The sequence below is a fragment of the Mesorhizobium yinganensis genome, from assembly GCF_040081985.1.
Taxonomy (GTDB): Bacteria; Pseudomonadota; Alphaproteobacteria; order Rhizobiales; family Rhizobiaceae; genus Kumtagia; species Kumtagia yinganensis.
This window is the reverse complement of sequence record NZ_JBEBMH010000006.1, coordinates 165,868-223,538: the sequence shown is the minus strand read 5'-3', so window position 1 is coordinate 223,538 and position 57,671 is coordinate 165,868. Positions and strand designations below refer to the sequence as shown.

At 62.1% G+C, this 57,671-nt stretch carries 46 protein-coding genes and 1 tRNA gene (2 of these 47 only partly in view); 25 read left to right on the top strand and 22 right to left on the bottom strand.

From position 1 onward, the window contains the following. From ABMA59_RS14515 to ABMA59_RS14505, 3 genes are all read left to right on the top strand, one after another. Positions 1–196, top strand: the 3' portion of a protein-coding gene (locus ABMA59_RS14515; RefSeq protein WP_349006074.1) for a hypothetical protein. 32 nt of this gene lie to the left of the window's left edge; the window shows 196 of its 228 coding nt (coding positions 33–228); its start codon lies beyond the left edge, outside the window; it ends in the stop codon at positions 194–196. Between the two features lie 4 nt (positions 197–200). Beyond that, the gene (locus tag ABMA59_RS14510) at positions 201–689 is read left to right on the top strand and encodes a DUF1801 domain-containing protein (RefSeq protein WP_349006073.1); all 489 of its coding nucleotides are present in this window, start codon (positions 201–203) and stop codon (positions 687–689) included. A 587-nt stretch (positions 690–1,276) separates the two neighbouring features. Beyond that, positions 1,277–1,729: a DUF1801 domain-containing protein gene (locus tag ABMA59_RS14505; RefSeq protein WP_349006155.1), complete on the top strand. Its 453-nt coding sequence runs from the start codon at positions 1,277–1,279 to the stop codon at positions 1,727–1,729. A 29-nt stretch (positions 1,730–1,758) separates the two neighbouring features. Here ABMA59_RS14505 and ABMA59_RS14500 read toward each other — a convergent pair whose 3' ends face one another. Further along, on the bottom strand, positions 1,759–3,585 hold the full coding sequence (locus tag ABMA59_RS14500) for a DEAD/DEAH box helicase (protein ID WP_349006154.1): 1,827 nt from the start codon (positions 3,583–3,585) through the stop codon (positions 1,759–1,761). 271 nt (positions 3,586–3,856) lie between these two features. Here ABMA59_RS14500 and ABMA59_RS14495 point away from each other — a divergent pair, with 271 nt between their 5' ends. After that, a complete protein-coding gene (locus ABMA59_RS14495; protein ID WP_349006072.1) occupies positions 3,857–4,933 on the top strand; it encodes a D-alanine--D-alanine ligase family protein in 1,077 nt (358 codons plus the stop codon). 498 nt (positions 4,934–5,431) lie between these two features. Here ABMA59_RS14495 and ABMA59_RS14490 read toward each other — a convergent pair whose 3' ends face one another. Continuing rightward, the gene (locus ABMA59_RS14490; protein ID WP_349006071.1) at positions 5,432–5,947 is read right to left on the bottom strand and encodes a hypothetical protein; all 516 of its coding nucleotides are present in this window, start codon (positions 5,945–5,947) and stop codon (positions 5,432–5,434) included. 242 nt (positions 5,948–6,189) lie between these two features. Between ABMA59_RS14490 and ABMA59_RS14485 the strand changes: the two genes are divergently transcribed. Both ABMA59_RS14485 and ABMA59_RS14480 read left to right on the top strand, forming a co-directional pair. Next, complete coding sequence (locus ABMA59_RS14485) at positions 6,190–7,260, top strand: helix-turn-helix domain-containing protein (RefSeq protein WP_349006070.1); 1,071 nt, start codon at positions 6,190–6,192, stop codon at positions 7,258–7,260. Positions 7,261–7,395: 135 nt separating this feature from the next. After that, positions 7,396–8,457, top strand: a complete 1,062-nt coding sequence (locus ABMA59_RS14480) for an alpha/beta hydrolase family protein (RefSeq protein WP_349006069.1) — start codon at positions 7,396–7,398, stop codon at positions 8,455–8,457. A 41-nt stretch (positions 8,458–8,498) separates the two neighbouring features. Here the strand turns inward: ABMA59_RS14480 and ABMA59_RS14475 are convergent, their stop codons facing one another. Further along, positions 8,499–9,581 (bottom strand): hypothetical protein, encoded by a 1,083-nt coding sequence (locus tag ABMA59_RS14475; RefSeq protein ID WP_349006068.1) that lies wholly within the window; start codon positions 9,579–9,581, stop codon positions 8,499–8,501. A 195-nt stretch (positions 9,582–9,776) separates the two neighbouring features. Between ABMA59_RS14475 and ABMA59_RS14470 the strand changes: the two genes are divergently transcribed. Continuing rightward, positions 9,777–10,148 (top strand): endonuclease domain-containing protein, encoded by a 372-nt coding sequence (locus ABMA59_RS14470; RefSeq protein ID WP_349006067.1) that lies wholly within the window; start codon positions 9,777–9,779, stop codon positions 10,146–10,148. A 945-nt stretch (positions 10,149–11,093) separates the two neighbouring features. On the opposite strand, the gene ABMA59_RS14465 is transcribed toward ABMA59_RS14470, so the two are convergent. Both ABMA59_RS14465 and ABMA59_RS14460 read right to left on the bottom strand, forming a co-directional pair. Continuing rightward, the gene (locus ABMA59_RS14465; RefSeq protein WP_349006066.1) at positions 11,094–11,987 is read right to left on the bottom strand and encodes a hypothetical protein; all 894 of its coding nucleotides are present in this window, start codon (positions 11,985–11,987) and stop codon (positions 11,094–11,096) included. 13 nt (positions 11,988–12,000) lie between these two features. Continuing rightward, on the bottom strand, positions 12,001–15,831 hold the full coding sequence (locus ABMA59_RS14460; protein WP_349006065.1) for a vitamin B12-dependent ribonucleotide reductase: 3,831 nt from the start codon (positions 15,829–15,831) through the stop codon (positions 12,001–12,003). 1,008 nt (positions 15,832–16,839) lie between these two features. On the opposite strand from ABMA59_RS14460, the gene ABMA59_RS14455 reads away from it, so the two are divergent. Then, complete coding sequence (locus tag ABMA59_RS14455; protein WP_349006064.1) at positions 16,840–20,262, top strand: beta strand repeat-containing protein; 3,423 nt, start codon at positions 16,840–16,842, stop codon at positions 20,260–20,262. 97 nt (positions 20,263–20,359) lie between these two features. Here the strand turns inward: ABMA59_RS14455 and ABMA59_RS14450 are convergent, their stop codons facing one another. The 5 genes from ABMA59_RS14450 to ABMA59_RS14430 all read right to left on the bottom strand — a co-directional run bounded on the left by ABMA59_RS14450 (position 20,360) and on the right by ABMA59_RS14430 (position 24,884). Next, a complete protein-coding gene (locus ABMA59_RS14450; protein ID WP_349006063.1) occupies positions 20,360–21,898 on the bottom strand; it encodes an inorganic phosphate transporter in 1,539 nt (512 codons plus the stop codon). Between the two features lie 97 nt (positions 21,899–21,995). Further along, on the bottom strand, positions 21,996–22,487 hold the full coding sequence (locus ABMA59_RS14445; RefSeq protein ID WP_349006062.1) for an NUDIX hydrolase: 492 nt from the start codon (positions 22,485–22,487) through the stop codon (positions 21,996–21,998). Between the two features lie 132 nt (positions 22,488–22,619). Beyond that, positions 22,620–23,117 (bottom strand): xanthine phosphoribosyltransferase, encoded by a 498-nt coding sequence (gene gpt / locus ABMA59_RS14440; RefSeq protein WP_349006061.1) that lies wholly within the window; start codon positions 23,115–23,117, stop codon positions 22,620–22,622. 100 nt (positions 23,118–23,217) lie between these two features. Further along, positions 23,218–24,054 (bottom strand): universal stress protein, encoded by an 837-nt coding sequence (locus ABMA59_RS14435; protein ID WP_349006060.1) that lies wholly within the window; start codon positions 24,052–24,054, stop codon positions 23,218–23,220. An 89-nt stretch (positions 24,055–24,143) separates the two neighbouring features. Then, positions 24,144–24,884 carry a competence/damage-inducible protein A gene (locus ABMA59_RS14430; protein WP_349006059.1) on the bottom strand — a complete coding sequence of 247 codons (741 nt, stop codon included), beginning with the start codon at positions 24,882–24,884 and terminating at the stop codon, positions 24,144–24,146. A gap of 172 nt (positions 24,885–25,056) precedes the next feature. Between ABMA59_RS14430 and wrbA the strand changes: the two genes are divergently transcribed. Beyond that, positions 25,057–25,656, top strand: coding sequence for an NAD(P)H:quinone oxidoreductase type IV (gene wrbA / locus ABMA59_RS14425; protein ID WP_349006058.1), 600 nt, complete (start codon positions 25,057–25,059; stop codon positions 25,654–25,656). Positions 25,657–25,770: 114 nt separating this feature from the next. Here the strand turns inward: wrbA and ABMA59_RS14420 are convergent, their stop codons facing one another. Continuing rightward, positions 25,771–27,138: a calcium-binding protein gene (locus ABMA59_RS14420; protein ID WP_349006057.1), complete on the bottom strand. Its 1,368-nt coding sequence runs from the start codon at positions 27,136–27,138 to the stop codon at positions 25,771–25,773. 223 nt (positions 27,139–27,361) lie between these two features. On the opposite strand from ABMA59_RS14420, the gene ABMA59_RS14415 reads away from it, so the two are divergent. Together ABMA59_RS14415 and ABMA59_RS14410 are read left to right on the top strand one after the other, a co-directional pair. Next, the gene (locus ABMA59_RS14415; protein WP_349006056.1) at positions 27,362–28,324 is read left to right on the top strand and encodes an alpha/beta fold hydrolase; all 963 of its coding nucleotides are present in this window, start codon (positions 27,362–27,364) and stop codon (positions 28,322–28,324) included. 199 nt (positions 28,325–28,523) lie between these two features. Further along, positions 28,524–30,077 carry a putative bifunctional diguanylate cyclase/phosphodiesterase gene (locus ABMA59_RS14410; protein WP_349006055.1) on the top strand — a complete coding sequence of 518 codons (1,554 nt, stop codon included), beginning with the start codon at positions 28,524–28,526 and terminating at the stop codon, positions 30,075–30,077. 102 nt (positions 30,078–30,179) lie between these two features. Here ABMA59_RS14410 and ABMA59_RS14405 read toward each other — a convergent pair whose 3' ends face one another. Continuing rightward, positions 30,180–30,446, bottom strand: coding sequence for an SH3 domain-containing protein (locus ABMA59_RS14405; protein WP_349006054.1), 267 nt, complete (start codon positions 30,444–30,446; stop codon positions 30,180–30,182). Between the two features lie 130 nt (positions 30,447–30,576). Further along, positions 30,577–30,810, bottom strand: a complete 234-nt coding sequence (locus ABMA59_RS14400) for a hypothetical protein (protein ID WP_349006053.1) — start codon at positions 30,808–30,810, stop codon at positions 30,577–30,579. A gap of 257 nt (positions 30,811–31,067) precedes the next feature. On the opposite strand from ABMA59_RS14400, the gene ABMA59_RS14395 reads away from it, so the two are divergent. The 4 genes from ABMA59_RS14395 to ABMA59_RS14380 all read left to right on the top strand — a co-directional run bounded on the left by ABMA59_RS14395 (position 31,068) and on the right by ABMA59_RS14380 (position 32,912). Next, positions 31,068–31,487, top strand: a complete 420-nt coding sequence (locus ABMA59_RS14395; RefSeq protein WP_349006052.1) for a hypothetical protein — start codon at positions 31,068–31,070, stop codon at positions 31,485–31,487. A 63-nt stretch (positions 31,488–31,550) separates the two neighbouring features. Beyond that, positions 31,551–31,635: transfer RNA gene (locus tag ABMA59_RS14390), tRNA-Leu, on the top strand. Between the two features lie 260 nt (positions 31,636–31,895). Further along, positions 31,896–32,393 carry a hypothetical protein gene (locus ABMA59_RS14385; RefSeq protein WP_349006051.1) on the top strand — a complete coding sequence of 166 codons (498 nt, stop codon included), beginning with the start codon at positions 31,896–31,898 and terminating at the stop codon, positions 32,391–32,393. A 330-nt stretch (positions 32,394–32,723) separates the two neighbouring features. Next, positions 32,724–32,912 carry a hypothetical protein gene (locus ABMA59_RS14380; RefSeq protein ID WP_349006050.1) on the top strand — a complete coding sequence of 63 codons (189 nt, stop codon included), beginning with the start codon at positions 32,724–32,726 and terminating at the stop codon, positions 32,910–32,912. Between the two features lie 372 nt (positions 32,913–33,284). Here the strand turns inward: ABMA59_RS14380 and ABMA59_RS14375 are convergent, their stop codons facing one another. Next, positions 33,285–34,157, bottom strand: a complete 873-nt coding sequence (locus tag ABMA59_RS14375; protein WP_349006049.1) for a hypothetical protein — start codon at positions 34,155–34,157, stop codon at positions 33,285–33,287. Positions 34,158–34,220: 63 nt separating this feature from the next. Between ABMA59_RS14375 and ABMA59_RS14370 the strand changes: the two genes are divergently transcribed. Next, positions 34,221–34,673 (top strand): hypothetical protein, encoded by a 453-nt coding sequence (locus ABMA59_RS14370; protein WP_349006048.1) that lies wholly within the window; start codon positions 34,221–34,223, stop codon positions 34,671–34,673. 1,313 nt (positions 34,674–35,986) lie between these two features. Further along, positions 35,987–36,931 carry a calcium-binding protein gene (locus ABMA59_RS14365; RefSeq protein WP_425475919.1) on the top strand — a complete coding sequence of 315 codons (945 nt, stop codon included), beginning with the start codon at positions 35,987–35,989 and terminating at the stop codon, positions 36,929–36,931. Between the two features lie 58 nt (positions 36,932–36,989). Here the strand turns inward: ABMA59_RS14365 and ABMA59_RS14360 are convergent, their stop codons facing one another. Further along, positions 36,990–37,331 (bottom strand): hypothetical protein, encoded by a 342-nt coding sequence (locus ABMA59_RS14360; protein WP_349006046.1) that lies wholly within the window; start codon positions 37,329–37,331, stop codon positions 36,990–36,992. A 409-nt stretch (positions 37,332–37,740) separates the two neighbouring features. On the opposite strand from ABMA59_RS14360, the gene ABMA59_RS14355 reads away from it, so the two are divergent. Then, positions 37,741–38,895 (top strand): tetratricopeptide repeat protein, encoded by a 1,155-nt coding sequence (locus ABMA59_RS14355; RefSeq protein WP_349006045.1) that lies wholly within the window; start codon positions 37,741–37,743, stop codon positions 38,893–38,895. 288 nt (positions 38,896–39,183) lie between these two features. Here ABMA59_RS14355 and ABMA59_RS14350 read toward each other — a convergent pair whose 3' ends face one another. Continuing rightward, positions 39,184–39,504 carry a hypothetical protein gene (locus tag ABMA59_RS14350; RefSeq protein WP_349006044.1) on the bottom strand — a complete coding sequence of 107 codons (321 nt, stop codon included), beginning with the start codon at positions 39,502–39,504 and terminating at the stop codon, positions 39,184–39,186. A gap of 1,112 nt (positions 39,505–40,616) precedes the next feature. On the opposite strand from ABMA59_RS14350, the gene ABMA59_RS14345 reads away from it, so the two are divergent. Further along, positions 40,617–41,417 carry a hypothetical protein gene (locus ABMA59_RS14345; RefSeq protein ID WP_349006043.1) on the top strand — a complete coding sequence of 267 codons (801 nt, stop codon included), beginning with the start codon at positions 40,617–40,619 and terminating at the stop codon, positions 41,415–41,417. 741 nt (positions 41,418–42,158) lie between these two features. Here ABMA59_RS14345 and ABMA59_RS14340 read toward each other — a convergent pair. From ABMA59_RS14340 to ABMA59_RS14320, 5 genes are all read right to left on the bottom strand, one after another. After that, complete coding sequence (locus ABMA59_RS14340) at positions 42,159–43,670, bottom strand: tripartite tricarboxylate transporter permease (RefSeq protein ID WP_349006042.1); 1,512 nt, start codon at positions 43,668–43,670, stop codon at positions 42,159–42,161. Positions 43,671–43,683: 13 nt separating this feature from the next. Continuing rightward, positions 43,684–44,142 carry a tripartite tricarboxylate transporter TctB family protein gene (locus tag ABMA59_RS14335; protein ID WP_349006041.1) on the bottom strand — a complete coding sequence of 153 codons (459 nt, stop codon included), beginning with the start codon at positions 44,140–44,142 and terminating at the stop codon, positions 43,684–43,686. A 509-nt stretch (positions 44,143–44,651) separates the two neighbouring features. Then, entirely contained in the window at positions 44,652–45,629 is a 978-nt protein-coding gene (locus ABMA59_RS14330) for a tripartite tricarboxylate transporter substrate-binding protein (protein WP_349006040.1), read from the bottom strand. A 242-nt stretch (positions 45,630–45,871) separates the two neighbouring features. Next, positions 45,872–47,230 carry a sigma-54-dependent transcriptional regulator gene (locus ABMA59_RS14325; protein ID WP_349006039.1) on the bottom strand — a complete coding sequence of 453 codons (1,359 nt, stop codon included), beginning with the start codon at positions 47,228–47,230 and terminating at the stop codon, positions 45,872–45,874. Continuing rightward, complete coding sequence (locus ABMA59_RS14320) at positions 47,227–49,071, bottom strand: sensor histidine kinase (protein ID WP_425475916.1); 1,845 nt, start codon at positions 49,069–49,071, stop codon at positions 47,227–47,229. The genes ABMA59_RS14325 and ABMA59_RS14320 overlap by 4 nt, the downstream gene beginning before the upstream one ends. A gap of 149 nt (positions 49,072–49,220) precedes the next feature. Here ABMA59_RS14320 and ade point away from each other — a divergent pair, with 149 nt between their 5' ends. After that, entirely contained in the window at positions 49,221–51,038 is a 1,818-nt protein-coding gene (gene ade / locus ABMA59_RS14315; protein ID WP_349006037.1) for an adenine deaminase, read from the top strand. A gap of 12 nt (positions 51,039–51,050) precedes the next feature. Here ade and ABMA59_RS14310 read toward each other — a convergent pair whose 3' ends face one another. Then, complete coding sequence (locus ABMA59_RS14310; RefSeq protein WP_349006036.1) at positions 51,051–52,217, bottom strand: alpha/beta hydrolase; 1,167 nt, start codon at positions 52,215–52,217, stop codon at positions 51,051–51,053. A 199-nt stretch (positions 52,218–52,416) separates the two neighbouring features. Between ABMA59_RS14310 and ilvA the strand changes: the two genes are divergently transcribed. The 5 genes from ilvA to alaS form a co-directional block, all read left to right on the top strand. Beyond that, a complete protein-coding gene (gene ilvA, locus ABMA59_RS14305) occupies positions 52,417–53,673 on the top strand; it encodes a threonine ammonia-lyase IlvA (protein WP_349006035.1) in 1,257 nt (418 codons plus the stop codon). Further along, complete coding sequence (locus ABMA59_RS14300; protein WP_349006034.1) at positions 53,670–54,218, top strand: DUF1697 domain-containing protein; 549 nt, start codon at positions 53,670–53,672, stop codon at positions 54,216–54,218. Before ilvA ends, ABMA59_RS14300 begins: the two co-directional genes overlap by 4 nt. A gap of 208 nt (positions 54,219–54,426) precedes the next feature. Beyond that, on the top strand, positions 54,427–54,942 hold the full coding sequence (locus ABMA59_RS14295) for a hypothetical protein (RefSeq protein WP_349006033.1): 516 nt from the start codon (positions 54,427–54,429) through the stop codon (positions 54,940–54,942). A 179-nt stretch (positions 54,943–55,121) separates the two neighbouring features. Next, positions 55,122–56,204 carry a recombinase RecA gene (recA, locus tag ABMA59_RS14290; protein ID WP_349006032.1) on the top strand — a complete coding sequence of 361 codons (1,083 nt, stop codon included), beginning with the start codon at positions 55,122–55,124 and terminating at the stop codon, positions 56,202–56,204. 205 nt (positions 56,205–56,409) lie between these two features. Next, positions 56,410–57,671: the 5' end (the start) of an alanine--tRNA ligase gene (gene alaS, locus ABMA59_RS14285; RefSeq protein WP_349006031.1), read on the top strand. 1,405 nt of this gene lie beyond the right edge of the window; only the first 1,262 of its 2,667 coding nucleotides appear in the window; the start codon lies at positions 56,410–56,412; the stop codon falls past the right edge of the window.

Sequence of the window (57,671 nt, the reverse complement as noted above, 5' to 3'; positions counted from 1 at the left end):
CCGCTGGCTGTCGATCATCTTCACCATCACGGTCATCGCCAACTTTGCCGCCATGGCGATGGGAGAGCCTCCTGCTTGGCTTGTCTACGCGCCGTTGCCACCGCTCTTCCTGATGCTATTTTCCGGTCTGTACATGTTCGCGCTGCCCTATGTCGCCGGTCGGCGCGGCGGGCGGCGCACCGTCGGACAGGAGTGACGATATGCCCGGCAAGACATCGGGGAGTTCAGGGGCGGTCGCAAAGAAGGCCGCCGTCAAACCCGGTGCGGCAAAGACCAAACCGATCGGCGAAGTCGTCCTGCTCTCGGGCGGCAATCCGCAGATCGCCAAGGGTTATGGCGACGCCCCCGTGCAGGCCTACATCGCCGCCATGCCCGGCTGGAAAAGCGATGTCGGCCGCCGCCTCGACGCAATCATCGAGCGCAGCGTTCCCGGAGTGCGCAAGGCGGTGAAATGGAACTCGCCGATGTACGGGGTCGAGGAGGGAACCTATTTCCTCGGCATCCACGTCTTCACGAAATACATCAAGGTCGCTTTCTTCCGCGGCGCATCGCTCGACCCGCTTCCGCCCGTTGCGTCAAAGCACAAGGACGTCCGCTACTTCCACATTGTTGAGGACGAAGCGCTCGACGAAGCGCAATTTGCGGATTGGGTGAAGCAGGCGAGCAAGTTGCCGGGGGAGAAGATGTGAGATGCGCCTCCGGCTACCCGAGGGATCGAATATCTCACGCTTGCTTTCTACGGAGGCGCACCAACACAATTGGTGACGATCTTTTGGGAGTGCACGGCATGAGTTTTGACTACTTTGTGGCGGTGCATAAAGACAGGTGGCCCTCGGCCAAAGCGGTGCAGACCGCCCCTGAAGAATTGGCATATCCCGTGTCGCTTGTGTCAGCGTCCGATGAGCCCTTCTCCATTGCGAACAGCACGTTCCAACTTCCGGTGCTGTTCGAAGGGCGCCCCGTCCTCCTGGAGGCAGACATTGAAAAAGCAACTGATTCAGACGACCCGGAGTCGCTTTGGGGCTATCTTGCCAACCAAGCTGCGCCTCAATTCATGATCTCAGACGACGACTACTTTCTCACTTTGACATTTCGATCTGATGAGGATCAAGTTCGGGCGGGACTTTATCTGGCCGCGGCGATGATCCTTGAATTTGACGGCTATGGCTTTGAGAATCAGTTTGAAACTCACGGCGGTGAAGAGTTCGCAGCACAACTCGTTGCCGAGGCGTCAGATGCCGGTGCGTTTGAAGATGACCAAGGGCAGTATTTTGCAATGACGAGAACGGCCATGTCCAAGAAGGCAAGCGAGAGTTCCTCGAACGAAGGCGCAGGTGAACCTTCTCCTTCCCAACTCATCGACGCGCGGATCGAGGACCTGGGTGGCTGGCGCGGCGAGGTGCTCGCCCACATGCGAACTCTCATCAAGCAGGCCGACCCGGATGTGGTCGAGACCGTGAAATGGCGAAAGCCGTCCAATTCGATGCTGGGCGTTCCGGTGTGGGAGCACGCAGGCATCATCTGCACCGGCGAAACGTATAAGACCTATGTGAAGCTGACCTTCGCAAAAGGCGCCTCGCTAGAAGATCCTTCGGGTCTCTTCAACGCCAGTCTCGACGGCGGCACCCGCCGCGCCATTGACATCCGTGAGGGCGATTTGATCGACGAGGATGCGTTCAAGGCGCTCATTCGCACCGCCGCGGCGCTGAACATTTCGTCGGCTAAATAACTCGCTTTTCGACAGTTTGGGCGAGGGCTTCAGCCGGATTTTTTTGGGCTTCGGCCTTTGGGTTTCCCGTGGCCTGTGGGCTTCCATGCTGAGCCGTCGGACGGGCCGGCCCGCCGCTTGCCCTTAAGTATTGGCTTGCCCTTGAACTTTTCCGGGCCTCTGCCGGCGGGCTTGCGCGCCTCGCCGGCGCGAGCGATGCTGATGCCCCGCTCGAGGCTGCCGGCGCGGGTCAGATGCTCCGCATAGGCCTCCGCCTTGTCCGCCGCGATTTCGAACCGCGTCTCTATATCGTCGATCCTGATCGAGCCGACGTCACGCCTCGTGACGCCGCCAGCCTTGCAAATCATAGGCAGCAGCCATTTCGGATCGGCGCGCTGCTTGCGGCCGAGCGAGATCGTGAACCACACGCCGCCGACCATGTCGGGTCCGCGAGGCTCGCGCGTCGGTGCGCTCTCGCGCGAAAAATCCTCGCCGACGCGCTTCTCGCGACGCGGCGTCACGGTCGCTGGAGATATGGCAATCGGCAGGTTGTCTTCGGGCACCGGCCGGCTGGCAAGTTGCTGGCGTAGGAACGCGACGGCGATCTGCTCCGGCGTCAATCGCTCGACGAGTTCGGCGACGAAACTCCCCTCGGTCTCGTCGGGCGGCGGCGCGGCAAGCGCGGTTTCGAGAATCTGCCGGCGGTAGCGGGCCTCGATCTCGGCGATGCCGGGAGCAGGGCGGATCGTCGCGGACAGCTTCGCCAGCGACAGCACTCTTGACGCCGCGCCGCGACGGTGTTCCGGCACGATCAGGACGCACACGCCTTTTCTGCCGGCTCGGCCGGTGCGGCCTGACCGGTGCAGCAGCGTCTCCGGATTGCTGGGCACGTCGGCGTGGATGACGAGGCCGAGATTGGGTAGGTCGATGCCGCGGGCGGCGACGTCGGTCGCCACGCAGACATGGGCGCGGCCGTCGCGCATCGCCTGCAAGGCGCTCGAACGTTCCGACTGCGCGAGTTCGCCGGACAGCGCCACGACCGAAAACCCCCGGTTCGCCAAGCGCGCCGTCAGGTGCCGCACGGCCTCGCGCGTATGGCAGAAAATAAGGGCGCTGCCGCTGTCGGAATCGAGCAGCGTGTTGATGATGGCGTGCTCGCGTTCGTCGCGGCGCACCAGCATCAACTGGTATTCGATGTCGGCATGCTGCTCGGTGGGAGCGCTCGCGGCGACCCGCACCGCGTCGCGCTGGAACGTTTTTGCGAGTTCGGCGATGCCCCTCGGCACCGTCGCCGAAAACAGCAGCGTCCGCCGCTGCGGCGGGGCGGCGGCGAGGATGAATTCGAGGTCTTCGCGAAATCCGAGATCGAGCATCTCGTCCGCCTCGTCGAGCACGACCGCGCGCAGGCTGCCGAGATCGAGCGAGCCCTTGGTGATGTGGTCGCGCAGCCGTCCCGGCGTGCCAACCACCAGATGCGCCCCGCGATCCAGTGCCCGGCGCTCGTTGCGCATGTCCATGCCGCCGACGCAGGTCGCGGTGCGGATGCCGGCCACGGCGTAGAGCCAATCGAGTTCCCGTTGCACCTGCATTGCCAACTCGCGGGTCGGCGCGATGACCAGGCCGAGCGGCCGGTCGGGATCGCCGAACCGGTCGGCCCCGGCAAGCAGCGTCGGGGCGATGGCCAGGCCGAACGCCACGGTCTTGCCCGAGCCGGTCTGCGCCGAGACCAGCAGGTCGGCGTCCGAATGGCCGTCCTCGAGCATCGCCATCTGCACAGGCGTCAGTTGCGAATAGCCCTGCGCCGCCAGCGCCGACGCGAGGGCGGGGTGCACGGCGGCTGGCAATGCCGCGGACGGGTCTTCGGTAGTCGTCGTCATCGTGATGATCTCGGTGAACGCGCCGCATACCAGTTTATCGGCGCATTGGGCCAGCTTTTCGTCATCGGAGATAGTTTGGGCTTTTGGGTTGTCGAGGAAATGCGCCGGCATCCCTTGCCGATACCAGGCTTCCGGGTCTGAGTTGCGGAAATCAAGCACTGCGATTCGGGTGCGGCCGGCCTGCAGGAAAAATCAGGATTTGCGCCACAATCGCGGCACTGCCGTCAGCTTCTAGTCGTCGAAATAGCAACATATTCCGGAGACGCCTTTCATGGACGATGCCCCGCACCGCTCGAAGCTCAGGATCGCCGTGCTGTTCGGCGGGCGATCCGCCGAGCACGATGTGTCGGTGCTTTCGGCGACGAATGTGATGGGGGCGTTGGACCCAGCCAAATACGACGCAATGCCGGTTTTCGTCACCCGCGAGGGAAAATGGCTGCTGAGTTCGTTCGAGGACGGCGCGCTGGCGAAGCCGGAGAGAGGGACGGAGATTTGCCTGGTGCCGGGTGGGCAGGGGCGGATCATCGCGCTTCCGGCTGGCGGCGCTGCTCATGACCTGCCGAAGATCGACATCCTGTTCCCGGTCTTGCACGGACTGCATGGCGAAGACGGCGCGGCGCAGGGGCTTTGCGAAGTCGCCCGTGTGCCGCTTGCCGGATGCGGCATCCTTGGTTCGGCCACAGCGCTCGACAAGGACATCGCAAAACGGCTGCTCAACGAGGCGGGGCTGGCGACAGCGCGCTCGGTCACCATTCGCCAGGCGAGCCCGCCCGCCTTCGCGGAGATCGAGCACGAACTCGGCCTGCCCATCTTCATCAAGCCGGCGCGGCAGGGCTCGTCGGTTGGCGTCAGCAAGGTTGCGACCGAGGGGGAATTCGAAGCGGCGCTGGCGGAAGGTTTTAAACATGACCGCAAGCTGCTCGCGGAAGAGTTCATCCGCGGCCGCGAGATCGAATGCAGCGTGCTGGAGGATTTGCACGGCGGGCTTTTCGTTTCTCGCCCGGGCGAGATAGTGCCGGCCGAAAGCCACGGTTTCTACAGCTACGACGCGAAATACGTCGACGAGAACGGCGCAGCGCTTGATGTGCCGGCGGAACTGCCTCCGGAGATCGAAAGCACTGTTCGCGAGATGGCGGGGAATGCATTTCGCGCTGTGGGCTGCGATGCCATGGCACGCGTCGATTTCTTCGTGACGGCGGACATGCGGATTTTGGTCAACGAACTCAACACCATTCCGGGCTTCACCAATATCAGCATGTATGCCAAGGCAATGGCGGCAAGCGGCGTCAGCTATCCCGAAGTCATCGACAGGCTCGTGCAACACGGACTGGCGCGCGCCGGCCGATAGGTTGAAGCAAGCCGCTTCGGAAATTTCCTCAACGGCGTACAAAAGGCGCTTATTCGGTGGGGTGAGGGCGAATCCAGGAAGTCTGAGGGCTGGGCGGGTTCGGCCGGATTCGCAACGGATCAGGGCAATCGCTAAGGAATTACCCCCACCCCTAACCCCTCCCCACAAGGGGAGGGGGACCGGCTTGCATCTCCGCCAGACGCCGATCTTCGCCAGTTTCGCTCGGCATGACGGTCGCAAAACTCCCCTCCCCCTTGTGGGGAGGGGTTAGGGGTGGGGGTAATTCCTTCAAGCGACTCCTCTGGCAACGGATCGGGCCCTTGACAGCACGGATCGTCGCCCGGTCGCGGAAATCCGCCCCGGCCATTTGATTTTTGCCCTATTGCGTCCGGCAAAGCTGGCGCCGTCAGGACGTGTCGCGCGGCTCCAGCGCCCAATGGCCGTTATGACGATATCGGCATAACGGCCATAATGCCGACATCCGGATTATGCCGACGTCTACCCAGATGAGCCGGAAGTGGTCGCCTCCGGCTCATAGGTCTCGACATAATCAGAGGGATTCGAGGAAGGCGAGCAGCTTGTCGTCCGGCCGATATCTCCCGGATTTTCTGCGGGGGCCGTTAGTCCCCGTTGACGACGCAGATAGTCTTCATAGGCCGTCCGCAATTCCAACCGCGCCGCCTCTTTTGGTGACAGAGCCGGACGCTCCCTCGTCACGCCACGCTTGGCAAGAAAGCGCACAAAGCGCTTCATCATGAACTTTGCGTAGGTCTCTCGGGATTCTATCCATCCCATGGCCGCTACGAGTTCAATGACTCCCCTCTGATCGAGATCGCATGCGGCGATCCCCGCAGCATGCATTGCCTTGGCAACATCGCTCATGCAGCTCAGGTAGATTTTGATCGTGCTCTCGGCGTGGTGCAGCGTTTCCATCTCGTCTACAAAGGCGACAAGATGGCCCTCAAAGATCGAGAAGGCACAGGCGTAGAAGTATCGATATCGATTGATCGTCACCGTGTTCTCCTTGTTTGAACAAGGAGAGACGGCGATTAATATGGATGTCGTGCAAGGCGTATGTCCGTCTCGAAGAACACGACCTTCGCCCTCGCGCCAACAAGGAACGTTGCGGTTGTTGCAAAGGTTCGAATCCTGCGATGGTCAAATTCAGGCGCAGAGGCCGAACAAGCTCAGGATTTCCGCGAATCCGGGACAGTTATGCGTATGACTAAGAAACCGAACCGTGATAATTATTATTCATGCCTTCTGTACCTTTGCCCTTCGTCATCTCCCTTTTTCTCTTCCTTATCCTTATACGGATGATCCGGCAGGGAGAGTCGAAACTCGGGCTGTTTCCTCTGCTCGTCGCCACTTTTGCCGTTCAGGCGATCTTGTCGGGATTGAACTGGAACCTTGGCTGGCATCCTGCCCATTTAATTCAGCCGATCGTCGCGGCGGTCCTTCCGGCCCTCTCCTTTGCAGCCTTCGATCAGCTACGCCGCAATAGGCTTGCAAGGCTCTCAGACATGCTGCCGCACCTGATGCCGGCAGGCCTCGTTGCAATTTTCGTCGCCTTCTGGCGGGCGCCAATCGATATAGCTCTATTTGCCATCTACCTCGGATACGGTCTCGCGCTTCTACGAGTTGCTCGGCAGGGGCCGGATGCGCTTTCCGCAGTACGTATCACCGACGAATGGACCGCCCAGAAGGCGCTCATCGCAATGGCAGTCATGCTTGTTGCGACGGCCTTTATCGATGCAATAGTGTCGCTCGATTTCCTCCTTGGGGATGGCAACCAGGCCCGAGCGGTTCTCGCCGTTGCGAGCGTTTTGTGGCTAGCAGTTGCCGGTTACGCCGCCACGGTCGCTGACAATACTCGCCCCGACAAGGAGACAAATACCACTGCAGAAGATCTCGCATTGTCCGCACTGCCGGCGTCTGCAAGCATCCGAGATGATGAAGCCATAGCACGCCGGGTCGATGCTCTGATGCTGGAGCAGCATCTATATCGCGATCCAGACCTGACATTGGAGCGCCTGGCGCGGCGCATCGGCATCCCGGGACGGCAGATATCCGGCGCTCTGAACCGAATTTACGACCGCAATATCTCCCAGGTTGTGAATGAATACAGGGTCAACGATGCCAAACGACGGCTTGTTGCGACACGCGATCCGGTGACAGCCATCATGCTGGATTCGGGTTTCGGTACAAAGTCGAACTTCAATCGGGAATTCCTTCGCGTCACGGGCATGACCCCGAGCAGCTATCGGCGCGCTGGCCGCGAGACATCTCCCGCTCCCGATACAGGGGCAGAAGCACCCGCCTCATGACCTTCGCCCCGGTCCAAAGTCATCGTACAAACGACCTGGATCGCGATCTCGAACGTCCGAGATCGCGTTCAAGGGCTCGCCGCTCTTTATCTTCCGACACGTTCCGTCCTGACCCCACGGCCATAAGGAACTTCGATGAAACTGATGATAAAAATCGCGACGATGTTTTGTAGCACCATCTCCACGATACTGATGCTGCACCACTCTGCCGCTGCCAGCGAATTTGTCGGCGTGCGCCAGATTGTGGCACCCTCCAAAGAGCGAGGCAGCGATCTTGCCGTGACCGTTTGGTATCCGGCGGACCCTGGCGGCAAACCAGTCACACTTGGCGAGAGCGTATTTTTTGCGGGCACGAACGCCATGCTCGAAGCCCCGAACTCGCGCGGAAAATATCCACTCATCTTGCTATCCCATGGCGCTGGCTTGGGAGGAACTCCGCAAGCCATGAGCTGGATTGCAACGCCATTGGCGAAGCAGGGGTTCATCGTGGCGGCTCCCACTCATCCCGGAAACGGCGGGGCAAACAGATCAGCAGCAGAAACGATGAAGCTTTGGCTGAGGCCTGCCGATATCACCGCGACCTTGGATGCGATCGAGAAAGATGCACTTTTCAAGGATAGCATTGAAGCCGACAGGGTCGGAGCACTCGGGCTTTCGGCAGGTGGAAACACTGTTTTGGCACTTGTCGGCGCTCGTATCGACCCAGTCCGTCTGGCGAGCTACTGTGACACCGACACCCTCAATCCCTCGCTTTGCGGATGGGTGAGGCAAAGCGGCGTCGATCTTCATGCCATGGATATGAAGCTGGCTAGTCGGAACAACGAAGACAAAAGAATTCAGTTCGCCATGGCGATTGATCCTGCGCCGGTGGACGTGTTTCAGGCAAACACATTTTCGGGTGTTTCTATTCCTGTCGAGATCGTGAACCTCGGACGACCAGGAAAGATTCCGCAGACCGCACTCGCCTCCGGGATAGCGAAGGCCATTCAGAAGGGTAAGTATTCCACGATCGAGGATGCGAGCCATTACAGCATGTTTGGCGAGTGCAAACCCGGAGCCGCCGAGTTGGCTGATTCCGAACAGGTTGGCGATCCCATCTGCTCCGACGGAGACGGACAGTCCCGCCTCGAAGTCCACAACCAGTTGCTCAAAATGGTCACCGAGGCTTTTGCTCGAGAGCTGAAAACGGGCCGATAGGCAGCATATTCCGCGGAAACGCTGATTTTTCGACGCTACAACTAGCCGTATTCATCTTGCGACGCGTTGTGTGCTCGCATTGTGTCGCTGGCCTGCCGTCGACGGTGCAAAGATGCATCCGTAGCCTTACTCGAATCCCTCTGATTATGCCGAGACCCGTGAGCGGGGGGCGACCACTTCCGGCTCATCTGGGTAGACGTCGGCATAATCCGTATGTCGGCATTAAGGGCAAGGCCGTGGACGACGTCTAGCACCTCGTGGACATCGTGGGTGGGTTTGCGCTGCCAGCCCGGCGGCCGGCCGGGTTTCAGCGGATACCGGCGGTGGAACCGGACGGCGGCGCGACCTCGTTTGCTGGCAGCGGCGTCGCCACCTCCGGTCTTCTCGGCCATGCCGCTGGTTTCGCCGTTTCGCCCGGCGGCCCTGCGGGCGTGCCAGCGGGCAAAGCGTTTCGCCTGGCCGGGCAGGTCGCCGAGTGCGGCGGCCAGCGCTTGCAGGCGCAGTGCCAGCCGCGTCGCGTCGATCGGGTCGCGCGGCGAGGGCGGGGCGGGCAGGTGGAACGGCTCGGCGACGCCGGGAAACAGGATGCGCGGGCCGGCATGGGCCGGCACGTAGCGGCGGCGGACGCGGAACGGATTGTGAAGCGGATCGAGCAGCGGCAGGCTGAACCGTTTCGGGCGGGCGGCACGGAGGGCGGCGGCCCGACTGGCCGCCGCGGCGCGGGCGAGATCGGCGCGCGACATCGTCACGGCGATGCCGAAGCCGCGCAGCAGCGGCGCGTTGGATTTGGGCTTGGCTTTGCGCGGACGCAGCGGCGGCAAGGTGACCGCCAGGCCGCGCGCCGCCACGATGATCAGCCGCCGCGTGGCCGCTTCAGCCGGGTGTAACAGGCGGAGCGCGGCGCGGTGCAGACGGCGGGGCAGGGTAAGTGCCGGGGACAGTTTACTTTTTTCCGCCCGCGCCCGTCTTGAAGCGGCTGCGCCCCTCTGCGGAAACAAAGTAAACTGTCCCTCAGCGCCAAGCGCTCCGGCAGCCAGCCCGGTTATGGCGACGAGCATAGCGAGGATACGCTTCAGCGCCTCCCGGTTCTTCTCGATCGCCGCATTCCAGTCCATCGCCAGCACAGCCGTTTCCTTTCCAATACGGGCGACGGGATTGTCGCAGCGATTGGGAGGGCGGGGATGATTTTGGGGAAAGAATCCTGACGGATGCTGACATTTGCTGCGTTGGCGATCCTTGCAGCATCCCCCATCCGACCTCGCTTCGCGAAGCCGGATGGGGGTGTTGGAAGAAACGCCGACTGTGCCTAATCTGTCGCAATGCCGCACCAGCCTGTTCCGCCGACCAAGCGCGGTTTCGCAAAAACCTTGCGCCGTGAGATGACGGACGCGGAGCATAAACTTTGGAAGGAGTTGCGCGGGCGGCGGCTCGACCGCATCAAATTCCGGCGTCAGGTGCCCATCGGACCCTACGTGGCCGATTTCTGCTGTCTCGAAGCCATGCTGATTGTCGAACTCGATGGCAGCCAGCACGCGGGGGCGGTCCGCGACGATATCCGGACGGCCGAGCTGCGGGCACGCGGCTTTCGCGTGCTGCGGTTCTGGAACGACGAGGTGCTGAGGGAACTGGATTCCACCTGCGATACGATCATCGCGTTTGCACGGGATACGAGTTTGCAGCCGTGGCGGTGAGGCGCTTTTTTCTTCACCCCTTGTGGGGTGAGGAGCGGTCGGCCGAAGGCCGAGAAAAGGCCAACTATTTGGCTTTTTCAGCGACGAACGCCCGGAGCGAAAGCGGAGGGCGGTGGCGAAGCGAGGTCGGATGAGGGGTGTTGGACGGAGCTCAATTCTTCGAGAATTTCGCCCGGTGCCTGGATCTGCGCCGTCTCATTTCTTCCAGCACCCCTCATCCGTCGCCTGATCTTTCGCTCACTGCGTTCGCTCGAGGGCGACACTTCTCCCGCAAGGGGAGAAGGTGGAGTTTCGCGCCGGCCCTGCCGCCAGTCGCCAACGTTCGAGATTTGCGGAGACGAAGCGGCAGCCTTTTACCTTCTCCCCTTGTGGGAGAAGGTGGATCGGCCGAAGGCCGAGACGGATGAGGGGTGTTGGACGGAGATCGACACTTCCAAGAATTCGCCCGGTCCCCGATCCTGCGCCATCTCATTCCTTCCAACACCCCTCATCCGTCGCCTTTTCTCGTTCTTGCTTCGCAAGTCCGAGGACGACACCTTCTCCCACAAGGGGAGAAGGGGGCATTTCGCGCCGGCCTTGCCGCCAATCGTCAACGTTGGAGATTTGCGGAGACGAAGCGGCAGCCTTTTACCTTCTCCCCTTGTGGGAGAAGGTGGATCGGCCGAAGGCCGAGACGGATGAGGGGTGTTGGACGGAGCTCAATTCTTCGAGAATTTCGCCCGGTGCCCGGCCCTGCGTCGACTCGTTTCTTCCAACACCCCTCATCCGTCGCCCGATCTCGACGTTGCTTCGCAACGCCGAGGGCGACACCTTCTCCCACAAGGGGAGAAGGTGGAGTTTCGCGCTGGCCTTGCCACCAATCGCCGACGTTGGAGATTTGCCGAGACGTTGCGGCAGCTTTTCCCTTCTCCCGTATATGGAGAACGAGTCGATTAATAATGCCACCTATTGAATCGCTCGTAATCTCGCCAATACAAAGCGCTTAATCTGACCGACGTCCAAAAATTCTATCAAGAACGTCTGCGTCGTTAGTCTCGGCATCCAAAATAAAGCTATCCATTCTATCGTTCTGTGCTGGGCCCTCAGAGGGTCTAGCAAGAACAGTAAATTCTTTCTTCGAGCCAATTCCATATCTCCGAGCGAAACTTTGCGTGCTGAAGGCATATCTTCATGGACGTGAATCAGCAGGCCATCAAAATAGAAGCGGAAGAATGTTGACTCCGTATCTTCCTCGCCATCGATAGCCGGGAAGATCTTAGTCTCCTTCGTCGGTGATTGGTTGTGCAGGGCTCCCTTGGTCACAAACTGGATTAGTGTGACAGGGAACATCGACATTGGCTCGGGATTGCCACGTATCACCATCTGTCGAAGACATTCGAGACGGTCAGCTTCTAAGCTAACGTTGACAACCGCACGCATCTCACTAGCTGCCGCACGCCAAAGGAGGCTAAGAGCGAACAATCTGATACGTTCAGGGTTGATAGACGTAACCTTGCGGAAGCACCAACTACCAAACGGTTGAGGGAGGTCAAAGGAAGGCTCTAAACCGTCCAATTCCGACGGTTCCTCGCCCTCCCAGCCACTCCAAACAAGTTTTAGTCTCCTGAATTCTCGAACAGCAAAGTCGTCGTAGCGCTCCAGGATGTCCTCCCCCGAACGCGTCACCAAGTTCCGATCATACCAAGAATCGTGAACACGGATCGGACGAAGGCCAATTCCTGATTCTATGCGCGGAGCATGAGAATCCTTGAAGCGCGTAAAGGCCTTAGGAATTAAATGGCTGCGTACCAACGCTCCGTTTTGGCCGGTGAGTTTGCATACTCCATATGGCTTTGGCACAATTTGCCTCGCCTCAACTACACCCGCTGGTCGCCCCGCACGTATCGCACTTCTCGCAAGTCCCATTCCGCACCATCGTGAAATTCTGGCACTCCGAGCACATGTTGCCGGTATAACCCTGCATCAGCGCCTGCTGCCTTCGTTCGGCGGCGAGGGCTTTTGCGGCGGAGGCGTCGGCCTGGGCCTTGTCGGTGAACAGGGCGGTAGTAGCGGACGGCGCGTCGAACAGGTCCGGCCCGTCCTCCATCTCGATGTCCTCGGCGAACTCCGCCGCGCGTTCCTCGTAGTCGCGCTTGAAGGCGGTGGATTCTTCCGTCCGCTCCGAGGCGAGCGGTTTCAGCGCGGTGACCGTGCTGCCGGTGAAGGCGCGCACGTTGGAGCTGGCGGCGGTCGGCGCGGCGCGGACGGGGGTGGCGGCGGGCGACGAGCCCCCGGCGCTGCCGCCGGCAAAGCCCTTGGGCTCGGCGGATTTGGCCACCAGCGTCGGCTTGTGGCCGCGCGTCCAGCCGGTGGAGACGAGGTTGGTCTTGCCTTCCTCGATGCCGCGGCCGAGCGCCGTGTTGCCGAAGTCGGACGTGTCGACATGGGCAAGGTCGTTGCGGCCGAGGTAGCTGACGGCGAGCTCGCGGAACACGTAGTCGAGGATCGAGGTGGCATTCTTGATCGCGTCGTTGCCGATGACCACGCCCGCCGGCTCGAATTTGGTGAAGGTGAAGGCCTCCACATATTCCTCCAGCGGCACGCCATATTGCAGGCCGATCGAGATGGCGATGGCGTAGCTGTTCATCATGGCCCGGAAGGCCGCGCCCTCCTTGTGCATGTCGATAAAAATCTCGCCGAGGCGGCCGTCCCCGAACTCGCCGGTGCGCAGGTAGACCTTGTGGCCGCCGACGATCGCCTTCTGGGTATAACCCTGGCGGCGGTTCGGCAGTTTTTCGCGGTCGCGGTAGAGGCGCTCGACCACGCGCTCGACGATCTTTTCGGTGACCTGCACGGCCTTGGCGGCGGCGGGCGCGGCGACCAGCGCCTCGACGGCATCGTCCTCGTCCTCCTCGTCGTCGGCGATAAGGGAGGCGTTGAGCGGCTGCGACAGTTTCGAGCCGTCGCGGTAGAGCGCGTTGGCCTTCAGCGCCAGCTTCCACGAGAGCATGTAGGCGCTCTTGCAGTCGTCGACGGTGGCGTCGTTCGGCATGTTGATGGTTTTGGAGATTGCGCCCGAAATGAAGGGCTGCGCCGCGGCCATCATGCGGATGTGGGATTCAACCGAAAGGTAGCGCTTGCCGATCTTGCCGCAGGGATTGGCGCAGTCGAACACCGGCAGGTGTTCTGCTTTCAGGAAGGGCGCGCCTTCGAGCGTCATGGCGCCGCAGACATGGATGTTGGCGGCCTCGATTTCCTTGCGGGTGAAGCCCAGCGAGGCCAGCATATCGAGCGAAAAATCGTTGAGTTGCTCGTCGGTGAAGCCAAGCGCGGTCTTCACCCAGTCGGCGCCGAGCGTCCACTGGTTGAAGGCGAATTTGATGTCGAAGGCCGACTTCAGCGCGGCGTTGACGGTGGCGATCTTCTCGTCCGAAAAACCTTTCGACCGCAGCGAGCCGGGGTTGATGCCGGGCGCCTGGTTCAAATTGCCGTGGCCGACCGCATAGGCGTCGATCTCGGCGATCTGGGATTCGGAGTAGCCCAGCGTGCGCAGCGCCTCGGGCACGGCGGCGTTGATGATCTTGAAATAGCCGCCGCCGGCGAGTTTTTTGAACTTCACCAGCGCGAAATCGGGCTCGATGCCGGTGGTGTCGCAATCCATGACCAGGCCGATCGTGCCGGTGGGCGCGATCACGGTGGCCTGCGCGTTGCGGAAACCATGCTCCTCGCCGAGTTCTATCGCGCGGTCCCACGCGGCCTTGGCGTGTTCGCCGAGGGCAGCCTGCTTGAGGTCGGCATGGGCCAGCGGCACGGGATTGACGGCGAGCTTTTCGTAGCCGTCGCGGTCGCCGTAAGCGGCGCGGCGGTGGTTGCGCATGACCCGCAGCATGTGCGTGGAATTGCGGTCATAGTCCGGGAAGGCGCCGAGCTCGCCGGCCATTTCGGCCGAAGTGGCGTAGGCGACGCCGGTCATGATGGCGGTGAGCGCGGCGCAGATGGCGCGGCCCTCGGCCGAATCGTAGGGGATGCCGGAGGTCATCAGCAGGCCGCCGATATTGGCGTAGCCGAGGCCCAGCGTGCGGTAGTCGTAGGAGAGCTTTGCGATCTCCTTCGACGGGAACTGCGCCATCATGACCGAGATTTCGAGCACGATGGTCCACAGGCGCACCGTGTGCTCGTAGGCGGCGATGTCGATCGTGCCGTCGGCATTGCGGTATGGCAGAAGATTGATCGACGCCAGGTTGCAGGCCGTGTCGTCCAAAAACATGTATTCCGAGCAGGGATTGGATGCACGGATGGCGCCGGCGGACACGCAGGTGTGCCAGTCGTTCATGGTGGTGTTGAAATGCAGGCCCGGATCGGCGGAGGCCCAGGCGGCGTAGCCGATCTTTTCCCACAGATCCCTGGCCTTAAGCGTCTTCACCGTCTTGCCGCTGATGCGGCCGGTGAGGTTCCAGTCCTCGTCCTTCTCCACCGCGCGCAGGAAATTGTCCTTGAGCGAGATCGAGTTGTTGGAGTTCTGGCCGGACACGGTGAGGTAGGCGTCGGAATCCCAGTCGGTGTCGTAGGTCTGGAAGTCGATCGCGGTGTAGCCCTGCTTCGCGAACTGGATGACGCGCTTGACGTAATTTTCCGGGACGGAATTCTTCTTGGCGGCCCTGATCTCGCGCTTCAGCGCGGTGTTGACCGACGGATCGAAACAGTCGTCATCATGGCCTTCGCAGTTGACGCAGGCCTTCATGATGGCGGTCAGGTGCTTCTTGACGATTTTCGAGCCGGTGACGAGGGAAGCGACTTTTTCCTCTTCCTTCACCTTCCAGTTGATGAAGGCCTCGATATCGGGGTGGTCGGCGTCGACGATGACCATCTTTGCGGCGCGGCGCGTCGTGCCGCCCGACTTGATGGCGCCGGCGGCGCGGTCGCCGATCTTGAGGAAGGACATGAGGCCCGACGACTTGCCGCCGCCGGACAGGCGCTCGCCTTCGCCGCGCAGCATCGAAAAATTCGAGCCGGTGCCGGAGCCGTATTTGAACAGACGCGCCTCGCGCACCCAGAGATCCATGATGCCGCCCTCGTTGACGAGGTCGTCGGCCACGCCTTGGATGAAGCAGGCATGCGGCTGCGGATGCTCATAGGCTGATTTCGACTTGGTCAGTTTTCCGGTGAAGGGGTCGACATAAAAATGGCCCTGGCCGGGGCCGTCAATGCCATAAGCCCAGTGCAGGCCGGTGTTGAACCACTGCGGCGAGTTCGGCGCCACGCGCTGGGTGGCGAGCATGTAGGCGAGCTCGTCGCGGAAGGTTCGAGCGTCCTCCTCCGAGGTGAAATAGCCGCCCTTGAAACCCCAATAGGTCCAGGTGCCGGCGAGCCGGTCGAAGACCTGGCGGGCGTCGGTTTCCGAACCGTAGCGCTGGTCGGCGGGCAGGGCGGCAAGGGCGGCTTCGTCGGGCACGGAGCGCCACAGGAAGGAGGGGACGGACGTCTCCTCGACCTTCTTCAGCCGCGCCGGCACGCCCGCCTTGCGGAAATACTTTTGCGCGAGGATGTCGGCGGCGACCTGGGAGAACTGCGCCGGCACGTCGATGTCGGCCAGGCGGAAGACGATGGAGCCGTCCGGATTCTTGATTTCGCTCACCGCCTTGCGGAACGCGATCTCCGCATAAGGCGACTGGCCGGACTTGGTGAAACGCCGCTCGATCAGCATCGGTATCAGTCCTTCATCAATCTATATATAGCGCCCGCCCGCCAGTCTTAAACCGGCCTTCACGGGCCGGGCGCCTGTCCACCGCTCGCCGCGGTCCTCATGGCCGCGACAGTCCCGCTCCGTCGCCTTCCGCTGGTCGGGAAGACAGCCCCCGTGGAGCGCATTTTCAGTCTCGCAAACTGGTCCGTACCGACCTTTTTCGCGAACCCGTCGTGATTTTCCGAAAGTTGGCTAATCACTTCATCTAGCGTCTATCGTCTCCGGTAAACGCTAAATATAGGTTAACCACACCTTTCTTGCCACTTTTTCCCGCACCCGCGCGCGAAAAACCGGACACAGGCGAGCCATGCGCATCCGCCCGCCGGGATGGCGGCCAAATGCCTGGAAACGCTTGGAGATCCGCTGAATCAGACCAGCGGTAGAGCCGCCGGTCGCGCCCTCAACAGGAGCACATGATCCATATGAGACGACTCGTCCGACGGCGTCAACGATTCGTTTGTGCAGCTTTTGTGACCCCAATATCTTGTGGGTCGGAGATGTGGATAACGGGGATGGTGGCGCGCACCGGGTGAAGATGAGTTGGTGTTTCGGGCTGGCTTTTCTGACCATCCTGGACCTTACGGGAAGGTGGGAGCGGCTTCTTGGGAAGATGTAAGGTCTTGCCCGGCCGGTCGACGAATACAGCGGACGGAATCGTCCCCTTGGGCAGGCGCCGATTGAGGGCTGATGCGAGCTCAGTCGGCGAAATCCCGGCGCGGCGCGCCTCTGGCCGCCGGACCTTGTACGCTCGTCGATTGTGCTAATTTGCACATACATTTGTGCCAGTCGTAACAGCCCCGTATCTCTCGACACTCTGCGGCGACATTGCGCTGTTGCAGACCGGGCCGACACCTGCCGGTGTGAAATTCTTCCTTGAGCCGCACCCGGCGCGCGCTGAAAAGAGCCCGCCGGCCGGATGACCGGCTTGCATCAGGCGCGAAAGCGAGCGCCGCTGATCGAGGGCTACCCATGGCAATCTTTACAGGCAGCGACGCCGACGAAACCATCACTCCGGATCTGGTTTCTCCAACGGTCCTCGCAGACGGTGGGCCACGCCCCGGCGCAGGCGACGACGTCCTGAACGGCAATGGCGGCAATGACACGCTGGCTGGCGGCGGCGGCAACGATCAGATGTTGGGTGGCGCTGGCAACGACCGCATGATCTGGAATTCCAGTGATGGCTCCGACCTGATGGAGGGCGGCGACGACATCGATACGGCCGAGGCCAATGGCGGCAGCGGCGACGAGGTTTTTTCCGTGACCGCGAACGGCACGCGGGTGCGCTTCGATGTGCTGGACCCTACGCCGTCGTTTCTCGATATCGGCACGACGGAGACGCTCGTCGTCAACATGGGTGGCGGCAACGACAAGATCTCGATGGTCGGCAACTTGGCGGCGCTGATCAAGATCACGGTCGACGGCGGAGCGGGCAACGACACCATCCTCGGCGGCAATGGCGCCGACACCCTTTTCGGCGGCGAGGGTAACGACTTCGTCGACGGCAACCAGGGCAACGACACCGCCTTCCTCGGTGTCGGCGACGATATTTTTCAGTGGGATCCCGGCGACGGCAACGATATTGTCGAAGGGCAGGGCGGTTTCGACGCGCTCTCTTTCAACGGCGCCAACATCAACGAGATCATTAGCATCTCCGCCAATGGCGGACGGGCGTTGTTCACGCGCAACATCGCCAACATCGTCATGGACCTGGACGACGTCGAGAGCGTCAAGCACCAGGCGCTCGGCGGCGCAGACATAATCAATGTCAACGACCTTTCTGGCACCGACGTCAAACAAGTTGAAGTCAACCTCTCCGGCATAATCGGCGGCGCGGCCGGCGATGGCGCGGTGGACGATGTCTCCGTGGCCGGGACCAATGGCGCCGAGACGATCAAGGTCACCGGCGGCGCTTCCAACATCAATGTCGCGGGTGTTGCCGCAGCGGTGAAGATCACCACGCTGGAAGCCAACGATATCGTCCGGGTCAATGCGCTGGGCGGCAACGATACCGTCGACGCGGGTGCAGCCCTGCACGGGGTCGTGCTCAACGGAGGCGCCGGCGATGACACGCTGAAGGGCGGCAGCGGCGCGGACATTCTTCAGGGCGGCGACGACAAGGACACGCTCACCGGCGGCCTCGGCGGCGACCAGATGCTGGGCGAAGGCGGTAACGACCGCATGGTCTGGAATTCCGGCGACGGCACAGACCTGATGGAAGGCGGCGACGGCACCGACACCGCCGAAGTCAATGGCAGCGGCGGCTCGGAGGAGTTTTCGATCACTGCCAATGGCACGCGCGTGCGCTTCGACCGGCTCAATCCCAGTCCGTCGGCGCTGGACATCGGCACGACCGAAAACCTCGTGGTCAACATGGGCGACGGCGACGACACGATTTCCATGACGGGAAATCTCGCGGCCCTGATCCAGATCAAGGCCGACGGAGGCGAGGGCAACGACACCATTTTGGGCAGCAATGGCGCCGACCTTCTCATGGGCGGCAACGGCAACGATTTCGTTGATGGCCAGCAGGGCAGCGACGTGGCGCTGCTCGGTGCGGGCGATGACGTCTTTCAGTGGGATCCGGGCGACGGCAACGACACGGTCGAAGGGCAGGACGGCCTCGATACGCTCAACTTCAATGGCGCGAACATCAACGAGATCATCGGCATTTCCGCCAATGGCGGACGCGTCCTGTTTACGCGCAACATCGCCAACATCGTCATGGACCTGAACGATGTCGAGCAGATCAGGCACCATGCGCTCGGCGGCGCTGACGTGATCAACGTCAATGACCTGACGGGCACGGATGTGAAGGAGGTGCTGGTCGATCTGGCGGGCGCGCTGGGCGGCACCGCCGGCGATGCGGCGGCCGATCAGGTCAACATCAGCGGCACCAACGGCGGCGATGCGGTCAAGGTCACCGGCGGCTCGGCCAATATGGCGGTGACCGGGCTTTCCACGAAAGTGTTGGTCACCGCGCTGGAAGTCACCGATTCCGTCGTCATCAACACGCTGGGCGGCAACGATGTGGTCGACGCTTCAGCGGCATTGCATGCCGTGGTGGTCAATGGCGGCACTGGAAACGACACGCTGAAAGGCAGCGCCAGCGCCGATTTTCTGGCCGGCGGCGACGATGCCGACACGATATCGGGCGGCGCCGGCAACGATCAGATGTTCGGCGAGGCCGGCAATGACCGCCTGGTGTGGCGATCCGGCAACGGTACGGACCTGGTCGAGGGCGGCGACGGCACCGACACGCTGGAAGTCGACGGCAATGACGGCTCGGAGGTTTTTGCCATCTCGGCGAATGTCGACCGGGTGCGCGTCGAGAGTCTCAATCCGGAACTGTTCTTCCTCGATATTGGGGGCACCGAGTTCCTGGAACTCAACGCCAATGACGGGGATGACGTCGTAACCATGACCGGTGCGCTCGGCACGCTGATCGCGATCAAGGTGAATGGCGGCGCCGGGGACGATACGATCTCCGCGGCGGACGGAGACGACACCCTTGACGGCGGCAGCGGCGCCGACCGGCTGGAAGGCGGTTTCGGCAATGACATCTATCTCGTCGACACGCAGGACGACGTGCTCGTCGAGACGGCGGAACACGGCACGGCCGACCGCGTCATGGCCCGGGTCAGCTATGTGCTGGCCAAGGATGCCGACATCGAACTGCTTACGACGGCTTCGTCGACGGGGACGGCCGCGATCAACCTGACGGGCAATCAATTGGCTCAGGAGATCGTCGGCAATGCCGGAGTAAACACGTTGAAGGATGGCGGCGGTGCGGGCGACGTGTTGCGCGGTCTCGGTGGCAACGACACATACCTTGTGTACAGCGCGGACACGAAGATCGTCGAGGTCTCGGGCCAGGGGACCGCGGACCGGGTGCTTGCCAATGTCGACTACGCCCTCGATTCCACGGCACACATCGAACAACTGGCCACGACCAACAGTTCGGGCAAGGCGGCCATTGACCTTACCGGCAATACGCTCGGCCAGGAGATCATCGGCAATGCCGGCGACAACCGTATCGACGGCAAGGCGGGCAGCGACACGCTGCGCGGGCTGGGTGGCGAAGACACGTTCGTGTTCTCCACCGCGTTGGGCGCCAACAATGTCGACACGATCGTCGACTTCAACGTGGCTGACGACCGCATGCTGCTGTCGGACGCGGTGTTCACGGCGCTGTCCACCGGCGTGCTCGCGGCTTCCGCCTTCCGCATCAACACGAGCGGAATCGCCAACGACGCCAGCGACCGCATCATATACGAGAGCGACACCGGCAAACTGTTCTACGATGCCGACGGCGCCGGCGGCGTGGCTGCTATCCACTTCGCGACGCTGACGGTCGGGCTGAGCCTGACCCATGCGGATTTCTCGGTGTCCTGAGAGCAGATCAGTTCGCGCTGACAGTACCTGTTCCTGCTGCTATGCGGTCGGGAACAGGAGGGCGATGGCGCGGCAAACGTCTGGTTCGATGCGCTGCTCAGGACAGGGCGCTGAGCAGCAGGAAGAGGACTGCCGACAGCATTGCCGAGACCGGCACCGTGGTTACCCATGCCGCGACGATACGGGTCACATGCGCGCGCCTGACGAGCCGCCGGTGGACGATTTCCTGACGGGACACGGACGCGCCCTTGTTGTCGTCCGTTTTCGGTTTTCCCGTTGTGGCGGTTTCCGCAAGACGCTCGGCGTTGCGACGCTCGATGTAGCGGCGGCGCTGCCCGGAATTGGCGATGTACCATTCGCGGAAGAAACCGACGCCGAACACCGACCCTACCGCGATGTGGGTGGAACTGACCGGCAGTCCGAACCATGAGGCGATGATGACTGTCAGCGCCGTCGACAGCGCCACGCAGAAGGCGCGCATCGGATTGAGCCTGGTAATCTCGGCGCCGACCATGCGGACGAGGCGCGGCCCGTAGAGCAGCAGGCCGACCGATATGCCGAGGGCGCCAACCACCATGACCCAGAGCGGAGTACCACCCGCCCCGGCATCGCCCGGCGTGGCGGTTGCCCTGACGATCGCGGCCAGCGGGCCGACAGCGTTGGCGACGTCGTTGGCGCCATGGGCGAAGGAGAGCAGCGCGGCGGAGATGATCAGCGGCGTCCGGAACAGCTTTTTCAGCGACTGGTTGCGGTTCTCCATATTCTTGGAGGCAAGGCGGACCTGCAGATGGGCCAAGGCCCAGATGAAAATGAAACCGACCAGCCCAACTGCCGCCAGCGTCCAGCCCGAGAACACCGCGACATTCTGCAGTCCCTTCAGCGCCAGATAGGTCGAGAATGACCCGGCCATCAGGGCAATCAGCAGCGGCACCCAGAGGCGCGCCGCCGCGATCTTGTCGTCGCGGTAGATGATCGCCGACTCTATGAAAGCCAGAAATGTCGCGGCGATGATGCCGCCGAGGATCGGTGACGCTATCCAGCTCAAAGTGATGGCGCCCATCGCCGGCCAGTTGATCGAGGCGACACCGGCTGCCGCCATCCCGCCGCCGATGACGGCTCCGACGATGGAATGCGTCGTGGAGACGGGCGCGCCGATCCAGGTCGCGAGGTTGATCCACAGCGCCGCGGAGAGCAGGGCGGCGAGCATGACCCGTATCAGCGCCGGGCCATCGACCGACGCCGGCACGACGAGGCCGCCGGAGATCGTGTCGACCACGTCGCTGCCTGCGATCAGCGCGCCGGCCGTCTCGCATACCGCCGCCATGACGAGTGCGCCGCCCATGGTCAGCACCTTGGCGCCGACCGCGGGCCCGACATTGTTGGCGACGTCGTTGGCGCCGATGTTGAGCGCCATGTAAGCGGCAACGGCGGCCGCGGCGACGATGATGACGACCGTCCGCGGCTCGCCGCCCGTAACCACCGACGCGAGGAACGCGGCGAGTGCAAGAAACAGCAAGGCCAGGCCGGGCGCGATCAGTCCCCTGGCGACGACGTTCGTCGCCTCCTCGACCTCACCCAGGCGTGCGAGATCCTTGTCCAGTGTTGTCTTGCGCGGGGATGCGCCGGTCTGTGCCATTACGCCTTGTCCCGGACGGCGATCGAATCAGCCGCCAGGGCAGCTTCGGCGATCAGGATGGGAGAACAACCATGTCGGGAAAATGTCCCCGGACCGGTCAGGCGGCGGAACGTCTCGGATTCAACGAGAATTTGGAGATCAGGTCGGCGAGATCCTGCTCACGCACGCTCCTGGCGGCTTCCAACGGCGAGAACCACTGGCGCTGGCGCTCCTTGCGCTCGGGCCATTTGTCCTTCACCTGATCGATCTCCATCGGGAAGACATGCACCTCGCAACGTTTCTCCGCGCCGGAAGGCTGCAGCTTGGCATAGTAATAGCAGCCGAGCTCGGAATGCGCGACCGCGCCGTCAATGCCGGCTTCTTCCGATGCCTCGCGGGCGGCGGCGTCCCAGAGCGCCTCGCTGCCTTCCGGCCAGCCCTTGGGCAACACCCAGCGGCCGGTGTCGCGGCTGGTGATCAGCATGATCTCGACGCCGTCCGGCCCCTTGCGCCAGGGCAAAGCCGCGACTTGCACACGACAGGGCGCGCCGCCGAGAAGGCGTCTCACCCTGTCGGCGAAATAGCTCCGCCGGCTGTGCCCGATGACCATTTTCAGTGCTGCTCCCGCCCGGGATTCATTTGCCGTCTCATAAGTATTACGGTTAATTCTCCGTAGGAAAAGTAAAAAATGTGGAAATCGATACACTTTCCAAAGTCGGGGAAAGCCCCTTTTTCCACAAGTTCAACCCACATGATCGTCCGCGATAGGTTTCTGATAGGTGAAACCCATGTCCCATGGAAAATAAATCCATGTGTCTTGTGACACCTCAGTCACGAATGTGTCGACCAACGGCCGGCCCTTGGGCTTTGCGTATATAGTGGCGAAATGGGCCTTTGGCATCATGGCGCGGACGACGGCGGCGGTTTTTCCGGTGTCGGTGAGATCATCGATGATGAGCACGCCCTGACCTTCGTTCTCCAGCAAGGCCGGCGTGATCTCCTTGAGGATCGTCATTTCCCCCTGCGAGGCGTAGTCGTGATAGGAGGCGACCGAGACGGTCTCGATGACGCGGATGCCGAGTTCGCGCGAAATGATCGCAGCCGGAACGAGGCCGCCACGCGTGATGCAGACGATCGCCCGCCACTGCGTGTTCGCACCGGCCAACCGCCAGGCGAGCGCGCGTGCATCGCGGTGGAACTGATCCCACGAAACGGGAAAGGCCTTTTCGGGCAGGGACATCGAAAACGCACTCCTATGCGCGCAGTCCGCGCGCGAAACGAAAGAGGAATGCGGGTTGAATTAGCGGTGAGTCGCCCGCCTTGGCAAGCCTTTGTCGTGGTCAATGCGACATGAAGCTGGGGACCTGCATTGCGTGCAGCACGCTGCGGGTTACGCCACCGAACAGCATCTGGCGCAACCACGAGTGGCTGTAGGCACCGAGCACCAGCAAATCGGCGCCCGTCGCGGCCACACGGTCGCGGATCACCTCGTCGACGCCGCGCCCGCGGGATGCTTCCGTCGCGACGGTGACTTCCGCGCCGTGGCGCGACAGCGCCGCCGCGAGCGCCGAAGCACTGGCGCCCGCCTCGTCTTCATCCTCCGGCGGGTCCACGACGAAGATCTCGGTCCAGCCCGCCTCGGCAATAAGCGGCAGCGCATCGAAGACGGCGCGGGCGGCCTCCCGGCTGCCGTTCCAGGAGACGAGGATGCGGTTGAAGGACCGCGTCAAGGGCCCTGCATAGGGAACGACCAGCACCGGGCGTCCGGATTCATAAAGTACGCCTTCGACGCTGGGGGCATCGTCGCTGGCCCATTCCGGATTGCGCTGGGCGACGATCACCAGATCGGCCGCGCGCGAGAGGGTGGCGCCCGCATAGGCGCTGTCGCCCGAATAGCTCGTCAGGCTGTGCCAGTCGAAACTCTGGTCGGCCGCCTTCATCCGTTCTGTGAAGAGGGCCTCGACCTCCTTGGTGCGCTCGGCCGCGGCTTCCGTGGCGGTCTCGATGACGCCGACATCGGGAAAACCCACGGCGGCGCTGTAGGCGACGGGGATCGGCTCGGCATGGATGCCGACGATATGGGCGCCCCACGCCTGCGCCAGCGGAACGGCGCAATCGAGAACGCGCTGGGCGTCATCCTTGCTCTGAAGGATCACGGCTATCGTCTTGTAGCTCATCTGACGCTCCCTCGGTCTGCTTGTCCCGCCCGGCGGGTCCTGAAAGAAACTTTGCGCCTGCCGTCCTGGTTCCGGTCCCGGCCGTTTTGTCACTCCACCGGGGCCAGCCTGTTGACCATAGCCTCCACCTCGGCGCGCGCTGATTCCAGAGCTTCGGCCGAGCGGGATCGTATCACGAGTTCGGTCCAGAACGAGCCGTCGCGAAATTTCGGGTAGGAGCCGATGATCGTATCGGGATGCGCCTTCTGAATCTCTCCGAGCGGCCCGCCGATCACCCCTTCGCCGACCGGGCAGTGGACGGTTGCCGAAATGAGTTTCTGGCCGGTGCGCAGCGTCGGCACGATGTTGTCGAGCATCGCCTGGAAGATCGCCGGCACGCCGGCCATGGCGTGCACGTTTTCGATGCGGAAGCCGGGCGCGACCGAGACCGGGTTGTCGATGTGTTCGGCGCCGCGCGGCATGCGGGCCATGCGCTGCCGCGCTTCCGTGAATTCCATGTCGCGTTTCGCATAGTGCTCGCCGAGCAATTTCATCGCCCTGGCGTCATGCTCGCAAGGCACGCCCAAGGCCTTCGAGATCGAATCCGCGGTGATGTCGTCATGGGTGGGACCGATGCCGCCTGTGGTGAAGACGTAGTCGTAGCGTCGGCGCAACGCATTGACGGCGTCGGCGATGTCATTCTCGTCATCGGCGACGATGCGGACCTCCTTGAGGTCGATGCCGACCGCCGTCAGCATGTCTGCGAGGTGGCCGATGTTGCGGTCCTTAGTGCGCCCCGAAAGAATCTCATCGCCGATGACCAGCATCGCCGCGCTGATGGTTTCTGCCATGGATACCCCCGGATGTTGCCGCTTCGAGATAGCGCGGCGCGGCGCAACCGGCAATGGTGTGAAAACGGTGAACGATGTGTCGGCGTTGGGCGCGCTTTCAATGAACGCCGCAAACCGCCATTCTTCTCACCGGCGAACAGTCGCGCAACGAATTTTTCTGATGGAGAGAACGATGGCCAAGGTGCTGGTGCTTTATTATTCGAGCTGGGGACATATGGAGCAGATGGCGAAGGCTGCCGCGGAAGGCGCGCGTGAGGCCGGCGCCGACGTGACCGTCAAGCGCGTTCCCGAACTGGTTCCGGAAGCCGTGGCGAAGGCCGCCTATTACAAGCTGGACCAGGAGGCGCCGATTGCCGACCCGCTGGAGCTTGGCGACTACGACGCCATCATCCTCGGCGCGTCGACCCGCTACGGCTCGATGGCCGCGCAGCTCAAGAACTTCATCGACCAGACCGGCCCGCTGTGGATGAAAGGCGCGCTGGTCAACAAAGTCGGATCGGTGATGGTCTCGACCGCCACCCAGCATGGCGGCGCCGAGCTTGCGCTGATCAACGCCCAGGTCTTCATGCAGCACCAGGGCATGATCATCGTGCCACTGTCTTACGCCTATCAGGGTCAGATGGGCAACGACGTGGTGCGCGGCGGCGCGCCCTACGGCATGACCACGACCAGCGACAGCGACGGCTCGCGCCAGCCTTCCGCCCAGGAACTGGAAGGCGCGAAGTTCCAGGGCAAGCGCGTCGCGGAAATCGCAGCGAAGCTGCACGGCTGAGCGCGCCGGTTCGAGGCGGTTGAACGGTTCGACTGAAAGCAGGGCGGCGCGGACATTGCCCTCCGCCCTGTTTTTCTATCCGGTGAAATCCATCTCAGGCTTGCGGCTCGGGTTTCAGATCACGACGAAGTCCACGTTCTGCAGGGGCAGGTTTGGCGAGAGCGTCGCGAAGTGGATCGCGACACCGCTGAAGAAACCGTCCGCGTCATAGAAGAGTCTTCCGGTGTCGGTCTCGTAGATGATACGGTCAGTTGCCCCTTGCGCCCCGCCGCTCGTGTTGGCGCGGAACATCAGGCCCTGCAAGGTTCCCACCGCCCAGATCCCCGAGAAGACGGCGTCGTCGAGCTGAATCGTGTCCTCTGCCGGGTTGAAATCGACGATCGTATCGACATTGCCGCCCCGGTCCGGGGGCGTGTTGAAGATGAAGATGTCACTGCCGGCTCCGCCGATCAGCGTGTCGTTGCCGTCGTAACCCTTGATCATGTCGTCGCCCGCGCCGCCGTCGATGACGTTGTCGAACGTATTGCCGTTCAGCCTGTCGGCATAGGCAGTGCCAATGAGGTTCTCGACCGACTGATAGCTGTCGCCCTTGGCGTCATTAGTGTTGATCACGGCGTTGGCGAGGCTGGCGTAGACGCCTGCGGTGGCGCCGAGATAGGAGGCGGTGTCAGTTCCCAGATCGCCGGATAGCTTGTCCGCCCCCGCGCCGCCGATCAGGACGTCGTCGCCCCTGCCGCCGCGAAGCTCGTCACCGCCGCCATAGCCCTTCAGTGTATCGCCACCGTCGTCGCCGCTGATGACGTTCACCGCATTGTCGCCGTTCAGCGCGTCGGCGAAGTCGGTGCCGCGGAGGTTCTCGATGTCATGATACTGGTCGCCCTTCGCATCGCCCGTATTGATGGACGGGTTGGCGAGGCTGGCATAGAGGCCGGACAGCGAGGTGCCGTAGTTCGCCGTGTCCGACCCGCCGCCGCCGTAAAGCACGTCGGCGTCGCCCTCGCCGGTGATGAAGTCGTCGCCGTCGAAGCCGAGAAGCGTATCGGCACCGTTGTCGCCGGAGATGCTGTCGTTGCCGGCAAAGATCAGTTCCGACAGTTGCTCGTCGGCGAGCGTTCGGAATTGCGAAATGTCGAGCGCGAAATCGTCGATGGAGACGGTCACGATTTCGATCGAACTGGCCACGCCGCTGACGGACGAGATCTCGTAGAAGTAGTTGGTGACGGCGCCATGGATGTCGACGAGGTTTCCGGACCCGTCTTCGTCGAAGGTGAACGAGCCGCCGAACTGTAGATAGTCTTCGACATAGGCATGTCCCGACAAGGGCGGCGGCGTGCCGTGGGGGAAACCGGGATGTCCAAGATTCAGGAAGTCGCTGCCATAACCGTCTTGACCGACCTTCGAGACCGGCAACTGGCTGTAGACCAGATCGCGCATGTCGATCGAAAATGCCGTGTCGAGCGTCGAGACGCCGAATGTCGCCATTCTTTCCTCCCCGCAGGTTCTATTGAACAACAAAGTATACCGTTTCAACCCTGGGTATTAAATCGCAGTTTTTGCCTGATTAGACGAAGTAGATTTCATCGACGGAAACTTGGCGTAATCCGGCGCGGCGACGCATCACAGCTGGCACCTCTCATTTGGTTCGGGCGGCTGCTCATGCTATCGCCTGAGCGGCTTCGATCCATGACGGCAAGGCGGAGAGCGCATGGCCCAATATCTCGGCTGGCTTCTGGCCATAGTGTTCCTGGTGGCCTGTCTCGTGCTCGGCTTCTTCGTTCTGGCCACCCGCCGGCTGGCGCGGGAAGCCGAGACGCGTGTGCCGGCCAGGGGCCGGTTCGTCACGGTCGCCGGCAACCGCCTGCATTATGTCGAGGCAGGGCAGGGGCGGCCGATCCTGTTCCTGCACGGGCTTGGCGGGCAGTTGCACCATTTTCGCCATACGCTGTTTTCGCGGCTGGCCGGCGATTTCCATCTGATCGCATTGGACCGTCCCGGCTCGGGCTATTCGGTGCGCGCCGGCGGCGCCACCGGCAGGCTCGGCGAGCAGGCCGCGATCGTCGCGGCCTTCATCGACGAAATCGGGCTGGAGCGGCCGCTGGTGGTCGGCCATTCGCTGGGTGGCGGCGTTGCGCTGGCGCTGGCGCTCGACCATCCCGGCAAGGTCGGCGGGCTTGCTCTGCTGTCACCGGTGACGCATCAGGAATCGGCCGCGCCGCCGCAGTTTGCGGCGCTCTCCATCCGTTCGCCGTTGAAGCGCCGGCTGCTTGCCCACACCACAGCGATTCCGATGGCGATGAAACGCGCGCCGCAGACGCTGGCCTTCGTCTTCGGCCCGCAGGCGGCGCCGCAGGATTACATCATCGCGGGTGGTGGCATCCTCGGCCTTCGACCTAGCCATTTTGAGGCGACGGTGATGGATTTCGTCGCGCTGGAACATGAAGTCGCGCGCTATGAGGCGCGGCTGGAGGAACTCGATTTGCCCGTCGGCGTGCTGTTCGGAACGGCGGATCAGGTCATCCGCCACGAGGACCATGCGCTGCCGCTGGCGGGGCGGATCAGGGATTTCGAACTGGAATTGCTGGAAGGCGTCGGGCATATGCCGCAATTCGCCTTGCCCGATCGTGTTGAGGCATTTATCCGCCGCATGGCCGAAAAGGCGTTCGTATAGGCCCTTGCGCTCCTCGGGGGAGGCGCCGTTGAAACAACACCGGACTGAAGATGCCGCTGAAGTGCGCCTGGCAGGCAAAGACGCCAGGCCCGCCGACGAGGGTGACGTTCCGTCGCTTTCCGACCTGGACATCGTGGCCAATGCTTTACCCCGGGCAAACAGGTTCCGGCTTCTTGGATCACGGACTTGGAGTTTCATCGTGAGGCATAGGGTCAGCATCCAGGATATCGGCGTCATCGCCGCGGTGCTGTTTGTGCTCGGCTATATCGCCCTCGAGGTCGATATCTTCGCCAATGAGAGCGGAGCCTCCCTTCAGGAAGAGAAGATCGAACTCAACGAGATGCTGCTCATCGGCGCCACGCTCGCCGTCGGGCTGCTCGTTTTCGCCATCCGCCGCTACTATGACCAGAAGCGCGAGATCGACCGCCGTATCGCGGCCGAGCGCCAGGCGCGCGAACTCGCCTATCAGGATCCGCTGACGGGATTGGCCAACCGCCGCCAGTTCGACGAGGCGCTGAAGATGGCGGTGGCCTCGCCGCCGGCCGCCGGGTCCTCGCACGCGGTGCTGCTGCTCGACCTCAACGGCTTCAAGAAAATCAACGACAATTACGGCCACAATGTCGGAGACGAGGTGCTGACCATCGTTGCGCATCGCCTGCTTCGCGCGGTGCGCGACGGCGATCTGGTCGCCCGGCTCGGCGGGGATGAGTTCGTCGTGCTGGCCCAGCACCTGCTCGGGCCGGAAGCAGCCGCGAACATCGCCATACGGGCTATCCAGAGCCTCAATGAGACCGTCATGACCGGCGGGATACTGCACCAGGTCGGCACCGCCATCGGCATTGCGCTGCTGCCCGCTGACGGCCACACCGGCGAGGAGGCACTGCGCAAGGCCGATCTCGCCCTCTACAGGGCCAAGGCCGAACGGCGCTCCAGCTTCCGCTTCTTCGAGGAGGAGATGGACCGTTACGTGCGCGAGCGCGACCGGATGGAGCGGGACCTGCGCGCGGCGGTCGAGAAGGATATGATCCGGCCGCGCTTCCGGCCGTCCATCGACCTCATCTCCGGCCGCGTGCTGGGTTTTGAGGCGGTGCCGAGTTGGAAGGCGGCCGACGGCACCGAGATTCCACCGGAGCGCTTCATCCCGATTGCCGAGGAAACGGGGTTGATCCATAAGTTGGCGCGGCGGGTGCTGGAACTGTCCTGCGCGGCAGCCCGTCAATGGCCGAAGGACGTCACGCTGTCGATCGACCTGCTTTCCTCGCAAGTTCGCGACCGCGACCTTGCCGCGGGCATTCTCGGGGTTCTCGAAACTGCCGGTTTCGCGCCGTCGCGGCTGGAGATGGATGTTGCCGAAAACCTGATCGTCCAGGATCTGGATGCCGCCAAGTCCGTGCTCGGGCCCTTGCGCGATGCCGGTGTGCGGATCGCGTTGGACAATTTCGGCACAGGTTATTCCAATCTCTACCACATCCAGGAATTTGGCTTCGACAAGGTCAAGATTGACCGGCGTTTCGTCGAGAAGATGGAGGAGGAGGACGCCGCGAAGGTCGTGCGGGCGCTGGCCGGGCTCGGTCACGGGCTGGGGTTGGCGGTCAACGCCGACGGTATTCCGCGGTCGACCGGCAATTCCGTGCTGCTCGCTTCCGGCATACGCGAGGGCCAGATGTCGAGCGGCCTCGCCTCGGCGGAGGAGACCGAGCGCTTCTTCGATGCACCCCCGACGAGGGGCGACATGCGGAGTTTTACGGGCTGAGGTTCGGTCCGGGTAGCGCAGTTCGCGCAGCCCGATCACGGCATCTGGCGTCACTCCTGCCAAGCTTGCCAGTGCGATCCGTGCGCAAGCGGTTCGGCGGCTTCAATATCCGTAGGAATTGCGCATCCATTTGCTGTTCGCCCGGCCATCGATCCCGCCCATGGCGGCGCGATACCAGTTGCCCTTGCGGCTGAAAATTTCGACCGTGTTGCCGGTGAACAACTGGCCGACCATTCGCGAACCGGCGCTGGGTCCCGCCCTGACCGCAAGGAAGCCTGTTCCCTTGGCGAGATTGTATTTGCCGGAAAGACCGAAAACGGTGCCTTCGCAATATTGCGACAGGGTAGGGGAAGAGGTCTGGGTCAGCAACGCGAACGCCGACGGCGACGCAAAGGAAAGACCTGCTTGATCACATCGTATCCCCGCTCAAAAATCGCGGGGAATTAGAACGTAGCCTCGTTCATCTGTCCAGAAGCTGGCGGCGGCGGGCGGTCCAAGCCTATTTGCCTTTGCCTTCATCTAATTCGGGCTGGTCCAGCACGCCGAAATCCTGGGATTTTCGACCGGTCTCCGCCTGCAGAAAACCCTCGCCCGCCAAGCCACGCCGCAACAACTCGCGAACGGCAGCCGCACGGCTGGGCATACGGTTCTTGAATCTGAAATTTTCCAGCGCGAGCAACTCGTCGCCGCTCAGCATGATCTGAAGCCGTTCGCCCCGCTCCAATTCCGCCATCACATCCTCTGAGCGTCAAATAAGTAGAATGAGTAATAGGCGTTATTTAGGTAAAGGGTATGCCTTGCGTCAAGGGTTGGCTTAGACGCAAAATCACACCTGCCGGATACAGCGACAAATGGATGTCAGACACATTGCATGACATTGGCTTGTTTAACTAACATATTGAAAAAATTACGCTTTTGCGATTTTTCTCTTGCGTTCGAGAGCTGAGAGGTGCAAGGTGCGGCATGGGCAGTTCCGAGGAGGAAAATGCCATGATCAGATTCCCCGAATGGTTGCTTGAAGAGGTGAGGCGAGAGGTGCAACGCGCCTTTGCACGCGACCGCATAGTGGATGTGTCGGCTGTCGCCGAGCGCGTGCGGTCGCACTACGAAGATTGCAATCTGGCGCTGGAAGATTTCGAAAGCCAGGTGTTGCGGATAGCGACTGAGTTTGGCGCTCCTATGCTTCTGGATTGCCTCGAGGCCACTGTGGCTGACGGCAAGGCGGATCGTGTCGAACTGCTCGCCGATGGTCCCGCGTGGATCGTGCGACTGACAGAGAACGGCGTGGTCAACGAGCGGCAGTTCGAAGTCGAGAGCCACGCGCGGGCATTCGCGTCCGGCCAGAGTTTCCGAATTGGCGCGGCAATGCCGATTGCAATCGACGGCCACGCCGGTCCGTTGGCGGAGTGAACCCGGTCAGAGGCTCGACCACCACTTGCAATCCTCCGCCGCTCCGTTAGGACTGCGAGCCAAGCGGACGTGGCGGAACAGGTAGACGCAAGGGACTTAAAATCCCTCGGGCTTGCCCGTACGGGTTCGATTCCCGTCGTCCGCACCAGATTGATTTCATTGAGAGTTTGGCGCATTCCCGCCTTCGTGTGTGCACTGGCATTTTCATTGCAGGGTACGCAGAAGGGCGGTGCGGGTCTAATTCGATCAGGATGTCCGCTTCTTTAGCGGCCTCGGCGAATGTTCCAATCGTGGGCAACTGGAGAGGGTGGCTCTGGGTTGTCCACACACCTGCTCCGGATTAAATTGTCCTCGCTTAAGCACGACGCCGAAATCCCCGAGTGAATTCTCAACTGCGAGGAAATGTCCATGGCAGTCGACAACGCGCTAGTTCGGATGATTATCGAGGCGAGGATTGCCGCGGAGCTTGATGATGGCTCATGTTGCGGAAAATATTTCAGCGCTTGGAAGGCTCTGAAGGCGTGGCGTGATCAGCCTCCGGGTCCCGGTGAGCAGCCCAACTCGCTCGATCTCAATGTGGCTGCCGCCGAGAACTATATGTTCGCACGAGCGATGGTATGCGCGGGAAGATGTAGTCGCTTTCAGATGAACACCCTCGCGTTGGGCTACTATGCAACAAAGTTGATGCGCATTGGTATGCCTACCAGCGGAAACCCCCAATCCGAACCGGATGCGGGAGTTGCGGGATGGGGTGGTATTGGATCGGAAGAAGGCGAAGCCGATCACGACCGATGTAACGCAGGCGTCAATCCGCCCTACTGGAGACCCGTGAAGGAAATCTTCGGAAAGGAAGGCTATTATCACACGGCCGTGGGCACTCCGGGCACCCGCTACGACGGTAGTTGACGCAGTCGAGCCCGGTCGCGTCTCCGCAGCCGGGCCTTAGCCGCACTCAATCAAGATGTTTGCCTCTTTAGCGGCTTCGGCGAATTTGCGTGAGCCGAGCATAAAATGGCCCTGGCCAGGGAGGTCCGAGCCAGGGCCTGCCGACTTCGATTGAGGGGCAATCGACGCCGGCTGCATCAAACGTTACCGCGGACAATTGGTTCCGTTTTCCAGACGACGAACTTGCCAATCCGTCGCGATTGTCATGGTTACAACATACTCTGTTGCGCCTTTCACAATCCGGAGGTAATTGCTGCTCCGGGATTTGCGGCGGCCAAGCGGGATGGGACGATGCAACGGACAGAGGTGAATGTGCGTGGAAAGCCTCAGGAGGTGAGGGTTTCTCGACTCGGCGCCGGTCTATGGGCGGCGGCTGGCGAGTTCGCCGATCGTGACATCGTCGTGGTGGATCGCAGTCCCGATGCGGTGTTGGACCGTTGGCGGGCGACGGCCGCCGATGATTGGAGCGCTGCCGCCTGAGGAAGTGAGCCCGGTCGCATTCGCAACCGGGCTTGGTTACCTGACCAGACCACCACGAAGTCGGCTGCGGTCAGTGTCGGCGATCCGGTGAGTACCGCGAATTTCACTGCCGCTCCCGCTCCAGTGCCATCCGGATCATAGTAGAGTATCCCCGTGTCGGAGTTGCAGAGGATGCGGTCGTTCGCATCCTTTGCGGCCACTGCGATGTCTTTATGCCGGCGGCGATTGCGAGAAACGTAATTGCGGCCTCGACGTGCCACATGTGGCCGGCGTCGATTTCATCCCGAGAACGGCGGCGGCGCTGGCGTGAGGCTGCGGGAAGGCTGAGTTTGTATCGCCAAGCGGCTATGTGGCGACAGACTCCCTAACGGATCAGCGCGACGGGAAAAGGAACGTCCATTGTGCGCGCAGTTGCCAATCAGCGCCGGTGTCGTCAGGTTTCACTACATTGTAGTATGCCGACAACTGCGCATTGATCGGCTGTTCACCGATCTTGAAGATGCGACCGATGCCGCCGCCGATTGGTACCGTCCAGCGATTATCTTCGCCAGCTTCCCAGTCGGCGGTGATGACGGGGGCAGAGGTTAAATACCAGCCTTTCGGCATGTTATAGTTCAAGAACGGCTGGAACGTGAGTTCGTTGACATCAGCGCGATCCCCGTCCCCTGCAAACGACCAGATGTTAACGGCGAGAAAACCAGTCGTTATGTGGAGGGGCTTGACGCTTAAAAACGTAACGAACGCGGGTCCGGCAGACCACTTTCCAGTGCCCAGCAGATCGTTCGTTGCCGTAGGCAGTTGAAATGCCGCGCCAGCACCCCACACCAAGCTTACATCCGGTGCCAACATCACAGGCTTGCTAGGTGAAAAGAAAATCTCCGGCGTGAGGTCGCCAAGTCCAAAGTGGTTTTGACCTATGTTGCTGCCAAGCACCTGCTCGGCTTCCTGAAGTTGCAGGCCGCCGAGAAATGGCTCCTGATAGACGATAGGGAGGATCGGGCGGACGATCAGGTTCCAGTCATCGTTAAGGTGGAATGGAATGACCGGCTGGATGTTCATAACGTTTTGAACGTTATCGGTGTTGCCAATGCCGAAATTCATGTTGTTTTGAAACGGCAGACTGATCAGATTGGCAATGGGGTTTTGGGCAGCTTCGCGCAGGTCCTCCTGAGCAGCTGCCAACGAAACAAAAGGCAGCAACAGAGCTACCGAAGCCGCCGCGCAAGTCGCCGCACGGATCACCATCCCCTTGTCCCTCCCTTCAACTGCCTCAATAACGGGCAGTATCGACCTTGGTGAAGCTAACAGGTGATCAAATCCGATTTTCTGGGTCCGATCATCGCGCGTAAAATTCATGCGGTCCCTACCCCACAGAGCGGTTACCGTAAGTTACTTCCACTGCCTGTATGGGTGGCGTTCAATCCTGGGATGAAAGCTGCTGAACTTCGCAAGAGAGTTGGAGCTATCCTCGCTGCCGAAGAGCGGCAGCCGACCGATTGGATGGAGGTGGAGCGCACCAGCGACAGGCTTCGGCGGCTTTTGGAGGCGGAGCCCAAGACGAGGTGCCCGGAGATTGTTGAACGCTTCCTGGCTGACGGCCATGTTCGCGCGATAAGCAAGCCCTACGCCGCCGTTCAGCGAGAAGGGATACGACGATTTGTAGACCGGGGAGAACGAGTCGACAGCGTACGGATATTGCTGTGGAGCACATGGATAGCGATGGCCTTCGTCGTCGGCGTTCTCCTTTGGGCGGTGATCTAACAGCAGCCGGATCGGGATTGATACACTGGCGTCACGCGAGGATGTGACTGGCTCACACGTTGCGTAAGGCGTGCCAAGTTACATTCGCCGGCGGCGCTGGCATGCGGCGGTTACGATCGGCTTCTAAACTGCTTGCAAGTTCAGAGACCAAGGCGACTGCGACCTCCGCTTTAACGTCGGGTCTTTGTGCGGGTGGCTCTGCCTTCGCCCGCGTCGAAATGAGCCTGCTGCCGATCCTCCCCTCCGGTGGCAGGCTTATTTCTCTCCTTTCATCAAACTCAGCACCGATGCGAAGACGCCCTTCGCCTCTTCATCAATCTCGCGCGGTGGCATGCCTGCCTTCCCCGCAGCAACCAAAATCCTGTCAGCGAGTGCGCTTTGCGAGAACGCTGTCGTGCCAGGCACCGCTTGGGATATTCTGCGAGAGTCATTGATTCAAAACGGGATGCCGCTCACGCTCATGGGCATTATTTTTACCTCCTCCGATAGGGGAGCGCAGTCCGGCGTCGAATCAAGAGCCGGCTAAGCAAGGTCCCGACACCGTTCGTCTGAAGTGGCGTGAGACATGGCCAAGCCAGAACCATGGGGATTTCAGCGCATTCGATCGCCGGATGAAGGCGGGGTCGTCGGACGTATAATGAGATTCAACACCATCCGATAAACGGGAATGGCTTTGGGGGGCTCACTGCCGACGAGGCAGGCTTGCGACGGCCCCGCCAAAGATCAAGACCATGAACTGACCGCCCGAGCCGCTGCGGCATAGTTGAGGCGGCTTGGTTTGCTGCAATCGCCCATCTGCCTGAGGATGCGCCAGATGGTAGTTTTGGCTATCGTTGGAAGGGGCGACGTCGTTTCGTGAGGTTCCTGCGAATTCGGAACCACGCCATTCGCACTCATGGAAATGGTTGGAATTTCCATGGAAAGGACAAAGAATTCCACGTCCTTTCCACTCGATCCGATATACAGCGACCTTCTGCCCCCGTACCTTTCCTGATTGTCCGATGAATTTTCACGAATTTTCCTACACCGAGCGCAACGTGACGGGACGGTAGCACATGGCAGGAGTATTTCGGTACACCGCGAACGGCGATTATCGATCGGTGAGTTCTTTCGATATCTTCCGCTTTGATGGATCGACTATGGCCAGCCAAGTCGAAATCAACAATCCCCTTGCGGTGGGAATCAATGGCGATCCGAACCTGCCGCCTGCAAGCTTGGACGATGTGTTCTACTATTCGCCTGGCCCTTTATCGATCTTCTCGATGAGAGACACGGGCAACGCTAATCTCACGCCGGCCAACGCCGGCCTTTACCTGGACATTTCTGGAGGTGCCGGGGTCGCGACGTTCTCAGGCGGAGACTTCGGCGATCTGTTTATCGGCGGCCTCAATGACGACAACCTCTATGGCCACCGTGGGAACGACACGCTTGAAGGCGGGGCCGGCATCGATTTGCTGAATGGGGGCGAGGACAATGACACGGCGAGCTATCGCGGGTCTGGTTCAGGCGTCACCGTCGACCTGATCTCAGGCAGAGGCGCCGGCGGCGACGCCGATAACGACACACTGGTAAACATAGAGAACCTGACCGGATCGCGGTCATCCGATACGCTGTCTGGCAACGCCGGCAACAATATCCTCAACGATGGCGGCGTCGGCGGCGCCGACACGCTGACAGGCCGTGGCGGCAATGACATCTATTCCGTCTACAACGCCGGCGCGGTGATCGTGGAGGTGGACGGCGAGGGCACCGATCGCGCCTGTGCGGGCGTGAGCTATGTGCTGGCAGATGGCGTTAGCGTCGAATATCTTAGTACGACCTCGCTGCATGCGAATTTTGCCATCAATCTGACCGGCAACGAAATCAAGCAGGTCATGCGAGGCAACGACGGTGCCAACGTGCTGGACGGTGCCGGCGGCAATGACATTCTCTGGGGCATGGGCGGGGCGGACACCTTCCGCTTCTCCACCGCGCTGTCCAGCGGCAACGTCGACAAGATCATGGACTTCAACGTCGCGGACGATCAGATCGCACTAAATAGCGCGATCTTTACTGCGCTTGGTGTCGGCGCGCTCGATGTGTCCGCGTTCAAGGACAATATCCTGTCGGCGCGCGATACCGACGACCGTATCGTCTACAATTCAAACACCGGATCGCTGTTCTACGATGCGGACGGGCTAGGCGGCGCGGCAGCGATCAAGATCGCGTCGCTCTCAACCGGTCCTTCTCTCACCGCTGCCGATTTCGTGGTGATCTGAGCAGGCTACGCCCTTCTCGCCTCCCGCTCGGCGTCGCGGCGCTGCTGGCGCCGACAAGCTAAACAACGTCCCAACCGGCGGAATGGCGAACGCTGCCAGATTTGACAGGAACGTGCCGAAGGCAAGCGCCAGCCCCGATGCGACACCTTGCGCCGCGACCGTGACCAGCATCGAGGTCAACCATATTCCAGGTTAGCATGCTCGCCTCGGATATGCGCCGCCCCGAGACGGTGAGGAACCGGATCAAGTCACCATGCGGTGCCTGCACCGTTGCCAGCGGCTTCACGAACTTCGGCAAGCCTGCTTCGTCGAGCCAAACATCACGAGGCGTCTCCTTTTTCTTCTTGACGCCGAGGCAGGGATTATCGGTGCCAGCCAAGTTCGATAGCGCGGTCATCATCAACTTGGACTGCGCTTCCGCGCGGGTACGATCGGCGGGGAAGGTCGAGTGGTCGCCGATTATGACCTTCCCCGGTCAAATGACTTGAAAATCCCTTGGGCTTGCCCGTATGGGTTCGATTCTCGTCGTCTGCACAAGATCGATCTCATTAGGCTTTTCTGTTTTGACAGAAGCCTCGACCCGGTATTCCGGCCATCCTTCAGCGAAGGCCGGGCCTGTCATCCCGCGCGGAATTTTGTGGACGAGGACGAGGACGAAGACCTAGAGGGACGGGTATCGCAGGTTAAAGGTTGGTGATCGGGCCATCGCTGTGCAAGCCTCCCGCCCCGGGCAGGGCGAATCGAGACCGGAACATCGAGAGAACGTAATGTCTACATCTGTCAGTTCGAGTCATGCCTTGGAAACTGTTATGTCCAATTCCGATGAGGCTGATCTCGCCACACCCAGTTTCTCACTTCTGCGCTCGCGAGATTCCGACAAATTAGTCATATTCTTTTCGGGAACGAACCGAGACAGCGGGAGCTTTGATTTCTGGGGTTATGCGAATGAGGCCAGGGCCAGATTCAATTGCTTGCTTGTCAACAATGGCCCGATGAACATGTGGTACCAACTCGGCATACCCGGATTAGGGTCATCCGTGGAGGCGACTGTCGAAAGCATCAAAAACATGGCTGCCGAGGTTGGGGCGCGCCATGTCTACTGCGTCGGGGCGAGCATGGGAGGCAGCGGCGCGGTTCTGTACGGTTGTCTGCTCGGGGCGAAAATACTGGCTTTCTCGTTTGAGACGAAAGTGAGGGGAGACGGGAGACGGAGTTCCCGATACATTTCCAAGGATGCCTCCCTCCCATATCCGGATTTGCTGGGGCTGATGAAGGAACGGGCATGCCCGACGACAGCGGTCTTCGGTGAATCGGATGCCGTGGATTTGAGGGAAGCGCTCCGGCTTCGCCGGATGGAGCATGTCCAGTTGATCACGCTTCGCGGCGTGGATCACAGCATCCCTCGATATCTCCGAACGCGGGATCGCCTGAAGCCTCTTCTGGACGCTTTCCTCGCAGATAAGGTTCTGCCCTCTTTCGAGGAGGCGGACGACGGTTTGGAGTCCGCCGAGTTCGTCAATGCGCAATTCAAGGCATATCGCAGACTGACCGACCGGAGGGACGCCGAGGGCCTGGAGGCGGCTCAAATTGCAGTCAAACTGCGCCCCACCTCCGACCACGCCCGGTATCTCCTGGGCAAGGCACTGGTGCGTCATAAGAATTTCCAGGAAGCCCTGTGTCATTTGGGCACCTCGCTGGCCATGAACCCGCATCAGGAGGAGGCCCGTCATCTGTTTGGCGTCTGCCTTCGCGGGCTCGGGCGTTATGCGCAGGCGATTGAATTTCACAGAGAGACCGCGCGCATGTGGCCTGACTTCGCCAGGCCGATCTATGATGTTGGCCTTGCCTACCTGCAGCAGAATAACCGAACCGAGGCGATAGCGGCGTTTCGGAGAGCGTGTGAATTGGCGCCCACCGATCGTCATTATGCAGACAAGCTCGCGACATTGACGACGGGTAATTAAGTATTTTTCTGGATTGGTTGCGGCAGTACAACGGGCGAATACGAGGGGGTGTTGCCCCGCCGTTTCCGGTTTCGAGATCGTTTCCGGCGATTATCATGCCCATGCCAGGTTGGTGAAGCCACGGTGCTTAGGCGCGCAGCCTTCCGTCTCGCGCAGTGCAAGCGGACATCTCGGTTTGAAGGTGTCGGTCAACTCGACTGCTATCTGCCAGCCGATCTGGGCGGGCGGTCGAGCCCTGTTGCAATCGGCGCGCGAAACGGTGGTGGGCGCGCGGCTTTGGCACCGCCTTCATTCGGCGGTCGATATCACGCTTGCCACCAATCCAGCGTTGGACGTCATACATAGCCACGGCGTTTTGTCCGGACCAACGCCGACCTTCACTTGCGAGTTCTGAGGGGAGTAGACCTTTTCAAGCACCACGAGTTGGGTGCTTTTGGTAGTGCGGCCGACTTCTTTCACGCAGGCATCCTCCGCAACTTGTGGCACGGCGGCGTCCTCCTGATTGTCGGCCGAACTGGAAGCCATGCGCACTCCCGTGTCCTCGTCGGACTGGCAACCGACGAGCGCCAGCAAAGCGGCACCAACCGCAAGGCGGTAAATATTGATCATGCAATGTCCCCTTCCGACGCCCCTCGGCGTCGCGGCGACAATAAGGCAGGTGGTGGGAGCCGTCGAGAGAGTGCGGGGAACAGAAACGAACGAAATGCCCCTGCATCGGCGACAAGTCCGGCATCATTCTCACAGCCGTGCTGATAATCTGTGGGTGAGGACGGGCTGCTGTCATTCGGCCTCGTCGTCCACAGGTTGCCGACGCTGTCGCCGAAGGCTTGGAGCACAGCGCGATTTTGTTGTCCTGCATTTCATGGCCAGCTACAGGCCGCGAAGATCGCCGATGAGAAACCAATGACGAAAATGTAGCGGCGAACCGGACGGCGTTCCTCTTCGATAGCGGAGGGCGACTGGCGCGAGGCTTCAGAGAACCAAAAGGTCCGTTCCCAATTTGGTGATCGGACGGAGACTCGATTGGCCTGCTTTTGATCGCAGCGGATGTCATTTTTGATTTCGGCGAGCGCCAAAACATGATTTGCTCAAAACCGGCGGGGCGCACTTGGGAGAATCCCCATGGGTGCCATTGAACGACATAACGCAATGCCAAGACCCCGTGTGTCCGTGAGGCCGCCTTTGGCTACGGGCGACGCTCCAAGACCTTTCGTGGGCGGGACCGTCGGATCAGGATCCACGCCCAAATCTCGCCCGTCGCGCAGCCGCTTTGACCTTGCGGCTGTCCGGATGTGGCTAAAGGGTTTGGTTCGGACCTAGAGCGGCCGCTTGCCTCCGCCGCAGCGGGCGGGCGCTCCACGTGCGGATCTCCGGCGCGCATAGCTCGAATTATCGGGTGGTCTAGCCCTGTCCCAGGCCTAACCGCCGTGGCATTTTCGCTTGCGGCAATAACGACCCCATCGCCCTTGCCGCCTTGGCCGGCGCGGCTTCTAGGGCTCCTTCGGGGGGCGCCGCGCCGGTCACGCTGTTCGCTGAAAGTTCGCCGGGCCATATTCACCCCGCCCAGGCCCGGCGATCTTACATTCCCGATTTGGTACATCGGTGCCAGGTTAGGGACTGGCAATCTCATACGAAGCACAGACCGTGCCAGCAAACGTTGCGAAGGAGCCAAGTTTCTGACAAATTTGAGTCGGGATTTCAGGCGCTGCGGAAGGGCGTGCATGGAACAATCGGTTACAGTGCCGCCGGCCCAGCGCAAGCGGGATGTGGAAAGCATTTCCAGTTTCGTGGCGCAGTCGATCGATGATGCGCGGCTCGTGGAAAAGCCGTTCCCGCATCTAGAGTTCGACAGGGTCTTCCCGGACGACGTTTACGAGCGCATCCTTGAGTTGATGCCGCAGTCGGCTGATTATCGGCCGATGCATGGCCGCAGCAAGAAACGCAATTCAAGCGGTGCTCACACGCGCGTCAAGATCGATCTGTTCCCGGAATATATCCGCCACCTGCCGCCGGAGAAACGTGCATTCTGGAACGCTGTCGGCAAGGCACTGCGGTCGGACAAAGTTCTGGAGGCCCTGAGGCGACGCTTGGCTCCCGCCTTAGAGAGCCGCCATGGCGCCGGCTCCAATAGGGTGGGGATGTTTCCGATTCCGGTGCTGACGAGGGATATACCAGGTTACTCCATCTCGCCGCATCCCGACACTCACTGGAAGGGCATCACGGTACAGCTCTACCTGCCTCCTGACGACAGTCACGCCAACATCGGAACCGTGTTCCACGACGTGCTGCCGAACGGCAAACTTGCGCGGAGCACGCAAATGCGCTTTGCGCGCAATTGCGGTTATGCGTTCGCAGTCGACACGGATACCTGGCATTCGGCCGACAAAGTGCCCCCGGATGTGAAGTCGCGCGATTCGATCCTGCTCACTTATTTTGTCGATCAGGGTCCGCTGCGCATCCTGCGCAATCGAGGCAAGCGCCTCGGCAACTTCGTGCTCAACGAACTGCGCCAGTACTTCTAGCAGGCTACGGAAGAAGGGCCGCTGCTGGCACTGGGCTTGCTCAACGTAAGACCCACCTGATTGCCGCCGTGATCGAGGAAGGGATCAAGCCCCTGTCAGGCGTCTCGATCCTGACAAACCTTGCGACGAATTCGGGCGGTCCGGCGTCGTCGAATCAAAGCTTGCGGGCGGACTCCTCGGTTTTGATGTTGGATTTTGACCGTTATTGACCGAATTTGGCGTTACAAAGAATTTTCACCTTGCAATTCTGTTGCAAAGTTCCATAGTGAGGGTGGGGAAACGCTCAGGCGGGTTCGTCCAGTTTTCATCCAGGCAATGGCAGGTTTGCGATGAGGCGCGTTGTTACCGTGGGGATTGCCGGGCGGCACGTCGAAGTGACCGTTTCCCAACCTGACGGAAATGTCTGGACCGCTTGCGGCGAATTCGCCGATCGCGAGATCGTCACCGTCGATCGCAGCTTGGACGGCGCTGTGGCTCGCTGGTGCGCCAACGCAGCCGAGGGCACGATAGTGCTAAGGGCTGCATAGTCCATGCGCTGCAGCTTTCGCTAGGACCATTTTTGCGCTGTGGGTTCCAGTCCAGCCGGGCTTCTTTCAAGACCGCAATAGCACATTCAGACATCTGCGACGCTGTGGTTCAGCGGCCGCAAACGGTTGTCGAGGGCGGGAAACTCCAAACGCGTTGCCGCGCCGTTTGTAGCCCGGCCCCCGGCCCGGGCAAGTGGGGGGCGCAAAGCGTCGGTCAGGCATCCTCCTCCACAAACACTTCGTCGCGCTTCTTGCGCACCGACGGCAGCAGGACGATCACCAGCACCGCGACCGCGGCTGCCAGCAGCAACGCGCTAATCGGGCGGGTGACGAATGTCGACGGGTCGCCGCGCGAAAGAATCATGGCGCGGCGAAGATTTTCCTCCAGCAGCGGCCCGAGCACGAAGCCCAGAAGCAGTGGCGCCGGCTCGCAGCGCAGCTTCAGCAGGAAATAGCCGAGCAGTCCGAAGAAGGCGACGACATAGAGGTCCCAGACATTAGAATTCACCGAATAGACGCCGATCGAGCAGAACGCCATGATCGTCGGGAACAGCACGTAATAGGGAACCTTCAGCAGCTTCACCCACAGACCGATGAGCGGCAGGTTGAGGATGATGAGCAGCAAATTGCCGATCCACATGGAGGCGATCAGCCCCCAGAACAGGTCGGGGTTTTCGGCGGCGACGTTGGGTCCGGGCACGATGCCCTGGATGATCATCGCGCCGATCATGAGCGCCATCACCGGGTTGGCGGGAATGCCCAGCGTCAGCATCGGGATGAACGAGGTCTGGGCGCCGGCATTGTTGGCCGATTCCGGTCCGGCGACGCCGGCGAGCGCCCCCTTGCCGAATTCCTCCGGTCGGTCGGAGGCGCGCTTCTCGATCGTGTAGGAGGCGAAGGCGGCGAGCACCGCGCCGTTGCCGGGCAGGATGCCGAGCAGGGAGCCGAGCGCCGTGCCCCGCAGGATCGGCGCGGTCATGCGCCGGAAGTCCTCGCGGGTCGGCATCAGGCCTGTGACCTTCGCCATCAGCACCTCGCGGGTGCGTTCGTCTTCCAGGTTGCGCAGGATCTCGGCGATGCCGAACAGGCCGACGGCAATGGCGACGAAGTTCAACTGGTCGCCGAGCTGGTAGAGACCGAAGTTCAGGCGCGGCGCGCCGGAAATCACGTCCTGGCCAACCAGGCCAAGCAACAGGCCGAGCACCACCATGGCGATTGCCTTGATCACCGATCCATGCGCCAGCGCCACTGACATGACGAGGCCGACGACCATCAGCGACGTGTATTCGGCGGCGCCGAATTTGAGGGCCATCGCGGTCAGCGGCGGCGCGAACAGCGCGATCAGCACCGTGGCGATGGTTCCGGCAACGAAAGAGCCAATCGCGGCGGTGGCCAGCGCCACGCCGGCGCGGCCGTTGCGCGCCATCTGGTAGCCGTCGATCGCGGTGACGGCGGAGGAGGATTCGCCCGGCATGTTGATCAGGATCGCCGTGGTCGAGCCGCCATATTGCGCGCCGTAATAGATGCCGGCGAGCATGATCAGCGAGGAGACGGGATCGCCGATCTGGAAGGTGATCGGCAGAAGCATGGCGATGGTCGCGGTGGCGCCGATGCCCGGCAGCACGCCGATCAGGGTGCCGAGCAGCACGCCGATCAGGCAGAAGCCGATATTGGCGAGTGTCGAGGCGGTAGCGAAGCCAAGCGCGAGGTTCGAGAACAGGTCCATGATCCGCCTCCCGTCAGCGCAGCCAGGGTCCGATGCGCTCGAACGGAAGGCCGAGCCCGTAGCTGAACACCGCCGTCGAGAAGACGGTGAGCGCGACGGCCAGCACGACGGCCATCCACAGCTTCATGCGGTAGGAGGCGAAGGAAGCGAACAGCGAGGTGATGAACACCGAGCCGATGAAACCCAGCCCGCGCACGGTGAGGCCGAAGATCAGCGGCGACAGCAGGATGAACAGCATGCCCCGCCAGGCGATGCGCCCCGCCGGCTCGCCTTCCGTGCGTGCCGCCTGGACGAGGATGATGGCGCCGAGCAGCACCAGCAGGCCCGACAGCACCAGCGGCAGCCCGCCGGGACCGATGCGCAGCCATGACCCCAGGTCGACCGTCAGCGACTGGTAGCCGAAGATGAGCCCGGAGAGGATGAAGAACCCGCCGCACAGCGCGTTGGTCCGGTCGAAAGTCAGCGAATTCATCGTTTCTCCCCTTTGCTTGCCATGCCGCGGCCTCGAGCCCGGCTCTCCTCGGCCTGCATGATTTCACGTTGCCGTTGCCGCGCAAGTCACGCTGCGGCCATGTGCTGAAGGGCTGCCCTTTTTATCGGCGGGCGAGATGTCGCTTCCGCAAAGGGCAGGGCGCTTATTAGACCCACTGTGCCGAGTGATCCTCACCGCCTCGTCTACTGCGAGACGCCGAGGCATCACCCCCACTCCGCCTCGCTACGCTCGCCACCTCTCCCCCTGCCCCGGGGGAGAGGAAACGCGCTGCCGCGATACCGGCGCTTCTCCACCTTGGGTTCCTCACCCCCGGGCAGGGGGAGAGGTGGCCCGAAGGGCCGGAGTGGGGGTCGTGCCTCTCCGAAACGGCGAAGCCGGATCGGAGAGGATAATGTCGATAAGCTATTGCCTGCCTCAAATAGGGCTAGGGCTCGAAGAGCCAATGTCTGCCCCATGCAACCGCCCCAATCGGCAGACGGCAGCAAAACTTAGTCGGCGTATTGGCCGGCTGCCTCGATGATCGGCTTCCAGCGGGTGATTTCGCTTTCCAGCTTGGCCTTCAGCGCCGCCGGCGTGGCGTCGGACTCGGGCGACGGCGTGGTGCCGAGTTCGGCGAAGCGGGCGACCACGTTCGGGTCCTTCAGCGCCAGTTGCAGCGATTTCGACAGTCGTTCGGTGACCTCTGCCGGCGTGCCCTTCGGCGCGTAGAGCCCGTGCCAGACGGCGACCTGCATGCCGGGCAGCCCGCCTTCGTCCGTGGTCGGCACGTCCGGCAGCACGTCGAGGCGCTTCGGGGTGGTGACGGCGTAAGCCTTGATCGTACCGCCGAGGATCTGCTTGGTAGTGTTGGTGGTCTGGTCGCACATGATGTCGACTTGCCCCCCGAGCAGGTCGGTCATGGCTGGGCCGGTGCCCTTGTACGGCACGGTCACCAGCGGCGTGTCGATCGCCGACATGAACAGCATGCCGCAGAGATGCGAGGCGGCGCCGATGCCGGCATTGGCAACGGTCACCTTGTCCGCGTTGGTCTTGGCGTATTCGACGAGGCCCTTTAGGTCGGTGGGTTCGAAATCCTTGCGTGCCACGATGGTCATCGGCACTTCGGTGACCAGGCCGACATATTCGAAGGCGTTCAGCGTGTCGTAGGCGAGTTTTCTATAGAGCGTGGCCGATGTCGCCATGCCTATATGGTGGAGGAGCAGCGTGTAGCCGTCCGGATCGGCCGAGGCCACGCGCCCGGCGCCCAGCGTGCCGCCGGCGCCGCCGACATTTTCTACCACGATCTGCTGGCCAAGATCCTTCGACATCGCCTCCGCGACAAGCCGCGTGACCGTATCGGTCGGGCCGCCCGCCGCGAAGGGGACGACCACGGTGATCGTCCGTTCCGGATAGGTCTGGGCATCGGCCGAATACGCGGCCATCGTGAACGAGGCGGCGACGGCAAGGGTCGTGAGCAGTTTTTTCATGAAAGTCCTCCCTGGGCTTTAAGACATACACCCGGCCGGATCGCGAAGCAGTCCTCCCTGAACCGGCGGCGAATGCGCTATTGAAATGACGCTTCATGCCGAGAATGCAATGTCGCGGGCGGATTTCGCGCTCGCTATGTGCCAGTATCCCGGGGATCTCGGGTGGAAGTCGAAACATCACGCCATCGACATGGGTGGAAATCCACCCATGTCGGCGCGTCAGGGCGTCGGGAGACCGAAACTCAGTACGGCTTTTCCTCGACCGTGTGATCATGGCTATCGAGCCCGTATTTCTTCATCTTCTCGTAAAGCGTCTTGCGCCCGATCCCCAGGCTTTCATAGACGGGCTTCAGGCTTCCGTTATGCGCGGCGAGCGCGCGCTCGATCAGCTTGCGTTCGTAGTCCGAGATGCGCTCGGCCAGCGTCTTTTCTGGGTCATCCCCGTCGGCGGCTTCTTCCCTAGGTTGAAGACCGAGGCCGAGCACGAAACGGTCGGCCGTGTTGCGCAACTCTCGCACATTGCCCGGCCAGTCGCGGCGGGCGATGTCGGTGATCACCGCGGGTGGCACCTCGACCTTGTCGCGGCGATAGCGCGCACTGGCCTCGTTCACCAGATGCAGGAAAAGCAGGGGCACATCCTCCAGCCGAGCCCTGAGCGCGGGCACGCGCAGGGTCACCACATTCAGCCGGTAGAGCAAGTCGGCGCGAAAACGCCCGGCGGCTGCTTCTGCCTCCAGATCGGCCTTGCTGGTGGCGATGAAACGCACGTCGAGCGGCACCGCCTCGTTGGAGCCGAGGCGGGTGATGCTGCGGTCCTGGATGACGCGCAGCAGCCTGGCCTGCAACTCGAACGGCATGGAGCCGACCTCGTCGAGCAGCACCGTGCCGCCGCGCGCATGCTCGAATTTTCCGAAGCGCGCCCGCAAAGCACCGGGGAAGGCGCCCGCTTCATGGCCGAACAACTCGCTTTCGATCAAAGCCTCGGGCAGGGCGGCGCAGTTGATGACGATGAAGGGTTTCATGGCCCGCTGGCTGATGTCGTGCAGCGCCCGCGCGGCGACCTCCTTGCCTGTGCCGGTGTCGCCGATGATCAGCACGTCGGCATCCGTCGCCGCGACAGCGCGGATGCGGTAGCGCAGGTCGACCATGACAGCGGTACGGCCGGGAAGCCGCGCCTCGATGTCGTCGCGTTTTCCAGCGACCGCGCGAAGCTCGCGATTTTCCAGGACCAGCCGCCGGCGGTCCATGGCGCGCCCTGTCATGTCGGCCAGATGCTGCGGTGTGAAAGGCTTTTCGATGAAGTCGTAAGCGCCTTCGCGCATCGCTCGCACCGCAAGCTGGACGTCGCCATGGCCCGTCGTCAGGATTACCGGAATGTCCGGGTCGATCTCGCGGATGCGGCCCATCAGAGTCATACCGTCCATGCCGGGCATGCGGATGTCAGTTATGACGACGCCGTTGAAACCCTGGCTGACGAAGTCCAGCGCCCGGCCGCCGGAGGCGAAATCGCGCACGGCAAAGCCAGACAGATCGAGCGACTGGGCGACGGAACGCCGCAACTCGTCCTCGTCGTCGACGAGCAGGATGGTCGGCGCCTTCATTCAGCGGCCTCGGCAAGGGAGGAACCGGCTACGTCAAGCACGATGGTGAAAACCGCTCCGCCCTCCGGATGATTGGCGGCTGAAAGGCTTCCGCCGAAATCCTTGACGATGTTGTAGGAGATGGAGAGCCCGAGTCCCAGTCCGTTGCCGACGCCTTTCGTGCTGAAGAACGGGTCGAAGATGCGGTCGAGAATGGCCGGCGGCACGCCCGGCCCATGATCGCGTACCACGATTGACACCTTGCCGCCCTCGCGGCGTGCCGACAGTGCGATGGTGCGGTTTTCTTGTCCCTCCACGGCGTCCGCCGCATTCGAGATGACGTTGACCAGCACCTGCTGAAGGCGCACGGCGCCGGCGATCACGACCGGCGGGTCCGAGTCGAGATCAACCAAGAGGAGCGCTCCGGCGTTTTTCAGGCGGCTGCCGACGATTTCCAGCGTGTCGGCGATGGCTTCAGCCAGTGACACAGGTCCAAGCTTCTGATTGGGTTTGCGGGCGAAGTTGCGCAGGTGGCGGCTGATAGTGGCCATGCGGTCCGCGAGGCTGGAGATCCGCGAGACGTTGTCGCGCGCCTCCGCCGCCCGGTTACGGTCGATCAGCACCGCGGCGTTGTCGGCATAATTCTTCACGGCGGCCAGCGGCTGGTTGAATTCGTGGCTGAGTGCCGCCGACATTTGGCCGAGCGCCGCAAGTTTGCCAGCCTGGACCAGATCGGCCTGCGTCTGCCTAAGTCGTTGCTCGGTCACGCGCCGTTCGGCGATCTCCAGTTCGAGCTGCTCATTGACCGCCTCCAGGTCGGCGGTGCGCTCCTCGACACGCCGCTCCAGCTCGGCACGGGCACTTTTCTGCATCGCCATGCGCTCGGCGAGCCGCGAGCGCCGTTGCAGGACGATGGCGCCGAGCAGCGCCGCGAGTCCGAGCAGCAGTAGGGCGGCGATCATGGTGGTCAGCGCCTGCCCGCGGGCCGACGCCGTGTCGGTCAGCACGCTTACCGTCCAGCCCGCGTTCGGCATGTCTTCCGAAAGCTCCAGAAATTCGCGCGAGCCGCGCTCCCCGGCGATCGTCTGGAAATAATGCCCGGCCTCCGGCATCCCTCGCGACACTGGCAGTTCGCGCAGCACCGCGTTGGCATAGCGGCGCGATTCGGCGGTGCGGGCGAGACGATCTTGGGTCAGCGGCTTGATGCTGGCATAGAGCCAGTCGGGCCTGCCGCTCATGAAGATGATGCCTTCGGGGTCGGTGACGATGATCTCGTTGTTGCCGCCTCTCCACGATGCCTCGACTGCGTCAATATCGACCTTGAACACCACGACGCCGCGAACGGAATTATCGAGCATCACCGGCGCCGAAAAATAATAGCCGCGCTTCAGCGAGGTCGTGCCGAGGGCAAAGAAACGGCCGAGTTTTCCGGCCATTGCGTCCTGGAAATAGGGCCGATAGGTGAAATTCTCGCCGACGAAGCTGATTTCGCTGTCATGGTTGCTGGCGGCGATCGTCTCGCCGTCGGTCTTCATGACGTAGACGTCGGACGAGTCGAGAAGCGCATTGATCTCCTTGAGATAGGCGTTGGCCTCGGCGCGCAGCGCCGGATCATCCGGTTCGGCAAGCAACTCGCGAATGAGTTCCTGGTCGGCGATAAGCCTCGGCAGCGGCTCATAGCGGCGCATCTGTCCCGATAGCGCGGCGACCGCCAGCCGCAAGGTCGTCTGGCCGCGAGACGCGGCTTCGTCCAGTGCCGAGCGGGTGGCGAAGCGATGGACCGATAAGGCAATCAGCGCGGCGGTAGCCGCCAACAGCACGGCGATCCAAACGCCCCGTCCGCTGAAAAACCTCGAAACCATCGACCACCATTGCCCAGGCCGTGCCGGAAGACAGTATAAGCCAGGCGGCAGTCGATACAATCGGCGGATCAATAGGCGAGTATTCCGCACGGAACTGGTAATCTTCGCCACGGCTTGGCAATGTGTCGGAAAATGGAGTCGCCCGACTGATGGCCCGTACCCCGGCACCCCGATTCGAGAAACCGAAATCCTGGCAGGAGAACGCGACGCTGCTGGTCGACGTCGCCACGGGGCGCAAGCCGGCCGATCTGGTCGTGCGCAACGGCCGCTGGGTCAATGTGCATTCCGGCGAGGTCATCCCCGGCACCGACCTTGCCATCGTCGGCGGGCGTTTCGCCTATTGCGGCCCGAATGCCGGCCACGCCATCGGCAAGGGCACCAAGGTCGTCGATGCCGGCGGGCGCTATTTGGTGCCAGGCCTGTGCGACGGCCACATGCATGTCGAGAGCGGCATGGTCACCGTCACCGAATTCTGCCGCGCCGTCATCCCGCACGGCACCACCTCGATGTTCGTCGACCCGCACGAGATCGCCAATGTGCTGGGGCTGGACGGCGTGCGGCTGATGCATGACGAGGCGGTCGACATGCCGGTCAACGTGCATGTGCAGATGCCGTCCTGCGTTCCCTCCGCACCGGGGCTGGAGCATGCGGGGGCGGCGCTGTCTGTCGCGGATGTCGCCGAGGCGATGACCTGGCCGAACATCATCGGTCTCGGCGAAGTGATGAATTTTCCAGGTGTCATCGCCAATAACGAGGTGATGTCCGGAGAGATCGCCGAGACGGTGAAAGCCGGCAAGGTCGTCGGCGGCCATTATGCCTCGCCCGATCTCGGCCCGGCCTTCCACGGCTATGTCGCCGGCGGACCGGAGGACGATCATGAGGGCACGCGCGCCGAGGACGCCATCGCCCGCATCCGCCAGGGCATGAAGGCGATGCTGCGGCTGGGGTCAGCCTGGTACGATGTCGCGGCGCAGATCAAGGCTGTGACCGAGCAGGGGATCGACCCGCGCAACTTCATCCTGTGCACGGACGACAGCCATTCCGGCACACTGGTGCATGAGGGGCACATGGACCGCGTGGTCCGCCATGCCATCGCCCAGGGGCTGAAGCCGGTGACCGCGATCCAGATGGCGACCATCAACACCGCCGAGCATTTTCGGCTGGGCCGCGAGATCGGTTCGATCGCTCCGGGCCGGCTGGCGGACTTTTTGATTGTTTCCGACCTGCCCACCTTGAAAATCGACGAGGTTTTCGCGCGCGGCGTCAAGCTGGCGAAGGATGGCAGGCTGGTCGTCGAGATTCCGGCCTACGATTATCCGAAGAAGGCCAAAAACACGGTCAAACTCGGCAAGAAGCTGAAGGCCGCTGATTTCGATATCGCTGCGCCCACGGGTGCCAACGAGGTGAGGGCGCGTGTCATTGGCGTCATCGAGAACCAGGCGCCGACCCGCGCGCTCGAGGCCGATCTCGGCGTCGAGGACGGGCTTGTGGCCATGGACCGGGCAAACGACGTCTGCCAGATCGCGCTTGTCGAGCGGCATCGCGGCACCGGCCTCGTCACCAACGCCTTTGTCTCCGGTTTTGGCTACGTCAAGGACTGCGCCATCGCCTCGACCGTCGCGCATGACAGCCACCACATGATCGTCGTCGGCACCAACAAGGCGGACATGGCGATGGCCGCCAACCGGCTCGGCGAGATCGGTGGCGGCGTGGTGCTGATCTCGCAAGGCAAGGAATTGGCGCTGGTGGAGATGCCGATTGCCGGGCTGATGTCGGACGAGCGCGCCGAGATCGTCGCGGAGAAGGCGGACAGACTGACCAAAGCCATGCGCGACATGGGTTGCAGCCTGAACAACGCCTACATGCAGCACTCGCTGCTGGCGCTGGTCGTCATCCCCGAACTGCGCATTTCCGACGTCGGTTTGGTTGATGTTACGACCTTCCAGAAGGTGGACCTGTTCCTCTGAAAGGCTCCGGGCCTATTGCCCGACCGCGATGCGCACCACGTTGATCGGCGTGGTGATGATGACTTCCGCCGCCGAAGACAGCGTGCCGGTGATGCCGCGCGTCAACGAGGCCACACGCTCGTCTGCCTCTTCCTGGTTGGTGACCAGGCTGCTGTTCTGCTTCAGCCGCGCGCCCAGAATCTGGATCAGTACCGGATTGTCGGCGAACTTCGTATGGTTCAGGCGGTCTCCTGAATTGACTTTTGACAAGTCCACGGCGATGACGCCGAGCTTGGCGAGATCGGCGGCGTTGCCGTAGTCGCCGACCCGCGGCTGGGCGCCGGCGATGAAGCCGGAGATGCGAAGCGCCCGGTCGTCGTTGGACAGGAACAGGATGAACGGCTTGTCCGGCACGCCGTAGCGCGCCATCTGCGACTTGAAGACGTCGACGTCGATGTCCGGAGACGCCAGCACAACGTCGCCCAGCCGGTTGCCGAGATCGCGGTCGCCCGAGATCGCCAGTTGCCGCAGAGCCTCCATTGTCACCCAGTTGCCCATGGAATGCGCGATGATGTCGATTCGCTTGGCGCCCGCCTTGGCCACCAGCCGCAGCGTCGCCTCGAGCGAATCGCGGGCGGCGCTGGCGCTATTGCTGTCATAGACATAGTCGACCGTGCGGCCGCCCGACGCCCAGGTGAACAGCACCGGCGTGCCCTGATACCCCGCATCGTGGACGATCTGCGTCATCCGGTAGACCGCGCCGTCGAACGCGGTGTTGTAGCCGTGGATGAAGACCAGCGCGCGGCCGTTATGCTTGGCGATGTCGGCGCGCAGGGCCTTGAGGAAGGCTGGCTCGTCATAGGCGGTGACCGATTCCGCGACCATGAATTTCGACGGGTCGGCCGGCTGATCTTTCTTGCGGCGCTCGATCTCGCCGATCTTGTGGATCGCCGGAACGGTGATGTCGACCTTGGCGTAGCTGATTTGCGGCGAGCGCCTGCCGTCGAAGACTTCCTCCGGCCGTTGCGCCTTGTGCCGCGTCGTCGCCACGAAAATCTGGTGGCGCCCGGCAATCTCGTTGGCCGGCACGGCGGTAACCGACGCCGCGATGAGGTCGCGCGTCGCCTGGCCGGCACAGCCGGCAAGGGCAAGCGCGCACGCAACCAGCAGCATCAGTCTCGGCACACGACCCCCGGCCATGATCCCCTCGATGGCGGAAAACGAAACTGGACTGCCTTCTAGCCTTCCATAGGGGCCTGGTCCAGCGCGGGCGCGAAATGCCGTCGCGACAAGCTCAAACGCTTGATTGCGGCCGACACCGCCCTTCCGCGGCGTTGGCGTCGCCGCGCCATTCGTGCGATAGCCCGGATGAAAACCAGACTTGCCGGGAAACACAGGCATGACCGATTTTGTCGAGGGCGTTGCGACAGCGGCCGCAGCACTGCGCGAACTCTTTGCCGAGACGCCTCTGCAGGAGAACCTCTATCTCTCCAACAAGACCGGCGCGCGCATCCTGTTGAAGCGCGAGGATCTTTCGCCGGTGCGCTCCTACAAGATCCGCGGCGCCTTCAATTTCTTCCGCAAGGCCCTTAGGGCGGGGAGCAGGGCTAAACTGTTCGTCTGCGCGTCGGCCGGCAACCACGCCCAGGGTTTTGCCTTCGTCTGCCGGCATTTCGGCAAGCGCGGCGTCGTCTTCATGCCGGTCACGACGCCGCAGCAGAAAATCGACAAGACAAGACATTTCGGCGGCGAGTTCGTCGACATCCGGTTGGTCGGCGACTTCTTCGACGACTGCCTGAAGGCCGCGCTGACCTTCGCGGAGGAAAGCGGCGGGCACATGGTGCCTCCCTTCGATCACAGGGACATCATCGAGGGACAGGCGACGGTCGCCCATGAAATCGCGGCGCAGATGCCGGACGGCGCGATGCCCGACATCGTCGTGCTGCCCGTCGGCGGCGGCGGGCTGGCGGCGGGGGTGACGCGCTATCTCGGCGGACAGGGCAAAAAGCCGCGTTTCATATTCTGCGAGCCGGCCGGAGCGCCCAGCCTCAAGGAAGCACTGACGGCGGGCAGGCGCGTGAAACTCGCGAAGGTCGACAATTTCGTCGACGGCGCGGCGGTGGCCGAGCTCGGTCGTGAGCCGCTGCGTTACCTCAAGGATTTTCCGCCGGATGCGATCCGCCTCATCCCGGAGAACCGTCTCTGCGCTACCATGATCGAGATGTTGAATGTCGAGGGCGTCGTGCTGGAGCCGGCCGGCGCGCTCGCGATCGACGCGCTCAAGGATTTCTCGAAGCGCGAGGTGAAGGGCAAGACCATCGTCGCCGTCGTGTCGGGCGGCAATTTCGACTTCGAACGCTTGCCCGACGTGAAGGAGCGGGCGCTGCGCTTCGAAGGGCTGAAGAAATATTTCGTCTTCCGCTTTCCGCAGCGCCCAGGCGCGCTACGCGATTTCCTGGCGCTGCTGGGCCCCGACGATGACATCGTGCGCTTCGAATATCTGAAGAAATCGGCACGCAATTTCGGCTCGGTGCTGATCGGCATAGAGACGAAGGATTCCAAAAACTTCGGCGTCCTTGCGAAACGATTCCACGAGGCCGGTTGGGCCTATCAGGACATCACCGAGAACGAGACCCTGGCGGGGTTCATCATATGACGGGGAAGACGGTTTTCATCCTTCTGTTCCGCGGCGTCGGTGGCGCGACGCAACTGCCGACCGGGCCGCTGCGCGAGGCGCTTGCCGAGGCCGGGTTCGAGAATGTCGCCACCTACATAAACAGCGGCAATGCCGTGGTTCGTACCAAGCTGTCGCGCGAGAAGACGGTCGCAAAAGTCGCGGAAATCTGCCGGGAAAAATTCGGCTTCACCAAGACGATCCACGCACCGGCGCAGCAAGAATGGTCAAAGCTGATCGCCGACAACCCGTTTCCGGACGCCGTCTCCGTGCCGAAATTCTTGCACGCCGCTGTCCTTGAAAAGGCACCGCAGGACAAGAACGTCGCGGCGATCCGCGCCTATGCGAAGGAGGGCGAAAAAATCGAGATCGTCGGCAAGGTCGCCTATCTCCACACGCCGGCCGGGTTCGGCACATCGAAGATGGCGGAGCGCTTCGACAAATTGATCGGCGTGGAAAACACGGCGCGCAACTGGAATTCCGTGCTGAAGCTGGAGGAACTGGCGAAGAAGGCGGCCAAGGGGTAACGAATCTGCAGAAATGGCCGCCGAACGATCGTCAAACTGGTTGCACATCTTAACCCCGCTGCCCGACCTTGCCGGCGTGTGATGCCTCAAAGCCGCATTCAGCCTTCGGTCAAACACGCGGCCAGCATATCGTCGAGGCGGCTCTTGCTTTGACAGAGCATCCCGAAGAAAACTGGTCCGCGAACGGGCAGGGGCGGACGGCGGTTCCATGAGATCGAATTCTGTCGGGCTTCTTGTCGCCGCATTCGCTGCTTTGGTGTCTCAAGCCAGTAACGCGGCGGCGCAGCAGGCCGGACGCTGGAAAGTATCGACGGGGCGTGAAGCGGCCACCGCGACACTCTACAGCCTGAATACGCTGACCACGGGAACCCGTACGATCGATTATCGTCCGGCGCTCGTTCTGTCTTGCGAGACCCGCCGTTATCCGGTGTGGCGCCAGGCCGTGCGGGTCCGCCAGACGATCTCGGGGGATGGCAGCGTCGGCGTTTCGATCCGCCTCGACAATGGCGGCGCCTTCAACGAGCAATGGGTGCTCGCCGAAAAGAGCCGGGCGGTGCAGACCGACGGGGGCGAACAGGTGGCCCGGCTGTCGCGGGCGCGCCGCCTGAATTTGTCATGGCGGTTCGGCGTCTTTGCAGGCCGCGGCGAGGCGGTATTCGACCTCGCCGGAATCAGCGACACGCTGGCGCAATTGGCCCAGGCCTGCGGCGTCGAAGTCCCCTGACGCCTGCGGATGCACGGCCGAACCTGGCCGACCAAAGGGGATGGAACAAAATTCGAACATATTGGAAAGTGCTGGTAAAACAATGAGATGATCCTCTTGCAAAATGCGAACAAAAGAGGTACAAACTATCAGGGATATCGGATCGGCCGCCCTTCATAGACGACCAAGGGGAATGTATCATGGCGCAAAATACATTGCGGCTTGTTGAGGACAGATCGGTGGATAAATCAAAGGCTCTGGATGCGGCGCTGTCGCAGATCGAGCGGGCTTTCGGCAAAGGCTCGATCATGCGGCTCGGCGCCAATGAGCAGGTTGTCGAGATCGCGACGATTTCGACCGGCTCTCTCGGCCTCGACATCGCGCTCGGCGTCGGCGGGCTGCCGCGCGGACGCATCATCGAGATCTACGGTCCGGAAAGCTCGGGCAAGACGACGATGGCGCTGCACACCGTCGCCGAGGCGCAGAAGAAGGGCGGCATCTGCGCTTTCGTCGACGCTGAACATGCGCTGGATCCGGTCTATGCACGCAAGCTCGGCGTCGACTTGGAGAATCTGCTGATCTCGCAGCCGGACACCGGCGAGCAGGCGCTGGAGATTTGCGACACGCTGGTGCGTTCCGGCGCGATCGACGTGCTGGTGGTCGATTCGGTCGCGGCGCTCACCCCGCGCGCGGAAATCGAAGGCGAGATGGGCGATGCGCTGCCTGGCGCCCAGGCGCGGCTGATGAGCCAGGCGTTGCGCAAGCTGACCGCCACGATCTCGCGTTCCAACACCATGGTTATATTCATCAACCAGATCCGCATGAAGATCGGCGTGATGTTCGGTTCGCCGGAGACGACCACCGGTGGCAACGCCCTGAAGTTCTACGCATCGGTGCGCCTCGACATCCGCCGCATCGGTGCGGTCAAGGACCGCGACGAGGTCGTCGGCAACCAGACCCGCGTCAAGGTGGTTAAGAACAAGCTGGCGCCGCCCTTCAAGCAGGTCGAGTTCGACATCATGTATGGCGAAGGCGTGTCGAAGACCGGCGAACTGGTCGATCTCGGCGTCAAGGCCGGCGTCGTCGAGAAGTCGGGCGCTTGGTTCTCCTACAATTCGCAGCGTCTCGGTCAGGGCCGCGAGAATGCAAAACTGTTCCTTCGCGACAATCCGGATACGGCGCGCGAGATCGAGATGGCGCTTCGCCAGAATGCCGGGCTGATCGCCGAACGGCTGCTGGAAAACGGTTCCGATGGCGGCTTCGACGATGCCGCGGAAATGTGACCGGTTGTCCTCCTGACTGTGTCGACCTGCCGCCGGCCTCGCGCCGGCGGTTCTGTTTTGGAACGGTGCGCCCTGACGGTTGCTTCCCGGCGAAGCTTTCCGCAAGGCTTTGCAGGCGCCTTGCGGTGTTGTGGACACGCTTTGGCACTGCCGCTAAAAGGCCTTTTCCATTCCCCCGCCGCGCGGGATTTCAAAAGGTTTTGGCATGAGTGGCGTCAACGAGATTCGGTCGACCTTCCTCGACTATTTCAGGAAGAACGGTCACGAGGTCGTCGCCTCCAGCCCGCTGGTGCCGCGCAACGACCCGACCTTGATGTTCACCAACGCCGGCATGGTGCAGTTCAAGAACGTCTTCACCGGGCTGGAGACGCGCAACTATTCGCGTGCAACCACCTCGCAGAAATGCGTGCGCGCAGGCGGCAAGCACAACGACCTCGACAATGTCGGCTACACCGCCCGCCATCTCACCTTCTTCGAGATGCTCGGCAATTTTTCCTTCGGCGACTATTTCAAGGAACGCGCCATCGAGCTTGCCTGGAACCTGATCACCAGGGATTTCGGCCTGCCGAAGGACAAGCTGCTGGTCACCGTCTATCACACAGACGATCAGGCGGCCGATCTATGGAAGAAGATCGCCGGCTTCTCCGACGACCGCATCATCCGAATCCCGACATCGGACAATTTCTGGGCGATGGGCGACACCGGTCCGTGCGGCCCCTGCTCGGAAATCTTCATCGACCGCGGCGAGCACATCTGGGGGGGGCCGCCCGGCAGCCCGGAGGAGGACGGCGACCGTTTCCTCGAATTCTGGAACCTGGTCTTCATGCAATACGAGCAGGTTACGAAGGAAGAGCGCATCGATCTGCCGCGCCCGTCCATCGACACCGGCATGGGCTTGGAGCGCATGGCCTCGATCCTGCAGGGCGTCGACAGCGTCTTCGAGACCGACCTGTTCCGCACCCTAATCGATGCGACAGCCTCGGCGCTCGGGCGCGGGCCGGACAAGGACAACGTCGCCTCGTTTCGCGTCATCGCCGACCATCTGCGGTCGTCCTGCTTCCTGATCGCCGACGGGGTTTTGCCGTCCAACGAGGGCCGGGGCTACGTGCTGCGCCGCATCATGCGCCGCGCCATGCGCCATGGCCAGTTGCTGGGCGCGAACGAACCTCTGATATGGAAACTGGTCCCGGCGCTGCTGCGCGAGATGAGTGCGGCCTATCCGGAACTGGCGCGGGGCGAGGCGCTGATCACGGAGACGCTGAAATTGGAGGAGACCCGCTTCCGCAAGACGCTGGCGCGCGGCATCGCACTGCTCGACGAGGCGACGGCCACGCTCGGCCCGGGCGACATGCTCGACGGCGAGACGGCGTTCAAGCTCCACGACACCTACGGTTTCCCCCTGGATCTGACCCAGGATGCGCTGCGCCAGCGCAGCATCTCCGTCAACCTCGACGGCTTTCAGGATGC

Coding starts and splice junctions, on each gene's coding strand:
- ABMA59_RS14510 (WP_349006073.1), top strand. CDS start 201: ATGCCCGGCAAGACATCGGGGAGTTCAGGGGCGGTCGCAAAGAAGGCC.
- ABMA59_RS14505 (WP_349006155.1), top strand. CDS start 1,277: ATGACGAGAACGGCCATGTCCAAGAAGGCAAGCGAGAGTTCCTCGAAC.
- ABMA59_RS14500 (WP_349006154.1), bottom strand. CDS start 3,585: ATGACGACGACTACCGAAGACCCGTCCGCGGCATTGCCAGCCGCCGTG.
- ABMA59_RS14495 (WP_349006072.1), top strand. CDS start 3,857: ATGGACGATGCCCCGCACCGCTCGAAGCTCAGGATCGCCGTGCTGTTC.
- ABMA59_RS14485 (WP_349006070.1), top strand. CDS start 6,190: ATGCCTTCTGTACCTTTGCCCTTCGTCATCTCCCTTTTTCTCTTCCTT.
- ABMA59_RS14480 (WP_349006069.1), top strand. CDS start 7,396: ATGAAACTGATGATAAAAATCGCGACGATGTTTTGTAGCACCATCTCC.
- ABMA59_RS14470 (WP_349006067.1), top strand. CDS start 9,777: ATGCCGCACCAGCCTGTTCCGCCGACCAAGCGCGGTTTCGCAAAAACC.
- ABMA59_RS14460 (WP_349006065.1), bottom strand. CDS start 15,831: ATGCTGATCGAGCGGCGTTTCACCAAGTCCGGCCAGTCGCCTTATGCG.
- ABMA59_RS14455 (WP_349006064.1), top strand. CDS start 16,840: ATGGCAATCTTTACAGGCAGCGACGCCGACGAAACCATCACTCCGGAT.
- ABMA59_RS14450 (WP_349006063.1), bottom strand. CDS start 21,898: ATGGCACAGACCGGCGCATCCCCGCGCAAGACAACACTGGACAAGGAT.
- ABMA59_RS14445 (WP_349006062.1), bottom strand. CDS start 22,487: ATGGTCATCGGGCACAGCCGGCGGAGCTATTTCGCCGACAGGGTGAGA.
- gpt (WP_349006061.1), bottom strand. CDS start 23,117: ATGTCCCTGCCCGAAAAGGCCTTTCCCGTTTCGTGGGATCAGTTCCAC.
- ABMA59_RS14435 (WP_349006060.1), bottom strand. CDS start 24,054: ATGAGCTACAAGACGATAGCCGTGATCCTTCAGAGCAAGGATGACGCC.
- ABMA59_RS14430 (WP_349006059.1), bottom strand. CDS start 24,884: ATGGCAGAAACCATCAGCGCGGCGATGCTGGTCATCGGCGATGAGATT.
- wrbA (WP_349006058.1), top strand. CDS start 25,057: ATGGCCAAGGTGCTGGTGCTTTATTATTCGAGCTGGGGACATATGGAG.
- ABMA59_RS14420 (WP_349006057.1), bottom strand. CDS start 27,138: ATGGCGACATTCGGCGTCTCGACGCTCGACACGGCATTTTCGATCGAC.
- ABMA59_RS14415 (WP_349006056.1), top strand. CDS start 27,362: ATGGCCCAATATCTCGGCTGGCTTCTGGCCATAGTGTTCCTGGTGGCC.
- ABMA59_RS14400 (WP_349006053.1), bottom strand. CDS start 30,810: ATGGCGGAATTGGAGCGGGGCGAACGGCTTCAGATCATGCTGAGCGGC.
- ABMA59_RS14395 (WP_349006052.1), top strand. CDS start 31,068: ATGATCAGATTCCCCGAATGGTTGCTTGAAGAGGTGAGGCGAGAGGTG.
- ABMA59_RS14385 (WP_349006051.1), top strand. CDS start 31,896: ATGGCAGTCGACAACGCGCTAGTTCGGATGATTATCGAGGCGAGGATT.
- ABMA59_RS14380 (WP_349006050.1), top strand. CDS start 32,724: ATGCAACGGACAGAGGTGAATGTGCGTGGAAAGCCTCAGGAGGTGAGG.
- ABMA59_RS14375 (WP_349006049.1), bottom strand. CDS start 34,157: ATGGTGATCCGTGCGGCGACTTGCGCGGCGGCTTCGGTAGCTCTGTTG.
- ABMA59_RS14360 (WP_349006046.1), bottom strand. CDS start 37,331: ATGATGACCGCGCTATCGAACTTGGCTGGCACCGATAATCCCTGCCTC.
- ABMA59_RS14355 (WP_349006045.1), top strand. CDS start 37,741: ATGTCCAATTCCGATGAGGCTGATCTCGCCACACCCAGTTTCTCACTT.
- ABMA59_RS14350 (WP_349006044.1), bottom strand. CDS start 39,504: ATGATCAATATTTACCGCCTTGCGGTTGGTGCCGCTTTGCTGGCGCTC.
- ABMA59_RS14345 (WP_349006043.1), top strand. CDS start 40,617: ATGGAACAATCGGTTACAGTGCCGCCGGCCCAGCGCAAGCGGGATGTG.
- ABMA59_RS14340 (WP_349006042.1), bottom strand. CDS start 43,670: ATGGACCTGTTCTCGAACCTCGCGCTTGGCTTCGCTACCGCCTCGACA.
- ABMA59_RS14335 (WP_349006041.1), bottom strand. CDS start 44,142: ATGAATTCGCTGACTTTCGACCGGACCAACGCGCTGTGCGGCGGGTTC.
- ABMA59_RS14330 (WP_349006040.1), bottom strand. CDS start 45,629: ATGAAAAAACTGCTCACGACCCTTGCCGTCGCCGCCTCGTTCACGATG.
- ABMA59_RS14325 (WP_349006039.1), bottom strand. CDS start 47,230: ATGAAGGCGCCGACCATCCTGCTCGTCGACGACGAGGACGAGTTGCGG.
- ABMA59_RS14320 (WP_425475916.1), bottom strand. CDS start 49,071: ATGGTTTCGAGGTTTTTCAGCGGACGGGGCGTTTGGATCGCCGTGCTG.
- ade (WP_349006037.1), top strand. CDS start 49,221: ATGGCCCGTACCCCGGCACCCCGATTCGAGAAACCGAAATCCTGGCAG.
- ABMA59_RS14310 (WP_349006036.1), bottom strand. CDS start 52,217: ATGGCCGGGGGTCGTGTGCCGAGACTGATGCTGCTGGTTGCGTGCGCG.
- ilvA (WP_349006035.1), top strand. CDS start 52,417: ATGACCGATTTTGTCGAGGGCGTTGCGACAGCGGCCGCAGCACTGCGC.
- ABMA59_RS14300 (WP_349006034.1), top strand. CDS start 53,670: ATGACGGGGAAGACGGTTTTCATCCTTCTGTTCCGCGGCGTCGGTGGC.
- ABMA59_RS14295 (WP_349006033.1), top strand. CDS start 54,427: ATGAGATCGAATTCTGTCGGGCTTCTTGTCGCCGCATTCGCTGCTTTG.
- recA (WP_349006032.1), top strand. CDS start 55,122: ATGGCGCAAAATACATTGCGGCTTGTTGAGGACAGATCGGTGGATAAA.